Annotated in this window: 38 protein-coding genes (1 of these 38 running past the window's edge); 15 read left to right on the top strand and 23 right to left on the bottom strand. The window is 61.7% G+C overall.

All coding sequences use genetic code 11. The annotated features are described in order from the left end of the window. The 5 genes from J3361_RS13320 to J3361_RS13300 form a co-directional block, all read right to left on the bottom strand. Positions 1-388: heme utilization protein (locus tag J3361_RS13320; protein ID WP_207964967.1), on the bottom strand; the 388-nt coding region annotated here is incomplete at its 3' end. Positions 389-688: 300 nt separating this feature from the next. Then, a complete protein-coding gene (locus J3361_RS13315) occupies positions 689-2,008 on the bottom strand; it encodes an MFS transporter (protein ID WP_014339957.1) in 1,320 nt (439 codons plus the stop codon). A gap of 567 nt (positions 2,009-2,575) precedes the next feature. Next, the gene (locus tag J3361_RS13310; RefSeq protein ID WP_207964966.1) at positions 2,576-3,901 is read right to left on the bottom strand and encodes a sigma-54 dependent transcriptional regulator; all 1,326 of its coding nucleotides are present in this window, start codon (positions 3,899-3,901) and stop codon (positions 2,576-2,578) included. Next, complete coding sequence (locus J3361_RS13305; protein WP_207964965.1) at positions 3,894-5,660, bottom strand: ATP-binding protein; 1,767 nt, start codon at positions 5,658-5,660, stop codon at positions 3,894-3,896. The genes J3361_RS13310 and J3361_RS13305 overlap by 8 nt, the downstream gene beginning before the upstream one ends. Positions 5,661-6,091: 431 nt before the next feature. Further along, positions 6,092-7,615: a fumarate hydratase gene (locus J3361_RS13300; RefSeq protein ID WP_003178511.1), complete on the bottom strand. Its 1,524-nt coding sequence runs from the start codon at positions 7,613-7,615 to the stop codon at positions 6,092-6,094. Positions 7,616-8,134: 519 nt separating this feature from the next. On the opposite strand from J3361_RS13300, the gene J3361_RS13295 reads away from it, so the two are divergent. Both J3361_RS13295 and J3361_RS13290 read left to right on the top strand, forming a co-directional pair. Beyond that, on the top strand, positions 8,135-9,241 hold the full coding sequence (locus J3361_RS13295) for a GGDEF domain-containing protein (protein WP_186706392.1): 1,107 nt from the start codon (positions 8,135-8,137) through the stop codon (positions 9,239-9,241). Beyond that, on the top strand, positions 9,234-10,169 hold the full coding sequence (locus J3361_RS13290; protein ID WP_207964964.1) for an iron-sulfur-binding ferredoxin reductase: 936 nt from the start codon (positions 9,234-9,236) through the stop codon (positions 10,167-10,169). Before J3361_RS13295 ends, J3361_RS13290 begins: the two co-directional genes overlap by 8 nt. 422 nt (positions 10,170-10,591) lie before the next feature. Here the strand turns inward: J3361_RS13290 and pyk are convergent, their stop codons facing one another. Next, entirely contained in the window at positions 10,592-12,043 is a 1,452-nt protein-coding gene (pyk, locus tag J3361_RS13285) for a pyruvate kinase (protein ID WP_053124684.1), read from the bottom strand. A 383-nt stretch (positions 12,044-12,426) separates the two neighbouring features. Between pyk and J3361_RS13280 the strand changes: the two genes are divergently transcribed. Beyond that, the gene (locus tag J3361_RS13280; RefSeq protein ID WP_207964963.1) at positions 12,427-12,798 is read left to right on the top strand and encodes a tetratricopeptide repeat protein; all 372 of its coding nucleotides are present in this window, start codon (positions 12,427-12,429) and stop codon (positions 12,796-12,798) included. A 285-nt stretch (positions 12,799-13,083) separates the two neighbouring features. Then, the gene (locus J3361_RS13275; protein WP_207964962.1) at positions 13,084-13,443 is read left to right on the top strand and encodes a PilZ domain-containing protein; all 360 of its coding nucleotides are present in this window, start codon (positions 13,084-13,086) and stop codon (positions 13,441-13,443) included. Positions 13,444-13,625: 182 nt separating this feature from the next. Here the strand turns inward: J3361_RS13275 and J3361_RS13270 are convergent, their stop codons facing one another. From J3361_RS13270 to J3361_RS13235, 8 genes are all read right to left on the bottom strand, one after another. Continuing rightward, entirely contained in the window at positions 13,626-13,973 is a 348-nt protein-coding gene (locus J3361_RS13270) for a DUF6124 family protein (protein WP_207964961.1), read from the bottom strand. A gap of 457 nt (positions 13,974-14,430) precedes the next feature. Further along, the gene (locus J3361_RS13265) at positions 14,431-15,762 is read right to left on the bottom strand and encodes a DUF58 domain-containing protein (protein WP_207964960.1); all 1,332 of its coding nucleotides are present in this window, start codon (positions 15,760-15,762) and stop codon (positions 14,431-14,433) included. A 202-nt stretch (positions 15,763-15,964) separates the two neighbouring features. Then, complete coding sequence (locus J3361_RS13260) at positions 15,965-16,972, bottom strand: MoxR family ATPase (RefSeq protein WP_207964959.1); 1,008 nt, start codon at positions 16,970-16,972, stop codon at positions 15,965-15,967. Positions 16,973-17,055: 83 nt separating this feature from the next. After that, positions 17,056-17,595, bottom strand: coding sequence for a hypothetical protein (locus tag J3361_RS13255; RefSeq protein WP_243458866.1), 540 nt, complete (start codon positions 17,593-17,595; stop codon positions 17,056-17,058). A 221-nt stretch (positions 17,596-17,816) separates the two neighbouring features. Continuing rightward, on the bottom strand, positions 17,817-18,983 hold the full coding sequence (locus J3361_RS13250; protein ID WP_207964958.1) for a DUF4350 domain-containing protein: 1,167 nt from the start codon (positions 18,981-18,983) through the stop codon (positions 17,817-17,819). Continuing rightward, positions 18,980-20,530, bottom strand: a complete 1,551-nt coding sequence (locus J3361_RS13245; protein ID WP_207964957.1) for a DUF4129 domain-containing protein — start codon at positions 20,528-20,530, stop codon at positions 18,980-18,982. Before J3361_RS13245 ends, J3361_RS13250 begins: the two co-directional genes overlap by 4 nt. Continuing rightward, complete coding sequence (locus J3361_RS13240) at positions 20,517-21,491, bottom strand: stage II sporulation protein M (protein WP_186729425.1); 975 nt, start codon at positions 21,489-21,491, stop codon at positions 20,517-20,519. Before J3361_RS13240 ends, J3361_RS13245 begins: the two co-directional genes overlap by 14 nt. Further along, the gene (locus J3361_RS13235) at positions 21,488-22,213 is read right to left on the bottom strand and encodes an RDD family protein (RefSeq protein WP_207964956.1); all 726 of its coding nucleotides are present in this window, start codon (positions 22,211-22,213) and stop codon (positions 21,488-21,490) included. The genes J3361_RS13240 and J3361_RS13235 overlap by 4 nt, the downstream gene beginning before the upstream one ends. A 406-nt stretch (positions 22,214-22,619) precedes the next feature. Here J3361_RS13235 and sbcB point away from each other — a divergent pair, with 406 nt between their 5' ends. Beyond that, the gene (gene sbcB, locus J3361_RS13230) at positions 22,620-24,056 is read left to right on the top strand and encodes an exodeoxyribonuclease I (protein ID WP_207964955.1); all 1,437 of its coding nucleotides are present in this window, start codon (positions 22,620-22,622) and stop codon (positions 24,054-24,056) included. Positions 24,057-24,136: 80 nt separating this feature from the next. Here sbcB and mvaT read toward each other — a convergent pair whose 3' ends face one another. Continuing rightward, positions 24,137-24,514 carry a histone-like nucleoid-structuring protein MvaT gene (gene mvaT / locus J3361_RS13225; protein WP_003205091.1) on the bottom strand — a complete coding sequence of 126 codons (378 nt, stop codon included), beginning with the start codon at positions 24,512-24,514 and terminating at the stop codon, positions 24,137-24,139. A 304-nt stretch (positions 24,515-24,818) separates the two neighbouring features. On the opposite strand from mvaT, the gene purU reads away from it, so the two are divergent. Continuing rightward, positions 24,819-25,667: a formyltetrahydrofolate deformylase gene (gene purU / locus J3361_RS13220; protein ID WP_207964954.1), complete on the top strand. Its 849-nt coding sequence runs from the start codon at positions 24,819-24,821 to the stop codon at positions 25,665-25,667. A gap of 231 nt (positions 25,668-25,898) precedes the next feature. Beyond that, entirely contained in the window at positions 25,899-26,072 is a 174-nt protein-coding gene (locus J3361_RS13215; protein WP_207964953.1) for a hypothetical protein, read from the top strand. Between the two features lie 4 nt (positions 26,073-26,076). Here the strand turns inward: J3361_RS13215 and J3361_RS13210 are convergent, their stop codons facing one another. The 3 genes from J3361_RS13210 to J3361_RS13200 are packed head-to-tail and all read right to left on the bottom strand — an operon-like array spanning position 26,077 to position 28,974. Continuing rightward, positions 26,077-27,072: a lysylphosphatidylglycerol synthase transmembrane domain-containing protein gene (locus J3361_RS13210; protein WP_207964952.1), complete on the bottom strand. Its 996-nt coding sequence runs from the start codon at positions 27,070-27,072 to the stop codon at positions 26,077-26,079. Next, positions 27,069-27,860 carry a DUF2334 domain-containing protein gene (locus J3361_RS13205; protein ID WP_207964951.1) on the bottom strand — a complete coding sequence of 264 codons (792 nt, stop codon included), beginning with the start codon at positions 27,858-27,860 and terminating at the stop codon, positions 27,069-27,071. Before J3361_RS13205 ends, J3361_RS13210 begins: the two co-directional genes overlap by 4 nt. Continuing rightward, complete coding sequence (locus J3361_RS13200; RefSeq protein ID WP_053124652.1) at positions 27,853-28,974, bottom strand: glycosyltransferase family 1 protein; 1,122 nt, start codon at positions 28,972-28,974, stop codon at positions 27,853-27,855. Before J3361_RS13200 ends, J3361_RS13205 begins: the two co-directional genes overlap by 8 nt. A 313-nt stretch (positions 28,975-29,287) precedes the next feature. Between J3361_RS13200 and J3361_RS13195 the strand changes: the two genes are divergently transcribed. Further along, positions 29,288-30,778 carry a helicase HerA-like domain-containing protein gene (locus J3361_RS13195; RefSeq protein ID WP_207964950.1) on the top strand — a complete coding sequence of 497 codons (1,491 nt, stop codon included), beginning with the start codon at positions 29,288-29,290 and terminating at the stop codon, positions 30,776-30,778. Between the two features lie 543 nt (positions 30,779-31,321). On the opposite strand, the gene J3361_RS13190 is transcribed toward J3361_RS13195, so the two are convergent. Continuing rightward, entirely contained in the window at positions 31,322-31,777 is a 456-nt protein-coding gene (locus J3361_RS13190) for a DciA family protein (protein WP_207964949.1), read from the bottom strand. Between the two features lie 307 nt (positions 31,778-32,084). Between J3361_RS13190 and secA the strand changes: the two genes are divergently transcribed. The 4 genes from secA to J3361_RS13170 all read left to right on the top strand — a co-directional run bounded on the left by secA (position 32,085) and on the right by J3361_RS13170 (position 37,893). Then, the gene (gene secA / locus J3361_RS13185) at positions 32,085-34,820 is read left to right on the top strand and encodes a preprotein translocase subunit SecA (RefSeq protein ID WP_186706369.1); all 2,736 of its coding nucleotides are present in this window, start codon (positions 32,085-32,087) and stop codon (positions 34,818-34,820) included. Positions 34,821-34,941: 121 nt separating this feature from the next. Beyond that, positions 34,942-36,159: a bifunctional glutamate N-acetyltransferase/amino-acid acetyltransferase ArgJ gene (gene argJ / locus J3361_RS13180; protein WP_207964948.1), complete on the top strand. Its 1,218-nt coding sequence runs from the start codon at positions 34,942-34,944 to the stop codon at positions 36,157-36,159. Between the two features lie 160 nt (positions 36,160-36,319). After that, entirely contained in the window at positions 36,320-36,952 is a 633-nt protein-coding gene (locus tag J3361_RS13175; RefSeq protein WP_207964947.1) for a glutathione S-transferase family protein, read from the top strand. Continuing rightward, positions 36,949-37,893 carry a Nudix family hydrolase gene (locus J3361_RS13170; protein ID WP_207964946.1) on the top strand — a complete coding sequence of 315 codons (945 nt, stop codon included), beginning with the start codon at positions 36,949-36,951 and terminating at the stop codon, positions 37,891-37,893. Before J3361_RS13175 ends, J3361_RS13170 begins: the two co-directional genes overlap by 4 nt. A gap of 147 nt (positions 37,894-38,040) precedes the next feature. Here the strand turns inward: J3361_RS13170 and J3361_RS13165 are convergent, their stop codons facing one another. From J3361_RS13165 to J3361_RS13155, 3 genes are read right to left on the bottom strand one after another with little or no spacing between them, the layout of a single operon-like run. Continuing rightward, complete coding sequence (locus J3361_RS13165; protein WP_207964945.1) at positions 38,041-38,622, bottom strand: cob(I)yrinic acid a,c-diamide adenosyltransferase; 582 nt, start codon at positions 38,620-38,622, stop codon at positions 38,041-38,043. Positions 38,623-38,624: 2 nt separating this feature from the next. Then, on the bottom strand, positions 38,625-40,661 hold the full coding sequence (locus tag J3361_RS13160) for a HAMP domain-containing sensor histidine kinase (RefSeq protein WP_207964944.1): 2,037 nt from the start codon (positions 40,659-40,661) through the stop codon (positions 38,625-38,627). A 45-nt stretch (positions 40,662-40,706) separates the two neighbouring features. Further along, entirely contained in the window at positions 40,707-41,624 is a 918-nt protein-coding gene (locus J3361_RS13155) for a putative 2-dehydropantoate 2-reductase (RefSeq protein WP_207964943.1), read from the bottom strand. A gap of 142 nt (positions 41,625-41,766) precedes the next feature. On the opposite strand from J3361_RS13155, the gene J3361_RS13150 reads away from it, so the two are divergent. Further along, complete coding sequence (locus J3361_RS13150) at positions 41,767-42,252, top strand: YajQ family cyclic di-GMP-binding protein (RefSeq protein WP_186706362.1); 486 nt, start codon at positions 41,767-41,769, stop codon at positions 42,250-42,252. Positions 42,253-42,396: 144 nt separating this feature from the next. After that, positions 42,397-43,239: a mechanosensitive ion channel family protein gene (locus J3361_RS13145; RefSeq protein WP_207964942.1), complete on the top strand. Its 843-nt coding sequence runs from the start codon at positions 42,397-42,399 to the stop codon at positions 43,237-43,239. A 164-nt stretch (positions 43,240-43,403) separates the two neighbouring features. Here the strand turns inward: J3361_RS13145 and J3361_RS13140 are convergent, their stop codons facing one another. After that, on the bottom strand, positions 43,404-44,684 hold the full coding sequence (locus tag J3361_RS13140) for an OprD family porin (RefSeq protein ID WP_207964941.1): 1,281 nt from the start codon (positions 44,682-44,684) through the stop codon (positions 43,404-43,406). An 884-nt stretch (positions 44,685-45,568) separates the two neighbouring features. On the opposite strand from J3361_RS13140, the gene J3361_RS13135 reads away from it, so the two are divergent. Beyond that, positions 45,569-45,608 carry the beginning of an HIT domain-containing protein gene (locus J3361_RS13135; protein ID WP_207964940.1) on the top strand. Its footprint extends 386 nt past the window's final position, so only the first 40 of its 426 coding nucleotides appear in the window; it begins with the start codon at positions 45,569-45,571; its stop codon lies off the right edge, out of view.

Genomic DNA, 45,608 nt, shown 5'->3' with positions numbered 1-45,608 from the left:
CGGCGATGGCGCCGTTGGTACGGTCGAAACCGTCGGCGGCGATGGCGCCGTTGGTACGGTCGAAACCGTCGGCGGCGATGGCGCCGTTGGTACGGTCGAAACCGTCGGCGGCGATGGCGCCGTTGGTACGGTCGAAACCGTCGGCGGCGATGGCGCCGTTGGTGCGGTCGAAACCGTCGGCGGCGATGGCGCCGTTGGTACGGTCGAAACCGTCGGCGGCGATGGCGCCGTTGGTACGGTCGAAACCGTCGGCGGCGAGGGTAGAAGCGCCAGTACGGTCATAACCATCAGCGGCGATGGCCGAGCTGGTGCGGTCGAAGCCGTCGGCAGCAAAAGTGTTGGCGGCCAGTACGGACAGGGTCAGGGCGATGATCAGTTTGGTTTTCATGGTCGTGCTCCAGAATGTTTGGCGTTAGGCGCCTTGGGTGTGGAGTTCATATTACGCTCGTTAATTTGATTAAAAAGCGCAAATAAATGCTTAAAGCTATCGATTAAATCGATCTGTTTCGGATTGTCACAGAACGGTCAATGAGGCCCCATTGCCGGCGTATCGATTGGCGTTCTGTTGAGTCTGAGAATGGAGGTCAGGCATTAACCAGAGATTAATGTCGGATAAATCTTTGGACAGGCAGAACGAAAAAAGGGGCGAACCTGTAGGTTCGCCCCTTTTGTGCGTACGACTTGGAGGTCAGTCGGTCACGATCCGTGAATGCTTGCGGGTGTCTTTCATGGTGATGTACACCAGCAGCGACACGGCGATGCAGGCCGTCACGTACCAGTAGTAGCCGGTCTCCATACCGATGCTCTTGAACCACAGCGCGATGTATTCAGCGGTGCCGCCGAAAATCGACACGGTCAGCGCGTAGGGCAGGCCGACGCCCAGGGCGCGGATTTCGGTGGGAAACAACTCGGCTTTCACCACGGCGTTGATCGAGGTGTAGCCGCTGACGATGATCAGTGCCGCCATGATCAGGAAAAACGCGCCCCACCAGGTCTGGATGGTGTGCAGGGTGGTGAGGATCGGCACGGTGAACAGGGTGCCGAGGATGCCGAAGGCGATCAGGATCGGCCGGCGACCGATCTTGTCCGACAGCCCGCCGATCACCGGTTGCAGGCACATGAACAGGAACAGCGTGGCGGCGGAAATGGTGGTGGAGTCGGAGATGCTCATGCCGACGGTGTTCACCAGGTATTTCTGCATATAGGTGGTGTAGGTATAGAACGCCAGCGTGCCACCCATGGTCAGGCCGACCACGGTCATCAGCTCTTTTGGATGGCGCATCAAGGTGCGCATGGCGCTTTCCTTGGCTTTTTCTTTCTTGGTGAACGACTCGGTTTCTTCCATGCCGCGACGCAGGTACAGCGCCACCACCGCACACAGCGCGCCGATGGCGAACGGGATGCGCCAGCCCCAGGCATACAGCTGTTCAGTGGTGAGGAACTGTTGCAGCACGATCAGCACGCCGAGGGCGATGAGCTGGCCGGAAATCAGGGTCACGTACTGGAAGCTGGAGAAGAAGCCGCGGCGTTCCTTGGTCGCCATCTCGCTGAGGTAGGTCGCCGAGGTGCCGTACTCGCCACCCACCGACAGGCCTTGGAGCAAGCGGGCAAACACCAGCAGGATCGGTGCGCCGACGCCGATGGTTTCGTAGCTCGGACTCAAGGCGATGATCAGCGAGCCGAAGCACATCAGGTACACCGAGGCCATCAACGCACGTTTGCGACCGGCACGGTCGGCGTACAGGCCCATCAGCCAGCCGCCGATCGGGCGCATCAGGAAGCCCACGGCGAAGATCGCGGCGGTGTTGAGCAGTTGGGCGGTGGTGTCGCCCTTGGGGAAGAAGACTTTGGCGAAGTACAACGAGAATGCGGCGTAGACGTACCAGTCATACCACTCGACCATGTTGCCGACCGAGCCGCTGAAGATCGATTTGATCCGGCTGGCGGTGGTTCTTTCACGGGCGGGCACGGCAGCCGACCCAATGGGCAGGGCGTTGGAGTTGTCCATTGAAGGATCCTTCGTTTAATTGTTTTTGTGGAGCGCGTGGGAACGCAGCCTGACAGGGCTATAGCAGGAGCTGTGCCAGGTGGGAGAGGGCCGGTTTAGAGGGGGTCGTGGCGTTGCGTAAGCGGAAATCCGCTTATTGTGGCGGCGGGTGTGGGCGGGAATCCGCTTATGCGGGGAGAGGTTTGTCGTCTGTACCGGCCTCATCGCGAGCAGGCTCGCTCCCACATTACTGTCCGGTGTGCAAAGGTCCCTGTGGGAGCGGGCTTGCTCGCGAAAGCGGTGTATCAGCCCGCTCGATATCGACTGACCTGACGCCTTCGCGAGCAAGCCCGCTCCCACATTTTGCCCGGTGTACATATGATCCTTGTGGGAGCGAGCCTGCTCGCGAAAGCGGTGTGTCAGCCCGCTCGATATCGACTGACCTGACGCCTTCGCGAGCAAGCCCGCTCCCACATTTTGCCCGGTGTACACAGGCTCCTGTGGGAGTTGCCCGGTGTACACAGGCCCCTGTGGGAGCCGAGCTTGCTCGCGATGAGGCCGGTTCAGACACAGCGAATTCAGCGGGCCCTACAAAAACATCTCCCGACTCAACCCATGCCGCTGCATCTTTTCATTGAAGGTGCGGCGTGGCAGTTGCAGTTCCTCAAGCACTGCTTTCACATCGCCTTTGTGCCGAGTCAGGGCGGCGCGCAGGCATTGGGCTTCGAAGGCTTCCTGCTGGGCCGCCAGGGACTGGCCCGGTTCCGTTTCCAGGGCGGGCAGTTGATCGAGCCCCAACACCTGGCGCTCGGCGACGTTGGCCAATTCCCGCACATTGCCCGGCCAGTCGTGGCTGAGCAGATGGCTCAACTGGGGCCCGCTCAAGGGCGCGGCGGGACGGCCCAGGCGTTCAGCGGCGTGGTGGGTGAAATGCTCGAACAGCAGGGGAATGTCTTCGCGCCGTTCGCGTAGCGGTGGCAGGCGCAGTTCGGCGATGTTCAGGCGATAGGCGAGGTCTTCGCGAAAGCGCCCGGCCCGGGCTTCGTCCAGCAAGTCGGGTTTGGTGGCGGCGATGATGCGCAGGTCCACCCGGATGCTCTGGTTGGAGCCCAGGCGTTCGAGTTTCTTTTCCTGTAGGACGCGCAGCAGCTTGGCCTGCTGGGCCAGGGGCATGCTTTCGATCTCGTCGAGAAACAGCGTGCCGCCATCGGCGTATTCGAGTTTGCCGATGCGCTTGCCCTGGGCCCCGGTGAAGGCGCCGCTTTCATGGCCGAACAGTTCGGCCTCGAACAGCGGTTCGGGAATCGCCGCGCAGTTCAAGGCTACAAAAGGTTTGCTTGCCCTTGGGCCGAAGTCGTGCAGGCAACGGGCGACCAATTCTTTGCCACTGCCGGTTTCACCACGAATCAACACGTTGACCGGCAATGTTGCCAGGTCCAGCACCTGGCGTCGCAGGTTTTGCAGCGAGCGGGACACGCCAAGCAAGGTGGCGTCGAGCTTGGTCCTGGCATCGGCCTGCTCGTGCAACCGACGGTTTTCCAGCACCAGGAAACGCTTGTCCAGGGCCCTGCGCAAACTGCCAAGCAAGGCTTCGGGGCTGAAGGGTTTTTCCAGGAAGTCGTAGGCACCGTCGCGCATGGCCTCCACGGCCATGGGCACGTCGCCGTGGCCGGTCAACAGAATCACCGGCAGGTCCGGATCCCGGCGGCGCACTTCGGCCAGCAGATCCAGGCCACTGAGGCCGGGCATGCGCACATCGCTGAGGATCACCCCGGGGAAATGCTCCGGCAGCCGGGCCAGGCATTCGTCGGCGCGACTGAACAGCTGCACTTGGAACCCCGACAGGCTCAACCACTGCTCGACGGCACTGCGGATACTGCCTTCATCATCCACGACCATGACTGAATCAAGCATGCAGTTGAGCCTCCTGATCGATGGGCAAGGTCACGCAGAATACCGCGCCGTGCTCATGGTTGTCCGCCGTCAACCGGCCACCGGACTCATGGATGATTGCGAACGAAACCGCCAGCCCCAGGCCCAGGCCGTCGCCCACGGCCTTGGTGGTGAAAAACGGATCGAACACTTGGGCCAGGTGTTCCTCGGCGATGCCGGTGCCGCTGTCGCTGACGGTGAGGCGCCACAATTGCTCATCGGCCTCCAGGCGCACTTCCAAGCGTTTGAGAGGTTGCTCGGCCATGGCGTCGAGGGCGTTGCGCAGCAGGTTGATCAACACCTGTTCGAGGCGGATCGCATCGCCGCGCACCCACGCCGGGCGAGTCAGGTGCAGCACGCTGCTGACTTGCTCGTCACGCAGGCGCGTGTCCAGCAGTTGCAGGGCCTGGTCCACCACCGCCGCCAGGTCCAGGCGCTCGCGCAGGCCGCTGGGGCTTTTGCGCGCGAATGTCTTCAAGTGGCCGGTAAGGGCGGCCATGCGGGTCAGCATGTCGTCCACCGGCTTGAGGGCTTTGTAGGCGTCATCGACCCGCCCGTGATCCAGCAGCAGGCGCAAGGTTGCCAATTGCATGCGCTGGGCGGTCAACGGCTGGTTGATTTCATGGGCCAGGGCCGCCGACATCTGCCCCAACGCCGCCAGCTTGGCCGATTGCACCAGCCCGTCCTGGGCCGTGCGCAGATCCCGGGTGCGCTCCTCCACCAGCCGTTCCAGCTCTTCGCGGCTGCGCTGGCGCAACCTTGCCAGGCGCCAGCGTTGGTTGAGAAACAGCAACAGGAACACCAGCGCCAACCACAAACCGGCGGCGGCAAGCCCGGCGTTGCGCAAGTCCTCGAAGGTGATTTGCGGGCGACGCAGCAAGTGCAGGGTCCAGCCCTCGGCAGTCAACGGCAAGGATTCCCACAGGTAATCCGCCGAGCCATCGGGGGCTTCGACCCGGGCCAGATGGCTGTTGTCATCGAAGCGGCGCACCGGCTCATGGGCCAGGGCTTGCAGTGGTTGTTTGTCGTATTGGCGGGTGGCCTTGAGTTCGGCGCGGTCATTGTCGGTCAGTGGCTGCAAGTGGCGATAACGCCAGCCCGGGCGATTGGCGATAAAGATGATGCCCCGGGCATCGCTGACCAGCAGGGTGTCGCTGCCCTGGCGCCATTCGCGCTCCAGTTCCGGAAACTCCAGTTTCACCACCATCGCACCAAGGAACGCGCCGTCGTCGCCGGTCACGGCGCTGGAGAGGAAGTACCCGGGGATGCCGCTGGTCACGCCCACCGCATAGAACCGCCCGGTGCCCTGGGTGCGGGTCTGGATGAAGTAGGGGCGGAAACCATAGTTGTGCCCGACGTAGCTGCTGGGCAGGCGCCAGTTGCTGGCCGCGACGGCCAGGCCGCTGTGGTCGAGCAGTTCCAACGTGGATGACTGAGCGGCGCCATTGATCTGTTCGAGCTTGCGATTCAGCGCATCCTGCTGGGCTGGACTGACCGGCCCTTTGAGGGCCGAGCGCAACTCCGGGTCCAGCGCCAGCACGGCGGGCAGGGCGCGGTAGCGTTCGATCAGGGTGTGCAACGAATTGGCATACAGCGCCAACTGCTGGCTGGCACGGCTGGCGTCTTCTTCCAGGGCCTCGCGCTCGGCGTGGCGCACGGCGAGGGTGGCGGCAACCGCCGCGCCGGTGAGGATCAGCAAGGTGTACAACGACAGGCGCAAGGTACGGGTGGTCGGCAGCATGCTGGCGTAAACCAGTGGAAAGTCGGGCGGGCACGATAGCATGGCGGTTGCTTCGAGCGATCAGGTAGTTAGCCTCCAACAGGGATTGGTCGTGGATTGGGATGTTGTGTCACCTGAGATCCAGTGTGGGAGCGAGCCTGCTCGCGAAGACGCTAGCACATCCAACTTGATGTCGACTGACACACCGCTTTCGCGAGCAGGCTAGCTCCCACAATGACCGCAGTGATCCCCAAACTTATGAACACCCAAGATCACCTGTGGGAGCGGGCTTGCTCGCGAAGAGGCCGGCCCATCCAACATCACCGCAAACTGACACACCGCTTTCGCGAGCAAGCCCGCTCCCACAGGGGGGGGGCTGTGGCATCACTGCACAAAAAAGGCCGGTGGACTTGTCGCCCCCACCGGCCTTCTTCACTGCGCCAAAATGCCTGTTACTGCACTTCGACCGCCAGGCTGTCGCTGATCTTTTTCTGCCAGATGGCAGGACCAGTGATATGCACCGACTCGCCCTTGCTGTCCACGGCGACCGTCACTGGCATGTCCTTGACCTCGAACTCGTAGATCGCTTCCATGCCCAGTTCGGCGAACGCCAGGACTTTGGATTTCTTGATCGCCTGGGCCACCAGGTAAGCGGCACCGCCGACGGCCATCAGGTAGACGGCTTTGTTGTCCTTGATCGCTTCGATGGCGGTCGGGCCGCGCTCGGATTTGCCGATCATGCCCAACAGGCCGGTCTGCTCAAGGATCTGGCGGGTGAACTTGTCCATCCGCGTGGCGGTGGTCGGACCGGCCGGGCCGACCACTTCGTCGCCGACCGGATCGACCGGGCCGACGTAGTAGATGAAGCGGCCCTTGAGGTCCACCGGCAAGGTTTCACCCTTGTTCAGCATCTCGACCATGCGCTTGTGCGCGGCGTCGCGACCGGTGAGCATCTTGCCGTTGAGCAGCACGGTTTCACCCGGCTTCCAGCTCTGCACGTCTTCCGGGGTCAAGGTGTCGAGGTTGACGCGACGGGCCGACGGACCGGCTTCCCAGACGATTTCCGGGTAGGCGTCCAGCGGTGGTGCTTCCAGCGACGCCGGGCCGGTGCCGTCGAGCACGAAGTGGGCGTGACGGGTGGCGGCGCAGTTGGGGATCATGCACACCGGCAGGGAGGCGGCGTGGGTCGGGTAGTCCATGATCTTCACGTCGAGCACGGTGGTCAGGCCACCCAGGCCCTGGGCGCCGATGCCCAGTTGGTTGACCTTCTCGAACAGCTCCAGGCGCATCTCTTCGATACGGTTTTGCGGACCGCGGGCCTTGAGCTCGTGGATGTCGATGGATTCCATCAAGACTTCCTTGGCCATCACCGCGGCTTTCTCGGCAGTGCCGCCGATGCCGATGCCGAGCATGCCCGGTGGGCACCAGCCGGCGCCCATGGTCGGAACGGTCTTGAGCACCCAGTCGACGATGGAGTCGGACGGGTTGAGCATGGCCATCTTCGACTTGTTCTCGGAACCGCCGCCCTTGGCTGCCACGTCCACTTCCACGGTGTTGCCCGGGACGATGGAGTAGTGGATGACCGCCGGGGTGTTGTCCTTGGTGTTTTTACGTGCGCCTGCCGGGTCGGCGAGGATGGAGGCACGCAGGACGTTTTCCGGCAAGTTGTAGGCGCGACGCACGCCCTCGTTGATCATGTCGTCCAGGCCCATGGTCGCGCCATCCCAACGCACGTCCATGCCTACCCGCACGAACACGGTCACGATGCCGGTGTCCTGGCAGATCGGCCGATGGCCGGTGGCGCACATGCGCGAGTTGATCAGGATCTGCGCCATGGAGTCACGGGCCGCCGGCGATTCTTCGCGCAGGTAGGCTTCGTGCATCGCCTGGATGAAATCCACGGGGTGGTAGTAGGAAATGAACTGCAGGGCATCGGCGACGCTCTGTATCAGGTCATCTTGCTTGATCACGGTCATGAGTCGCGCTCCTCTCTAAAGACGGGAACATTTTATGAGGCAGTTGCAAGCTTCAAGCTCCAAGCGGCAAGTTCAGAGCAGTACGCGTACTGCTTCAGCTTGTTGCTTGGAGCTTGAAGCTGACCCCAGGTCAAGGCACGCCGGGCATGCTGGCGCGACGCTAAAAAGGCGCGGCAGTATATCGCAGGCCAGCCCCCAGTGGGAGCAAGGCTTTGTGGGAGCAAGGCTTCTGTGGGAGCAAGGCTTGCCCGCGATGAAGACAACGCGGTCTCCCGGGGAATCGAGGCGCCTGCATCGCGAGCAAGCTTTGCTCCCACAGCCTTGCTCCCACAGCCTAATAGGGCGGTGCACGGGGTCAGTGTCAGGCCTCAAACAACTGCGTCAATTGGGCCATTGCTTTGACGCCATTTTTCTGCTCCAGAATTGAATGGTCATTTGTCCTACACGCCACTAAAGTGGCGTCTGGCCTGTAGCGTAGGACGCCTCCTGTCAGTTTCCTTTCCCATGGTGAGTCAACGATTGACCCATAACGCCATTCAACGTCTTTTGCTGAAACGCTTCGCTTTGGCGGCCGCGACGTACGCGCTGGCACTGGTTTTGTTGTGGCTGGCATTTTTCAGTGGGCATTACCTGGACTCGTTGCGCGGTGTCATCATCGGCAGCGTATTGGTCGTGCTGTGCCAGGCCGGGCTGTTCACCCTGTTTATCACCGACCGCAACCTGCGCTTTGCCGACCCCAGCCTCACCGAAGTCCAGGTGTTGATCGGCCTGGGCTGGCAGACCTGGATGATGGCGCACCTGGACCAGGCCCGGGGCGTGTTCCTGGTGTTTTATGTGCTGATTCTGCTGTTCGGGCTGTTCCACCTGTCACGCCGGGCCTTTGTGCGCTGCGCGTCGCTGGTGTTCATCAGTTTCACCGCGATTACCCTCTGGGACGGTTATTTTTTCAGGCTTCCCGATCCCACCTTGGCCGGGTTGCAGGTGGCCGTGCTGTTTCTCGTGCTGGTGTGGCTGGTGTTTTACGCCCGCTACGTCCAGACCTCACGCCAGCGCATGCGCCAGCGGCGGTTTGCCTTGCAGGCGCACCAGGACACCTTGCGCGGGATGATGCGCCAGCTCGAAGACCTGGTAGCCACCGATGAGCTGACCGGGCTGTTCAATCGCCGGCATTTCCTGCGTCTGGCCTCCCGTGAACTCAACACCCTCAGGCCCGGCGTCGCCCATGGCTTGGCCCTGATCGACCTCGACCATTTCAAGCGCATCAACGACCTGCACGGCCACGCCGCCGGCGACCAAGTGCTCCAGGCGTTCGCCGCGGTCGCCACGGCATGCCTGCGCGAAGGCGATGTATTGGCCCGTTACGGCGGCGAGGAATTCGTCATGCTGCTGCCCGCTTGCGACCCCCAGCGCCTGACGGCCTGTTGCGAGCGGCTGCGGCTGGCGTTCACCGAAGTCGAGCTGATCGGCCTGCAGGTCGGTGCCCTCAGCCTGTCGGCGGGCATGACGATGCTGGACATGGGCGATGACCTGGACAACGCGTTGCAGCGAGCCGACCAAGCCCTGTACCGTGCCAAGCGAGACGGCCGCAATCGGTGCGCCGCCGCTTGGGAGAATGTGGATGCCTGAACTGACAGTCGCCGGTCGGCACTGGACGGTGGCGGCGGGCAGTAACCTGCTGGACGCCTTGAACGGTGCCGGTGTAACGGTGCCCTACAGCTGCCGCGCCGGTAGCTGCCACGCGTGCCTGGTGCAGTGCGTAGGCGGTGATGTGCGTGACAGCCGTCCCGATGCCCTGAGCCCGACGCAGCGCGACCAAGGCTGGCGGCTGGCTTGCCAATGCCAGGTGGTCGAGGACGTGCAGATCCACACCTTCGACCCGCAACGCGACGGTCAGGCCGCTCAGGTGTCGGCGGTGGATTGGCTCGGCGGCGAGGTGCTGCGCTTGCGCGTCATTCCCGAGCGGGCGCTGCGGTATCGGGCCGGGCAGCATCTGGTGCTGTGGGCCGGCGACGTGGCGCGGCCGTATTCCCTGGCGAGCCTGCCCGAGGAAGACCGGTTCCTGGAGTTTCACCTCGATTGCCGCGAGCCCGGCCAATTCATTGATGCCGCTCGCCAGATGAAGGCCGGTGACCCGATCCGCCTGGGCGAGTTGCGCGGCGGTGCCCTGCATTACGACTCCGACTGGCACGACAGACCGTTGTGGCTGCTGGCTGCTGGTACTGGTCTGGCGCCGTTGTTTGGCTTGCTGCGCGAAGCGTTGCGCCAGCATCACCAAGGCGCGATTCGCCTTATTCACGTGGCCCATGATGCGGCCGGGCATTACTTGGCCAAACCCCTGGAGGCGCTGGCGGCCAAGCATCAAAACCTCTCGGTGGAGCTGCTGACCGCGGCCGAGGCGCCGTCCGCCTTGACGCAACTGCGGCTTGTTTCCCGGCAAACCCAAGCCTTACTCTGCGGCCATCCCGACCGGGTCGAGGCCTTTGCCAAGCGTTTGTACCTGGCCGGCTTGCCGCGTAATCAACTGCTGGCCGACGTCTTCCTGCCCCGTGGTTGAGCGCTGATTTCCAGACCGGGAACAGTTGCGCAAGGTGATTGAGGAAGAGGGCAGGCAGGTAGCCGCGTTGTCGGGGTTTATCAACAGGCATTGGGTTTTGCAGCGCCTGGACTGGCCCTATCGCGAGCAAGCTTTGCTCCCACAGTAGGTCTGTGGTGTTCACGAATAATGTGTTCAACACAAACCCCCTGTGGGAGCGGGCTTGCTCGCGAAAGCGGTGGGTCAGCTTGCATCCATTTTGAATGGGCCGACGCCTTCGCGAGCAAGCCCGCTCCCACAGGTGAGATGTGTACGCCGGCCGAACTGTGGGAGCAAAGCTTGCTCACGATGGGGCCAGTCCAAGTGCCACATTTTTTGCAGGCAAAAACCAAAAAGCCCCACCATTCACATGGCAGGGCTTTTGTTTTTCAGCGCTCGGTCACTCAGACCATCGGGTCGCCAACATGCAGGATCTTCATCCCGTTGGTGCCGCCGATGGTGTGGTAGCTGTCGCCCTTGGTCAGGATGACCCAGTCGCCGGTCTGCACCACGCCGCGCTTGACCAGTTCATCCACCGCCGCCTGGCTGACTTCGCCCGGTTGCAGGGCGGCCGGGTCGAACGGCACGGTGTAGACGCCACGGAACATCGACGCGCGGGCCTGGGTTTCGCGGTGCGGGGAGAACGCGTAGATCGGCACCGAGGAGCGGATGCGCGACATGATCAGCGGCGTGTAGCCACTTTCGGTCAAGGCGATGATCGCCTTCACGCCCGGGAAGTGGTTGGCGGTGTACATCGTCGCCAGGGCGATGCTTTCGTCGCAGCGCTCGAAGGTCTTGCCGATGCGGTGGCTGGAGGTCTTGCTGGTCGGGTGCTTTTCAGCGCCGATGCAGATGCGCGCCATGGCCTGCACCGCTTCGAGCGGGTAGAGGCCGGCGGCGCTTTCGGCCGACAGCATCACAGCGTCGGTGTAGTCGAGGACGGCGTTGGCTACGTCGGACACTTCGGCGCGGGTCGGCATCGGGTTCTGGATCATCGACTCCATCATCTGGGTCGCAACGATCACCGCTTTGTTGTGGCGGCGTGCGTGCAGGATGATCTTCTTCTGGATGCCCACCAGCTCGGCATCGCCGATTTCCACACCGAGGTCACCACGGGCCACCATCACGGCGTCGGACGCCTTGATCAGGCCATCGAGGGTTTCGTCGTCGGCCACGGCTTCGGCGCGTTCGATCTTGGCCACCAGCCAGGCGGTGCCGCCGGCTTCGTCGCGCAGTTGACGGGCGTATTCCATGTCCGCCGCGTCACGGGGGAAGGAAACGGCCAGGTAGTCGACTTCCATTTCCGCGGCCAGCTTGATGTCGGCCTTGTCTTTTTCGGTCAGGGCTGGGGCCGTCAGGCCACCGCCGCGACGGTTGATGCCTTTGTGGTCCGACAGCGGGCCGCCGATGGTCACGACGCAGTTCAGTTCGGTGGCGGTGGCGGTCTCGACGCGCATCACCACGCGACCGTCGTCAAGCAGCAGCTCGTCGCCGACGCCGCAATCCTTGACCAGGTCGGGGTAGTCGATGCCGACCACTTGCTGGTTGCCTTCAGTCAGCGGATGGCTGGTGGAGAAGGTGAAGGTGTCACCGATCTTCAGCTCGATGCGCTTGTTGGCGAATTTGGCGATACGGATCTTCGGGCCTTGCAGGTCGCCCAGCAGGGCAACGAAGCGGCCGTGCTTGGCAGCGAGGTCGCGCACCAGCTTGGCACGAGCCTTATGCTCGTCGGGGGTGCCGTGGGAGAAATTCAGACGGGCAACGTCCAGGCCAGCGAGAATCAGCTGTTCGAGAACTTCCGGCGAATTACTGGCCGGGCCAAGGGTAGCGACGATTTTGGTGCGACGGACGGACATGCAAGACTCCTCAAGTTCAAGCGCCAGCGAAGGCTACTATGCTCTTTGGGTGTAGTCATTGTTCATATGCACTACTTTTTCGTTTGTTTTTCGAAATGAACATTCCTGAAAATTTTTGCGCCTTGACGAGCCGCGGTGGAATGACCTGTGGGAGCACAGCCTGAGCTGGTGTGTTGGATGATCTGTGGGAGCATAGCTTGCTCGCGATGGCGATCTTGTATGCGCCATCGCGGGCAAGCCTTGCTCCCACAGACCTTCACTCACATTCCCCTGCTCCCATAACTGATCATCCTCCTTGCCAGAAGGACAAAACCCGGCGCAATTTTTGGGCTGAAGATTTCCTGGCCCAGGTCGATACAGAGCTCAAGACAGGAGAACCTCCCATGCGATTCGTGCTTTTTGTTGCCCTGGCCCTGAGCGTCACGGGCTGCACCCGTTGGTCGATGAACCACCACATGAACCTGGCCTACAAGGCCTATGACCGTGGCAATTGCGAGCAGGTCATGCTCGAACTGTCCAAGGTCGACCGCGCCAGCCGTGCCCGCCGCTACATGCAGCCGGAAGTCTCGATGCTGCGCGGCCAATGCCTGGAGCGGCAGAAGTTGTTTATCGATGCGGCGCAGACCTACCAGTTCATCATCACCCAGTACCCTAACAGCGAATACGCGTTCCGCGCCCGCGCCCGGCTCGAAACCCTGCAGAGCCTGGGCCACTACCCGACCCGCAGCGCCTCGGCGATCCGCCCTGCTTCTTGACCCTCCCTCCCGTGGCCAGGGGTAATCCTGGCCATCCGTCCTCTGCCCGTCTTGTTTATGAAAATTAATACATGGGACTGGCTGTCATCTTAGCTTGGGCTATATTTGTACAAGTCGTAGTTAGAGCTAGATCTCTATTGTCTAGAAACACCTGAGACCGGCAGAGGTAGGCCCAAGACGATTGAAAGCGTCTGGCACCGGGATTGGGGAGAGCGGGCTCGCTTGGGTTCGTTCCGAAGTGATCGGTAGGCCCGGTATGTGGCCGCTAAGAAAGCGATACAAAACATGTACAAGGAACGCCGAATCGAACGGCATGAGTTGCCGTATTTCCTCAAAGTATTCAACGGTATCAACGACAGGCCCATCGGTTTTTTGGGCAACGTTTCTGAAAATGGGCTGATGCTGATCAGCCAGCTGCCGTTGATGGTCGGTGCGGATTTCGAGCTGCACCTGAAAATCCCCGCTGACGAAGGGCCGCAGCAAAACATCAAGTTGAAAGCCAGGTGCCTGTGGTGCCACGAAGACGTGACCCCGCAGCATTTTGACGCCGGTTTCAGCCTGTTGTGGGCGCCACCGGACTACGGGGAGCTGGTGAGTGCGTTGCGGCAGTATTTCTGTTTTTATCCGTTGCCGGCGTCGGCTTGATGCCGCTTGGGTCCTAGCCGCAAGGCCTGGTTCCTGCGGGTGTACCTCACTTAATTGTGGGAGCGGGCTTGCTCGCGAAAGCGGTGGATCAGCTTGCAGCAATGCTGAATGTGCCGCCGCCTTCGCGAGCAAGCCCGCTCCCACAGGACCTTCATCCGCCTGCGTCTACAGGCATTCGGCCCTCAGCGCTGAACCCTCGCCTCGTTATCCAGCATCTTCTCCAGCAACAACACCCCCATCTCGCCCATCTGGTGAATCGCCAAGGCCAGGTTGCGCGGAGCGCCTTCGAGGTCTTCCGATAGATCCAGGATCAACGTGCTCACCGAGCAGAAGGTTTCGTAGGTGTGCGCGAGCATGCCTTCGGGGTCGGCGTCGGGGGCGACGATGAAGTAGTCCGGTTGTTTGTAAGGCTTTTTATCGGGTTGGCCGTGGTTGGGCCTGAGGTAGTAGTCGAGGGCTCTTTGGGCGGCTTCGTCGAGTTTTTCGGGGTCGGGGGATTCGTGGGGTGGATTTGGCGTCGGCTTGATCATATTCACTTTTCCATTATGAGGCAGCCACCCGGTTCGCGACTAAACGAAGGGTGGCGGCTGGACGCAGGTTAGTCGACCGGTGGAAAAGTGAAGACCGGCGCGCCCGAGGGCGCCCTGCGCACAGCCACCATCAAGTACGGGGATAGGGAACCCGACTGGATGAAACTTGTGCACATCACTTTTACCACCGGGCGACTAAACCCGATCGCTGGATATCAGCGACGCGAATCAAGTTACGGGGCAAGGCCAAGGTGCACAAGCCGGCGGATTCTGGCGGATCTGTAGTCCGTTGCGCAAGGCGCTGTAGTTAATCGGACTTTTGCTGTCTCGCTGTAGGACCAATGTGACCGGGCTGGCGCTTTAGTGCGAAGCGCTCCCTAAAAAAGGGGCTGCTACGCAGCCCAGCGGGAGCAAGCTCCCTCGCCACGGGTTCATCGTTTTTCTTAAGGGATCAGCTTCAGGCGGTCCCGGCCTTTTTCCAGGCCAGGTATTGGGTCACCAGGGCCGCGCCCAATTCGCTGGGGCGCGAATCCAGGGTTGGCACGCCATGGGCGGCGAGCTGTTTGTGCAGTTCGGCCCGCGCATTCAAATAATCCACTGTCCCACAGTAGGCCAAGGCCTCGGGCAAGGTTTGCACCGGTGTCTGGCGCAACCGGTCGAGGGCTTCCTCCCGCAGGCTGGCCACCAGTACCCGATGCTGTTGCCCCAGCCGTTTCACGGCGGCGAGCAGTAGCGCATCGTCTTCATCCCGCAGGTTGGTCACCAGCACCACCAGGGCTCGGCGTTTTTGTCGGGCCAACAGTTCGGTGACGGCCGCCTGGTAGTCGGCGGGGCGTTGGCTGCTATCCAGGTCGTATACGGTGTTGAGCAGGACGTTGAGCTGGCCGGTGCCTTTGACCGGTGCGAGGTAGCGGCTTTGCTCGCTGGCGAAGGTGCTCAGGCCCACGGCGTCGCCCTGGCGCAGGGCGGTGTAGCTGAGCAGCAGGCACGCGTTGAGGGCATGGTCGAAATGCGCCAGCTCGCCGTCCTGGCTGCGCATGCGCCGGCCGCAGTCGAGCATGAAAATGATCTGCTGGTCGCGCTCGTCTTCGTATTCCCGGGCGATCGGCGTGCGATGGCGGGCGGTGGCTTTCCAGTCGATCTGGCGCAGGCTGTCGCCCTCGCGAAATTCCCGCAGTTGATGGAACTCCTGCCCCTGGCCGCGGCGTTGGCGCTGGCGGATGCCGAGTTGGCTGAGCCAATTGTCCACCGCCAGCAGTTGACCGTCGTAGAGCCTGGCGAAATCCGGGTAGACGCGGGTGTGGTCGACGGCCTCCAGCAGGCGTTTGTCGGTCCACAGGCCCAGCGGGCTCGGCAGGTTGGTTTCGCACAGGACGAAGGTAAAGTGACCGCGCTTGAGCGGGCGCAGGCGGTAGCCGACCTGGCTGCGCTGGCCGGGTTGCAATTCGACCGACAGCGGCAGGTTTTCGAAGTCCAGCCCATCGGGTACGTGATCGAAGAGCTGCACGTTCAGCGGCTGGGTAAAGTCATGGCTGATGTCCAGCCGGACGTCACCCCAGCGGCCCAGGGCCAAGCTCCCGGGCATCTGCCGTTGCACCCGCGGCGAGGGCAGGCGCCGGACGCGTACTGCGTCGAGCAGTGCCAGGACCAGCAGGGCCAACAGCAATCCCCAGTTGATCGACAGCAGCGTCGATGGCACCGCGAAGCCCAGCGCTCGCAGTGCGCCGAGCACGATACTCACGGCCAGCAGCAGGGCGAGCCAGGTCAGCAGCAGGCGTGAGGGTTTCATCGGCGCATGCCCTTGAGAGGAGATGCGGAGCGGGCTTTTGTGGCGAGGGGATTTATGTGGGAGCAAAGCTTGCTCGCGAAACAGGCGCCTCTATTTCTGAGAGACCGTGTTGTTTTCATCGCGGGCAAGCCTTGCTCCCACAGAAAGCCTTGCTTCCACATGGATTCCCTTGCCATTGCAGGTATCTGCGGCATGGTGTGTCTCACAACCGCGGCGCCGGCACTTGATCGAGCAGTTGCCCTAGCACTTGGTCCACCGACAGCCCTTCGATGTCCAGTTCCGGCGCCAGGCGTACGCGATGGCGCAGTACGGCCAGGGCGCAGCCCTTGATGTCGTCCGGCACCACGAAGTCGCCGCCGCGCAACAACGCCCGGGCCCGGGCGCAACGGACCAGGGCAATCGATGCGCGCGGCCCGGCGCCGAGGGTCAAGCCCGGCCAACTGCGCGTGGTGCGGGCCAGGCGCACGGCGTAGTCGAGCACCTGGTCGTCCATCGGCAGGTCGCTGGCGATGCGTTGCAACGCTTGCACATCCTTGGCCTGCAACACCGTGCGCAGCGGTTGCACGTCGAGCATGTCGGCGCGGGTCGAGCGGCTGACCTGGCGCACCATGTCCAGTTCCTGGTCGGCGTCCGGGTAGTCCATGCGCACCTTGAGCATGAACCGATCGAGCTCGGCTTCCGGCAGTGGGTAGGTGCCTTCCTGTTCGATGGGGTTCTGGGTGGCGAGGACCATGAACGGCTGGCTGATGGGCAATGCGCGGCCTTCGAGGGTGACCTGACGCTCCTGCATGGCTTCGAGCAGCGCGGCCTGGGTCTTGGCCGGTGCCCGGTTGATCTCGTCGGCCAGCAGCAGGTTGGTGAATACCGGGCCCTTGCGCAGCTTGAACTGCTCGGTCTGCAAGTCGTACACCGCATGCCCGGTGACGTCGCTGGGCATCAGGTCGGGGGTGAACTGGATGCGCGCGAACTCGCCGTTGAAACAGCGAGCCAGGGCCCGCACCAGCAAGGTCTTGCCTAGCCCGGGAACGCCTTCGAGCAATACGTGGCCACCGGCGATCAATGCCGTGAGCACATCGTCGATCACGCTGGCCTGACCCACCACCGCTTTGCGCAGCTCGGTGCGGATGGCCTGGGCCAACTGACTGGCGCGCTGGCGCTGTTGGGCGGCGTGGGCCTGGCCGTCGGTAGGTTCGTTCTGTTCAGTCGTCAATTCTGGCGTTCTCCTAACGGTTAAATCCTATGACTCGCGACAGGGGGCAGTGCCGGGCGCTGACAACTGAGTCGCTGCACACCTTAGCCCATTTGAAAATGCAGGTTCGGAAAGATCAATCCGGCGAAGCGTGCGGGCAGACCCGCTTCCACCGTGCGGGATCTGGGGGTACTGCTGACCACGATCCCCGCTTCGATCAAGCGGCCCAGTTCTTCGGTTGCCAGCCGATCCTTCAAACCTGTGAACACCTTGAACTCCGCCCGCGGCATTACGCCCTGAGTGAGAAGCGCCAGTACGGCAGCAGCACTGGTGGGCCGGATGCCGGCACGGCGAAGCTCAGGATCCGTCGAGAACACATGAACAACCTGTTCGCGCAGCTTGGCCGGGTTTAGCGAGGTGGTCATGAACTCAATCTGGTCGCGGCAGACATCGAGCATGAATTCGATGAAGTTGAAGTAGTGACGCTGTGAAAGTTGGCCACGCCCGTCATAGTCACCTTCGCGAGGGCGATCAGCCAAGGCCAGGAAGCGATAGTACTCATCTTGCCTGCGAGCCAGGCCGCGAGACAGTGACCAGAGAAAAGGTTTCAGCCCAAGGTGAACAAGCTGCAGGTGGGTGAACATCCGAATCACTCGACCATTACCGTCCAGGAAGGGGTGAACAAGCGCCACCCGGTGATGGCCTGCCAGGGCCGCGATCAATTGGCGCCGCGGATATTGTTTGGGCAATTCCTGCGGAAATTTATGCGGAAAATAAATGGTCGATAAAGCCCGTAACTACTGGGTTTTGCGATACCGTACGATAGATTATTTCCGCTGTTTTTGCGGATTTTTCTGCGGAAAATCTATAAGGCATTCCTAAGAGTTTGCAAATGGGCGACCTGGCGGCAGAACTCGGCGCCGGGCATCCGCTGTTTCGGCCGTGGGCTCAAGGCCTGGCTGATGGCCCGCGTCGGTTGTCGGGTCAGGCGGGCGAGGACCTGCCATTGTTCGGCGACGGCCAGTTGTTCGAAGCCTGGGTGAAGGTGGCGTGCCCGGCGCAGCACGTCTTGTTGCAAGGCGTGCAACAGGTGCTGCTGGCCGTTGTGGCGCAGGTGGAAACCGGCGCTGGCCTGCACATGTTCTTCCAACTGGCGCCGTGCCTTGGAGGCGGGTGCTTGCAGCGGGCCATGGCGCACCGCCGAATGCCAGAACCACAGGGCAACCAGGGCCAGCAGTGCCACCAGGGCTTGGGGGAAATAGCGCAGCAACAGGGTCAGCAGGTCGTCGTGGTCGGTGTTGAACAGCAGCGTGACGTCCGTGTCGGCGCTCAAGTACCAGAGCAGCCAGGCGTTGTCGTACTGGTCGATCGCATCGTTCTTCCACAGCTCGGCATCGGTGAGTACGGTGATCGAGCCCAGGCCGAGGGTCAATTGCATCATGTGGGTCGACGACGCGCTGTTGGCCCAGGCCTGGGCCAGGTTATGCGGGTCTTCGAGGTGAAAGTCGGTGTCGAAGCTGATATAGGCCGGCGCCTCTTCGTCTTCCAGGTAGAGCTTGGTCAGTTCCGGGTAGCGGTCCTTGATCAGTTCGGGTGCGGGCTCCTTGAGGTCCTTGCTGAGGAATTGGCGCAGGCGCACGCGGTCGAGCAGCAGGTCGCCGCCGCTGCTGCCGGTGCTGTCGTCCCACAGGGCTTCGGCGACGAAGAGCAAGCGCCCGCCGGCCCGGGTCCAGTTCATCAACCGGTCGACTTCCCGGGGCGTCATGTGGGTGCGCTCGCCCAGCAATAGCAGGCTGTGCTGGCGAGGCTCCAGGGTGGGTAATACATCCAGGCTGTTGGCGTGTTCGACGTTGATGCCCCGCTGGCGCAGGAAATGCTCGGCGGCCAGGTAAGGGTTGGCCTGGGCTTCGGGAGAAGGGCCGTGCTCGACGACCTCTTCATAAGGCACCGCTTTGGTGTAGAGGAAGAAGCCGAATGCGCACACCACGGCGGCCAGCACGGCGCCGATCAGCCACCCCGCGTGCCGGCTCATCGAGACGCTCCCGGACCGAACAGCCCGCGCCAGCCGTCACACAGTTCCTGTTGCAGGTGAGTCGGCGGTGGGCGATGCCCGTAGGCAATGTTTTGCCAATGCAGCGTCAGGGCTTTGCTGAAGCCCAGCAGCTCGTCCTGCTTGAGCTGTTCGACGCGTTGCAGCACCTGGCCTTCGGTGTCGGACGGTTTCAAGGGGATCTTGAAGTCATGATGCAACCGGCTGAGCAGGGCCCGGTACAGCAGGCCCAGGGCTTCACGGGGTTGCGTGGCCCACAGTTGTTCGACGCTGGCGGCGATGTCGGTCGGCAGGCTTTCTTCCCGGATATCCAGGCCGAACATGCGTGCCGGCGCCGCTCGTTCCACGGGCAGGCGTGGCGTTGGTCGGCGATTGACCAGGGCCTTGAGCCGCTCCCGATAGTGCCAGGCCAGCCAGACGATCGCGCCTATCAAGCAGGCCCACAGCGCGATCTGGATCAGCGCCGCGGCGATGTCGAAGCGTTGGCCGCCGAGCCATTTGAACAGGGCCTTGAGCCAGCTCGGTTTGGCCTCGGTCTCTTCGGTCTCCTCGGTGGATTCAGCGGTGTCTTCGCCGAAACGATAACGGGTGACGGTCTCGGAGTTCTTGAAAGGCGGGGCGTCGAGGATCGCCTCGATGCCGTCCCGGGAGGCCTCGCTGGTGAGGGGCTGGTTGAGCAAGCGTGGGCTGTCGGGGCCGTTGTTATCCTCCGCGGCAAACGCCGGGGGCGCCAATGGCAGCATCACCAGGGCCAGTAGCAACAACACCGGGGCTACGCCGCTCAGCCGTTGGCGAAGGCGCCGGAACACCAGTTCGATGTCCCACGCCTCGAGGATCGTGCGCCGGTTCAGGTAGAGGCTGAAGCCGCAGGCGACGTACACCGGTTCCCACAAGATCAGCAGCAGCGGATACAGGAAGTTGACCAGGTGCTCGAACCAAAGCCAGTCGTGTTCGGCTGCGGACACCAGCGTCTCCCAATCCCATTGCAATTCGACTTGTTGCGGCACGAACAGATAGAACAGCGCCATCAGGCCGAACCACAGGGCGGTTTCCAGGTGCATGCCGATGATGGTCAACCATTGCGAGGCACCGCGGTTGCGTTGCAGCAAGACCCGTATGCGTTGCTCCCGGGCTTCACCGGTGAGTCCTTCGAGTTGCACCACCGGCAGCAGGAAGCTACGGCTCAGGCTCAGCCGGCGCCAGGTCAGGCTGGCCAGCAACTGGGGCTTGAGCAGCGCTGGCCATTGGCGCAAGGCCTGCCTCAAGGTGGGGGTTTCGCCAAACAGCGCCTTGGACAGAATGTACAAGGGCAGACGGTCAAAGGCCGGTTTCAACCACCAGAACAGCATCACCACCAGGGACGGTGAGTCCCACAGCAGCAGGGTCAGCAGCAGGTACACCGGCAGCGTGATGATCGCCCAACTGGTCATCAGCAGGCGCCGATGCTGTTGGCTCATCAATACACCCAGATCCATGGCTTCCCAGTTGGTGCGTGGGCGGATGACGACGGTGGCGTCACTCAGGCGCATGGCGGACCCGTCCGGCAAACGACAGATAGCTGATCACCAACAGCCACAACAACGCGCCCACCGTATATTTGGTGGCGGGCGTCACGGCGCTGGAGGACCAGTAGGCCTCGATGAACGCGGCGATGAGCAGGAACAGCATCACGCCACCGATCATCAGCACGCTTTTGCCCGCCGCGAGTCGCAAGGCCTCGCCCCGGGTCAGGCGTCCCGGCGCGATCAAGGCCCAGCCCAATTGCAGGCCCGCGGCGCCGGCCAGGGCGATGGCGGTGAGTTCGAAGGCGCCGTGGCCGATCACGAACGACCAGAACGTTCCTCCCGAGCCGATCTGGGTCAGGTGCCCGGCCACTGCGCCGATGGTCAGGCCATTGAAAAGCAGGAAGAACGCGCTCCCGAGTCCAAACATCAAGCCACTGGCGAACGTCTGAAAGGCAATGCCGATGTTGTGCATGATGTAGTAGCCGAACATGACCCAATCTTCGCTGGCGGCCCGTTCGACGGAGCGCCCCAGGTGCCCGGAGGCGGGGTCATACATGCTGCGGATCTGGCTGATTTCGTCGGCGCCCAGCACGCTGTAGACCAGTTCCGGAAACAGATAGACCAGCAGCCCGATGCCCACCAGGCTGCCGAGGAACATCAGGCTGGCGGCCAACACGAAGCGCCATTGTTCACGCACCAGGCGAGGGAAACCGACCAGGATGAAGGCCGAGAGGCTGGCTGAGGGGCGGCTGCGATCCCGGTAGAGTTGCTGATGACCGCGTAGCGCCAGTTGTTGCAGGGTGTCGACCAGCAAACTGCTGTAGCCCCGGGCCTGGGCCAGTGCCAGGTGATGGCAGAGCCGTCGGTAGGCGGCGGGGAAATCACCGCTCTGGGGCACGTTGCGACTGCGCTCCAGTTGATCGAGTTGCCGGGACAGGTGCTCCCATTCGCTTTGGTGGCGGCTTTCGAACAGGCTCTGCTTCATGTCGGCCCCAACAGGCCACGGGCGATGCCATTGAGTTCGGCGGTGGCGTTCGGTACCTGGACGTTCAGTGGCGTGGCCAGGATCGCCGCCAGTTCGTTGACCCGCGCCGGGGACAGTTCGGCCTGGCGTTCGGCGAAGCCCAGCACGGCGCGCTGTTCATGCAGGTTCAGGGTGAAAGGCGTGCGTATCGGCGGGGCCATGGGCAAGGCGGGGCGTTTGATCGGTTGTTCGCGATACACCACCAGCGTGCCGGCCGCGAGGTCGCCCAAGCGCTTGAATGCCGGATGCTGCAGGCAGCAAATGGCCCCGAAGGTGTAGCCAAAGGGCAGCATGTCGACGAAACGCAGCAGGTTGCGGATCAACGACGCCGACCAGCCGATGGGCCGGCCATCGTCCTGCACCACGCGCAGCCCCATGATCTGCTTGCCAGGGGAGCGTCCCTGGTTGAGCACCTCGAACAGCACCATGTACCACCAGCTGACGACAAACAGCAGGATGGAGCCCAGGCCGAGCCCCAGCTCACCGAAAAACGCCAGGACCAGGAAGAAAAAACCCAGGACCAGCCCGCGTATACCCAGGTCGATGGCGAAGGCGATTGCACGCGGCATCAACCCCGCCGGGCGCAGCGGCAGGTCGATGCCTTCCGGCGTTTCAACCTGATAACGCGTGTCCAGGGGCGCGGGCAGCGTAGCGTTCCTTTGCAGTGCTGGTGTCTCGAGCATGGGCAACCTGTGATGGGCCAGACCGAATGTTCAATCTCGGCCCCGATGCTAGCAGTCTTCGCGCGGGCAAACGATAGAACTGTGTGAGTCATTTCATGGTTTGCAACAGGATTGGGAGGGCGAACACTGTCTGTACTATCCAGTTGTCCCAGTTGCTGTTCACTTAAGTAAATGATGAACCTGTGGCGAGGGAGCTTGCTCCCGCTGGGCTGCGTAGCGGCCCCTTTTGTGAGCGCTTCGCACTCAAGCGGGAGCAAGCTCCCTCGCCACGGGTTTATTGAATGCCTTAAATGAACAGCATGATCTGTGTAAGCGCCTCGTGTTGGCATTGAAAAGTTACAGCACTGCTGGTCGCAGGCGGGTTCGAGCGCCTAGACTTCGCCAGTCTTCAGTTCAGGAATAGCCCGTGACTTCCATCTTCTGGTACGACTACGAAACCACCGGCATCAACCCGCGTTGCGACCGACCCTTGCAGGTGGCGGGTATCCGTACCGATTTCGAGCTCAACGAAATCGACGAACCGGTGAACCTGTATTGCCGGCCCAGCGATGACATCCTGCCGCACCCGGCGGCCTGTGCGATTACCGGCATCACCCCGACCTGCCTGGCCGAAAAAGGCTTGAGCGAAGCCGATTTCATGACCCGTGTCCACGAACAACTGGCCGCGCCCGGTACCTGTGGGGCCGGCTACAACACCCTGCGCTTCGACGATGAAATGACCCGCTACAGCCTCTATCGGAATTTCTTCGACCCGTACGCGCGGGAGTGGCAGGGCGGCAACAGTCGCTGGGACTTGATCGATCTGGTGCGCGCGGCCTATGCGCTGCGCCCGCAAGGCATTGTCTGGCCGCAGGAAGACGGTCGCGTCAGCCTCAAGCTCGAGCGTTTGACCGCCGCCAACGGCATCGATCATGGCCAGGCCCACGATGCGTTGTCGGATGTGCGCGCGACCATCGCCTTGGCCCGCCTGATCCGTCAGCAGCAGCCCCGACTCTACGACTGGCTGTTCCAGTTGCGCAGCAAACAGAAGGTGATGGACCAGATCCGCCTGTTGCAGCCGATGGTGCATATTTCCGGGCGCTTCTCGGCGGCGCGCAACTACATCGGCGTGGTCCTGCCCCTGGCCTGGCACCCGAAAAACCGCAACGCCCTGATTGTCTGCGACCTGCATCTGGACCCTCAGGGCTTGTTGGATCAGGACGCCGAAACCCTGCGCCAGCGGTTGTATACCCGCCGTGAAGAACTGCTCGAAGGTGAGTTGCCGGTACCGCTCAAGCTCATCCATATCAACAAGTGCCCGGTAGTCGCGCCGTTGTCGGTATTGCGCGTCGAGGACCAGCAGCGACTGGAACTGGACATGGAAGGCTATCAACAGCGGGCATTGCGGCTAAATGACGCACAGAAAGTTTGGCAGGATAAACTTCAGGCTATTTATGGTCGCGAGGATTTCACCGCCAGCGACGATCCCGAGCAACAGTTATACGCGGGCTTCTTGGGCGACCGGGATCGGCGTTTATGTGAACAAGTGCGCTTGGCGGACCCGGCGCAATTGGCTCAAGAGCACTGGCCTTTCGATGATGAGCGTCTGCCGGAACTATTGTTCCGATATCGCGCACGCAACTTTCCAGACACCTTGAATGCCGAAGAACAGGGGCGTTGGAGACTTTTCTGTCAGCAACGTCTGTCAGCCCCGGAATGGGGAGCACCTAATACCTTGCAAAGTTTTGACGAGGCGATGGGCGAATGGCTGGCTCTGTCTACACCCATGCAGCGAGAAGTGCTCGTGGAGTGGCAAGGCTATAGCCAACAATTGCGCAAACGTTTAAGCCTTGAGCCGCAATGATTTGAAAAGATGAGGCATAAAAAAACGCCAGCAATCGCTGGCGTTTTTTGTTCGCAAAGAAGCTTGCGACGCGGTAAGGCTTAGCCCAGCAGGGTTGCCCAGCCTTCTACCACGTCACCGCCCCACTTGGCTTTCCACTCTTTCAGAGTCTTGTGGTTGCCACCTTTGGTTTCGATGACTTCGCCGTTGTGCGGGTTCTTGTATTGCTTAACTTTGCGAGCGCGCTTGGTGCCGGTAGTTTTGACGGCGCCGCGTGGTGCTTTGCTCGACTTGGCTTCTGGATCCAGCAGGGCAATGATGTCACGCAGCGACTTGGAGTATTCGCCCATCAGCGTGCGCAGTTTGCCTTCGAATTCCAGCTCGGTTTGCAGTTTGTCGTCTTGCGACAGATTTTTCAGGCGTGCTTGCAGTTCTTTGATGGCTTCTTCTGTGGCGCGGTATTCATTGATCAAGGACATGTGGACTACCTTATGTAGGACGCGGGTGACAAGGAGACAGTGCGGCAATAGTAATCAGACAGTTTCATCAAGTAAACATTTAACCGGTGTTTTATTTAATATTAGTGCTGCGCCACAAAAATGCCTGTTGCAGTTAAATACCGTGACAGTGTCTTCGCATCTATTCACACATATAGCCTGCCTTGCCAGGCCTCGCAGGCCATGGCCTGGGGCGGTCGACCAGGATCCGGCGTGTCATCGATACTGCAGTTTTGCCGCGCAATGGCTAGAATGGCCGCCTTTGCGAAGTTCTGGAGTTTCCCTAATGCGCACTTTTCGTCTGGTGATTGCTTGCCCGGACCGCGTCGGCATCGTTGCTAAAGTCAGTAACTTTCTGGCGTCCCATAACGGCTGGATCACCGAAGCGAGCCATCACTCGGACAATCAAAGCGGTTGGTTTTTCATGCGTCACGAGATCCGTGCCGACTCGCTGCCCTTCGGTATCGAAGCCTTCCGTGAAGCGTTCGCACCCATTGCCCAAGAGTTCTCGATGGACTGGCGCATCACCGACACCGCGCAGAAAAAACGCGTGGTGTTGATGGCCAGCCGCGAGTCCCATTGCCTGGCTGACCTGTTGCACCGCTGGCACAGCGATGAGCTCGATTGCGACATCGCCTGTGTGATCTCCAACCATGATGACTTGCGCAGCATGGTGGAATGGCACGGCATCCCGTACTACCACGTACCGGTCAACCCGCAAGACAAGCAGCCGGCCTTCGCCGAAGTCTCGCGGTTGGTCAAGCAGCACGACGCCGAAGTGGTGGTGCTGGCCCGCTACATGCAAATCCTGCCGCCGGCCTTGTGCAGCGAGTACGCCCATAAGGTCATCAACATCCACCACAGTTTCCTGCCGTCGTTCGTTGGGGCCAAGCCGTACCACCAGGCGTCGATGCGCGGTGTGAAGCTGATTGGCGCCACCTGTCACTACGTGACCGAAGAGCTGGATGCCGGCCCGATCATCGAGCAGGACGTGGTGCGCGTCAGCCACAGCGACAGCATCGAAGACATGGTGCGTTTCGGCCGTGACGTCGAGAAAATGGTGTTGGCCCGTGGCTTGCGTTATCACCTGGAAGACCGGGTGCTGGTGCACGGCAACAAGACCGTGGTCTTCTGACTACACTGCAAAGGGCCTGGACGAGCGATCGCCAGGCCTTTTTTTTCTGAAGAACTATGATGTCCCTGTGGCGAGGGAGCTTGCTCCCGCTGGGCTGCGAAGCAGACCCAAAACCATTCAACATCTGCACCGGGAAAGAGAGTCGGCAGGCTTTACGACTGCTGCGCAGCCGAGCGGGAGCAAGCTCCCTCGCCACAGTGATTCATACCGCTCAAGGAGCAACGCTGCGCCATGACCGATCCATTGGACAAAGCCACCTCCAAGGCTCCAGCGACCCTGGGCGAAGGCTGCCTCAGCCGCTACGATCCTGACGCGTTGAGCCCGGAGGATGGCACCGACTTTCCCGATGCCGCGCAATTGTGGGAGCAACTGCATCCCCAGGATGAGCCCGAACAAAAGCCGTGACCGGTCAGGCCTGCCTGAGCCTGATCAGCTTCTTGATCAACGGCCGCCCGACCATCAGGAAAAACACCGGCCCGCCGGCCACCAGGTAAAAGTAATAGGTCACCGCCCGCCAGATCAGGATCGCCGCCGCGGCGGTGGACTTGCCCACCATGGGTGCCAGCAGCGCCGCCGAGGTCAGTTCGGCCGCCCCGGCGCCACCCGGCAGCAGGCTGAACTGTCCCGCGCTCAAGGACAGCATCTGAATCAGGAAGCTCCAGGCCCACTGCAAATCCGCCCCCAGCCCCTTCAAGGCCAGGTACAACACGCTATAGCGCAACGCCCAATGCAGGCAGGTCAGGCCGAAGACCTGGTACAACGTCTGGCGCGGCAATTTCAAGGTGTCGGTGAACGCCGCGAGGAAGTTCAAAATCTTGCGACCCCAGCGTCGGCGGGTAGTGGTCTTTACCCGCAAGTGCCGCAGCACCCGAGCGCCGAGCAGGATCAGGCGACGGTGATAACGGGCCACCAGGACGCAGCCGAGCAGCCCGCCAAACAATGAGATCGCGCTCAACGCCAGCATCCATTCCAAGCGCTGACTGAGGTTCTGGAACAACGCGTAGAACAGAATGCCCACCAAGGCGCAGAGGAAGAACAGCAAGTCGCTCAGCTGATCCATGGCGAACACCGCGCTGCCGTGGGCCGGGCGTACGCCGTTGCGCGCCAGCAGGGCCATCAGCGTCAGTGGGCCGCCACTGCCGCCGGGCGTCGCGCACATGGCGAACTCGGTGGACATCACCACGCCCATGCTTTTCCACCGGCCGATGCGCCCGCGGTATTCACCCAGCAGTAGGCGTAAACGCACAGAGTTCAAAGCCCAGCACAGCACGATCATGCCGAGCATGGCCAGCAGTAGTGACAGGGGAAAGCGCTGCACCCGCGACCACATTTCCCCGCCCCCGACCAACAACGGCACCAACAGCGCCGTGAACAGGGCGACGCCCAGCCAGATCAGCCGCTTCATGCGGCGCTACGGGCCAGCAGCCCCTGGGTCGCCAGCCAGCCGACCTTGGTCATCGGCACACGACCGTCGCTGAGCAGGCGTTCGAGGGTGCGCAGCCAATAGTTGCGGGAAAAACCGTGGCGCATGTCCACCGGGTGCAGCCCCAGGCGAATCACCGGGGCCTGGCGCCAGCGCTGTTCACGCTGGTCGCTGATGACTTTCGACAGGCCACGGCGCCAGGCGCTGCGGGCACTCCAGACCAGGCCCGGCGCGTCGATGGCAGTGAAGTCGGGCAGGCGATAGAGGTGCTGGGTATCGCTGGTGTAGCTCAGCGGCAACTGGCGCAATGCCTGGCGCGTGCCTTCGCTCATCAACCAGGCCGGGGCGACGAAACCTTCCAGCGGCCAGTGGTAACGCTCAAAGGTGTCGATCCCGGCGCGCAGGCGGGCGAGGGCGGCTTGTTCGGACAGGTTGTAGAACTCCCCTTCGTGGGTATAGACCCGGCGCATGAACCAGTCCTTGGGATGACGGGCAGCAGGGCCGTCGTCGCAATGGAAGTAGCCATGCAACACCAGCTCATCGCCGCGCTCGACCCGACTGTCGAGCAGGCGCCGAAAGCCGGGGTGAGCCTCCAAGGCATTGTTGCGATGAAAATCCGGCACCACCAGCCAGGTCATCGGCACCTGACCGAGGGTATCGACAGCTTCGACGAAGGGCTGGTAGTCGGGCCAGGTTTGCGGCGCCACGTCGTGCAGCACCAAGAGCACGCTAGGCGAGGAACTCATCGGCACGGACCTCGCCTCAACCATTGGCCAGCAACGGCATCTGTTCGCCGAGCACGGCGTAGTAGTGCCCCAGCAAACTGTTGACTACGGTATCCCAAGCGTAATGCCGTTCCACATGCCGGCGCGCCAGCAGGCCACGGCGTTGGCAGCCTTCGGCAAACAGTTGCCGCACGGCGTTGGCCATGGCCTGTGGATTGTTGGGCGTGCACAGCAGGCCACAGTCCTCGTTGACGATTTCGGTGAAGGCTCCGGCTGCCACGGCCACCACGGGAATACCGCTGGCCATGGCTTCGAGGATCACCAGGCCGAAGGTTTCCTGGTCACCGGCGTGCAGCAGGGCATCGGCGCTGGCCATGAGCCGGGCGACTTGTGGTGCCGGGCAGAATTCATCGACCACCGTGACGTTGTCCGGCACCACGGCGGGCATCGACGAGCCCACCAACAACAGGTGATAGCGCTCGCCCAGGCGTTTCATGCACTTGAGCAGCACCGGCAGGTTTTTTTCCTTGGAGCCACGACCGGCAAAAATCAGCAGGCGCGTGTCTTCGGCAATACCCAGCTCGGCCCGCAGTTCCGGGTCGCGGGCGGCGGGGGTGAAGGTTTGCAGGTCGACGCCCAAGGGTTGCACGAAGACGTTCTTGACCCCCAGCCCGGTCAGTTTGTCGGCCATGACCTGGCTGGGCGCCAGGACCCGGTCGAAGTTGCCGTACAACTTGCTGACGTAGGCTTCGATGTTGGGGGTGAACCAGTTGCCCATGCGGTTGCTCACCAGCAGTGGCAGGTCGGAGTGATAGAAGCCGATGACGGGCACGTCGAGCTGACGACGGGCATCCAATGCGGCCCAGGCGGTGAGGTACGGATCGCCGACCTCGATCAGGTCTGGCTGCAGATCGCGCAGGACATTGCGCCACGGCGCCAGGCGAAGGGGGAAGCGATAGCCCTTGCCGAACGGCAGCGCAGGGGCCGGAACCTTGTAGATTCCGTCGTGCTCGCTCAGATGCGCGCCGGGGATCAACAGGCTATGGCGTATACCGGGCCGATCGCCCAGCCGCCGGTGCTTGGCATCCAGATAAGTGCGCACGCCTCCGCTGGCGGGGGCGTAGAACATGGTTATGTCCGCTATATGCACGATGAACATCCCTCCGGTCTGTGTTCTCCTGTGTTGACCTTCATGAAGAATAGATGTTCGGTTGGGGTTGTGGTGACGTAGCGGTCATGCAAATGAATATGTGGCGAGGGAGCTTGCTCCCGCTGGACCGGGCTGGCGCTCCAGTGCGAAGCGCTCCCAAGATTTTGGGGCCGCTGCGCAGCCCAGCGGGAGCAAGCTCCCTCGCCACATGAGTGCGGTCAAATGCGGTTTTTATTTCCAGCGCCAGGGCCTTAATGCCCCAGGCATGCTTTTATATATGCGTGCAAAATGGCGTCATATCGCAAACACCACGGGTGACCACATGCCTGACTCATCGCAACTCGTTATCGGCGCCGACCTCAGCGGCCAGCCCATCGGCCAGGCCATGCGCCTGGCGAACCGCCATGGCCTGGTGGCAGGCGCCACCGGTACCGGCAAGACCGTCACCTTGCAGCGCCTCGCGGAAATGTTCAGCGATGCCGGTGTGGCGGTGTTCGCGGCGGACATCAAGGGTGACCTGTGCGGCCTCGGCGCGGCGGGCAATCCTCAGGGCAAAATCGCCGAACGTATCGCGGGCATGCCTTGGCTCAATCACAAACCCCAGGCTTATCCGGTGACCTTGTGGGATATCCACGGCCAGTCCGGTCATCCGCTGCGCACTACGCTGAGTGAGATGGGCCCGTTGTTGATCGGCAGTCTGTTGGAACTGACGGACAGCCAGCAGTCGGCGCTCTATGCCGCGTTCAAGGTGGCCGACCGCGAAGGCTTGTTGCTGCTGGACCTCAAGGACCTGAAGGCACTGCTCAATCATCTCAAGGACAACCCCGAGTTGCTGGGGGACGACGCGGCGCTGATGACCACCGGCTCCAGCCAGGCGCTGCTGCGGCGCTTGTCCACCTTGGAACAGCAGGGCGCGGACGCGTTGTTCGGCGAACCGGCCTTGCAGCTCGAAGACATCCTGCAACCGGCCAGTGATGGCCGCGGCCGGATTCATTTACTCGACGCCAGCCGCCTGGTCCATGAAGCGCCGAAGGTCTACGCGACGTTCCTGTTATGGCTGCTGGCCGAGCTGTTCGAGCAGTTGCCCGAACGCGGCGATGCGGACAAGCCGCTGCTGGCGCTGTTCTTCGACGAGGCGCACTTGCTCTTTGCCGGCACGCCCAAGGCATTGCAGGAGCGCCTGGAGCAAGTGGTGCGGCTGATCCGCTCCAAGGGCGTGGGGGTGTATTTCGTGACCCAGTCGCCGGGCGACTTGCCGGATGACGTGCTGGCGCAGTTGGGTTTGCGCATCCAGCACGGGTTGCGGGCCTTCACGGCCAAGGAACAGAAATCCCTGCGGGCGGTGGCCGACGGTTTCCGGCCCAACCCGCAGTTCGATGCGCTGGCGGTGCTGACTGAACTGGGCATCGGTGAAGCCCTGGTGGGTACCTTGCAGGAGAAAGGCACGCCGGAGATGGTCCAGCGCGTGCTGGTGGCGCCGCCGCAATCGCGGATCGGGCCATTGAGCGAGGCCGAGCGCGCCGGGCTGATCGCCAGTTCAGCGTTGCAAGGGCGCTACGACAAGCCGATTGATCGCGAGTCCGCCTATGAAGTGCTGATGGGGCGCAAGGGGCTGGAACCCCAGGCCGAAGCGACACCGAGCAAGCCGGCGGCTGAAGAACCCAGCTTCACCGAACAAGCCGGCGAGTTCCTCGGCACGGCGGCTGGCCAGGCACTTAAATCGGCGATGCGCCAGGCGGCCAATCAACTGGGCCGGCAGTTGGTGCGTGGGTTGATGGGGTCGTTGCTGGGGGGCAGTAAGCGGCGTCGGTAGTCGAGACCGAGTCGCCGCCCTTCGCGAGCAAGCCCGCTCCCACAGTGGAACGATGTGGTACGCAAAATGTGCGTCCGCTGAAGATTCCCTGTGGGAGCGAGCCTGCTCGCGAAGGCGGTCTGGCAGGCGAAAAATAGGCTGGCTGACCTGCCGCTATCGCGAGCAGGCTCGCTCCCACAAGGGGTTGGTGTCGTACGCAAAATAAGTGCCCGCCGCAGATCACCTGTGGGAGCGAGCCTGCTCGCGAAGGCGGTCTGGCAGGCGAAAAACAGGCTGGCTGACCTGCCGCTATCGCGAGCAGGCTCGCTCCCACAGTGGAACGATGTCGTACGCAAAATGTGCGTCCGCTGGAGATTCCCTGTGGGAGCGGGCTTGCTCGCGAAGGCGGTCTGGCAGGCGAAAAATAGGCTGGCTGACCCGCCGCTATCGCGAGCAGGCTCGCTCCCACAAGGGGTTGGGGGCGTACGCAAAATAAGTGTCCGCCGCAGGTCACCTGTGGGAGCGAGCCTGCTCGCGATAGCTATCTAACTGCCGTCGAAAATCTCAATCCTTGGGCCTTGCATGGGCCGCCAACCGCTCCAGCGCCGCCCGCAGGTTAGGATCGGTGATGCCGTCCGCCGTGGCCTGGATGGTCGCGGCGGCGTCGGTGGACAAGTCCAGCGTATGCCCCTTGGCGCCGGCCTGGACGGTGGGCGGTTGGACCTTGAACAGGATCCGCGTCAGGTTGGCGAATTCTTCGAATGCCTGGAGTTGGCGCAGCAAGCGTTTTTGCTGGTAACGCAGGCGCGTGGCCCAGTGGCCGTCCGTGACGATCAGCAGCAAACTGCCTTCGCGCCACGACGCTACGTGGCAATGTTCGCGCGCGGCCGGTTGCAACTGGCTGTCCAGCAGGCGCTGCAGGTGGCCCAGGCGCCGGGCGTGGCCGAAGATGGCTTTCAGCGGCTTGGCTTCGCGCAGCAGAACGGCGGGTGCCTTGGCTGGAAGAGGGCGAAAGGCCATGAATGAATACCGCAAATGACAGAGGCGCCATGGTAGCAGAAAGCGCCGGATGCGCCTCGACCCTCTTGCCCAGCGGCTTTTAGCTACATAATCAATGAGTAACTTCTGCACCTTGCGGGTTGAAGTTCGCGTAAAAGCCCTTATTTTAGTGTGGCCCCGTCACAGCGCTGTGCCAGCATCGTGGAATAACGCCACTTTCCTCTCCATCGTTTCCGGGTAGAATGCTCGTTCGCATGCGGCCATGAGGGCTGCACGGGCGACTCATGGGGCCGCCCTCCATCCCTTTAGTGTGGAAGATCCTGCCGATATGTTTGCGCCTTTGTTAAAGAAACTTTTTGGAAGCAAGAACGAGCGTGAAGTCAAGCGCATGCTCAAGACGGTACAGACTGTCAATGCCTTCGAAGAGCAAATGGTGGCCCTTTCGGACGATCAGTTACGCGCCAAGACTGCCGAATTCAAGGACCGCATCGCCAAGGGGGAAACCCTTGACCAACTCCTGCCCGAAGCCTTTGCGGTCGCCCGTGAAGCCGGCAAGCGGGTCATGGGCATGCGCCACTTCGACGTCCAGTTGATCGGCGGCATGACCTTGCACGAAGGCAAGATCGCCGAAATGCGTACCGGTGAGGGCAAGACCCTCGTGGCGACCCTGGGCGTGTACCTCAACGCACTGTCCGGCAAGGGCGTGCACGTGGTGACGGTCAACGACTACCTGGCCCGCCGCGACGCCAACTGGATGCGCCCGCTCTACGAATTCCTCGGCCTGACCGTCGGCGTCGTCACGCCGTTCCAGCCGCCGGAAGAGAAGCGCGCCGCCTATGCCGCCGACATCACCTACGGCACCAACAACGAATTCGGGTTCGACTACCTGCGCGACAACATGGCGTTCAGCATGGAAGAAAAATTCCAGCGTGAACTCAACTTTGCCGTGATCGACGAAGTCGACTCCATCCTCATCGACGAAGCCCGTACCCCGCTGATCATTTCCGGTCAAGCCGAGGACAGCTCCAAGCTGTACATCGAGATCAACAAGCTGATCCCGCAGCTCAAGCTGCACGTCGAGGAAGTCGAAGGCGAAGTGACCCAAGCCGGGCACTATACCGTCGACGAGAAGACCCGCCAGGTCGAACTCAACGAGGCCGGTCACCAGTTCATCGAGGAAATGCTCACCCGCGTCGGCTTGCTGGCAGAAGGCGAGAGCCTGTACTCGGCCCATAACCTGGGCCTGTTGACCCACGTCTATGCCGGCCTGCGTGCCCACAAGCTGTTCCATCGCAACGTCGAATACATCGTGCAGGACGGCCAAGTCGTGCTGGTGGACGAACACACCGGTCGTACCATGCCGGGCCGTCGCCTGTCCGAAGGCCTGCACCAGGCCATCGAAGCCAAGGAAGGCCTTAACATCCAGGCCGAGAGCCAGACCCTGGCCTCGACCACCTTCCAGAACTACTTCCGCCTGTACAACAAGCTGTCCGGCATGACCGGTACCGCGGACACCGAAGCGTTCGAGTTCCACCAGATCTATGGCCTGCAAGTGGTGGTGATTCCGCCGAACAAGCCGCTGGCTCGTAAAGACTACAACGACCTGGTGTTCCTGACCGCCGAAGAGAAGTACGCGGCGATCATCAACGACATCAAGGAAGGCATGGCCCAGGGCCGTCCGATCCTGGTGGGTACCGCCACCATCGAGACCTCCGAGCACATGTCCGCCTTGCTCAACAAGGAAGGCATCGAGCACAAGGTCCTCAACGCCAAGTTCCACGAGAAGGAAGCCGAGATCATCGCCCAGGCCGGTCGCCCGGGTGCGCTGACCATCGCCACCAACATGGCCGGTCGTGGTACCGACATCCTGCTGGGCGGCAACTGGGAAGTGGAAGTCGCCAGCCTGGAAAACCCGACGCCTGAGCAGATCGCGCAGATCAAGGCCGACTGGCAGAAGCGTCACCAGCAGGTGCTCGAATCTGGCGGCTTGCAGGTGATCGCGTCCGAGCGTCACGAATCCCGTCGTATCGACAACCAGCTGCGTGGCCGTGCCGGTCGCCAGGGCGATGCCGGTTCCAGCCGTTTCTACCTGTCCCTGGAAGACAGCCTGATGCGCATCTTCGCCTCTGACCGGGTGAAGAACTTCATGAAGGCCCTGGGCATGCAGCCAGGCGAGGCGATCGAGCACCGCATGGTGACCAACGCCATCGAGAAGGCCCAGCGCAAGGTCGAAGGCCGCAACTTCGATATCCGCAAGCAATTGCTCGAGTTCGACGACGTCAACAACGAACAGCGTAAAGTGATCTATCACATGCGTAACAGTTTGTTGGCCGCCGACAACATTGGCGAAACCATCGCCGATTTCCGTCAGGACGTGCTCAACGCCACCGTCAGCGCCCACATCCCGCCGCAATCGTTGCCGGAACAGTGGGACGTCGCTGGCCTGGAAGCCGCCTTGCAGAGCGATTTCGGCGTGGCCTTGCCGATCCAGCAATGGCTCGACGAAGACGATCACCTGTACGAAGAAACCCTGCGCGAAAAACTGCTGGCCGAACTGATCGCTGCCTACAACGAGAAGGAAGACCAGGCGGGCGCCGAGGCCCTGCGTTCCTTCGAGAAGCAGATCGTGCTGCGGGTGCTGGACGACCTGTGGAAAGACCACCTGTCGACCATGGACCATCTGCGCCACGGTATCCATTTGCGTGGTTATGCCCAGAAGAACCCGAAGCAGGAGTACAAGCGCGAGTCCTACACGCTGTTCTCCGAGTTGCTCGATTCGATCAAGCGCGACTCGATCCGTGTGTTGTCTCACGTTCAGGTTCGCCGCGAAGACCCGGCCGAGGAAGAAGCTCGCCTGCGTCAGGAAGCCGAAGCCCTGGCCGCGCGCATGCAGTTCGAACACGCCGAAGCCCCTGGCTTGGAAGTGGTTGCCGAAGAGGGCGTCGATGTGGATGTCGCCTTGGCGACCGCCCCAGTGCGCAACGAGCAGAAGCTGGGCCGCAACGAACTGTGCTATTGCGGTTCGGGCAAGAAATACAAGCATTGCCACGGGCAGATCCAATAAACCCGTCTCAACGCTGAGCGACCCGCGCCGCGGCAGGTTACCCCTGTCGCGGCGTTTTGCCATTTGATTCGCCGTCCCGTTTGAGGCGGTAACGATATACATCTAATTTAGGAGCGCATTCATGGCTGTTGGTCTTGGTCCGTTGCCCACGTTGCACCCGGTTGCCGGTTTTGAACTCGGTATTGCCTCGGCGGGCATCAAGCGCCCCGGGCGCAAGGACGTCGTGGTCATGCGTTGCGCCGAAGGCTCGACGGTGGCGGGCGTGTTCACCCTCAACGCCTTCTGTGCCGCGCCGGTGATCCTGGCCAAGCAACGCGTGCAAGGGCCGGTGCGTTACCTGCTGACCAACACCGGCAACGCCAACGCCGGCACCGGCGCGCCAGGCCTGGCCGCCGCCGAGCGCACCTGCGCCAAGCTGGCTGAGCTGACCGGCGTCGACGCCAGCCAAGTGCTGCCGTATTCCACTGGGGTGATCGGCGAACCGCTGCCGGTTGAGAAGATCGAAGGCGCCCTGCAAGCCGCCCTCGATGACCTGTCGGAAAACAACTGGGCCGCGGCCGCCACCGGCATCATGACCACCGACACCCTGCCCAAGGGCGCGAGCCGCCAGTTCCAGCATGACGGCGTGACCATCACCGTCACCGGCATCAGCAAAGGCGCCGGCATGATCCGCCCGAACATGGCGACCATGCTCGGCTACATCGCCACCGACGCCAAGGTCTCGCGCCAGGTGCTGCAGGACCTGATGCTCGACGGCGCCAACAAGTCGTTCAACCGCATCACCATCGATGGCGACACGTCCACTAATGACTGCTGCATGCTGATCGCCACCGGCCAGGCCAACCTGCCGGAGATCACCGAAGCCAGCGGTCCGCTGTTCACCGCCCTGAAGCAGGCAGTGTTCGACGTGTGCATGGAAGTGGCCCAGGCCATCGTCCGTGACGGCGAAGGTGCGACCAAGTTCGTGACCGTGCAGGTCAACGGCGGTGGTAATCACCAGGAATGCCTGGATGTCGGCTACACCGTGGCGCACTCGCCGCTGATCAAGACCGCGCTGTTCGCCTCCGACCCGAACTGGGGCCGGATCCTTGCCGCCGTCGGCCGGGCCGGCGTGCCTGAGCTGGACGTGAGCAAGATCGACGTGTTCCTTGGTGAGGTCTGCATCGCCAGCCAAGGTGCGCGCGCTGCGACCTACACCGAAGCCCAAGGCGCGGCGGTGATGCAGCAGGAAGAAATCACTATCCGTATCGAGTTGGGACGGGGCGATTGCAGCGAAACGATCTGGACCACCGATCTGTCCCACGAGTACGTCAAGATCAACGCCGAGTACCGGACTTAAACCGCTCGGGACCGAGTCGCTCCTATCGCGAGCAGGCTCGCTCCCACAGGAATTTGTTGAGTGACATCGATAGTGATCACAACACACATCCACTGTGGGAGCGAGCCTGCTCGCGATGGCGCCCGTATAGACACCTCAGAACCACAAGAAAGGAATCCCCATGAGCCTGCACCTGATCATCGGCGACAAAGATCTCTCTTCCTGGTCCATGCGCGGCGCGCTCGCCCTGGCGCTGACCGGCGCGAAGTACACCGAAGAGTTGGTCAGGCTCGGCCAGCCGGATACCCGTGAAAAGCTGCTCAAGTATTCAGCCACGGCCAAGGTCCCATTGCTCAAGACCGAATTCGGCGTGATCGCCGATTCCCTGGCGATAGCAGAATACCTGGCCGAACAGTTTCCCGAGGCCAATCTCTGGCCCAAGGACGTGGCTGCCCGGGCCCAGGCGCGCTCGGCCTGTGCGCAGATGCACAGCGGCTTTTTCGCCCTGCGCAACCATATGCCCATGGATCTGCTGCACGATGCGCCGCTGTCACCGATGCCATCCGAGGTGCAGGCGGACATCCAGCGGATGCTGGCGCTGTGGGCCGAATGCCGTGCGGCGGCGGCCGAAACCGGTCCTTACCTGTTTGGCCGCGTAAGCCTGGCCGATGCATTTTTTGCCCCTGTTGCCGTACGCTTGCGCACTTATCAAGTAGCACTGCCGGAGGTCGATGAGGCCTACGTCCAAACCCTATATCAATGGTCAGCGTTCAAGGCGTGGCAACAAGCTGGCCTGGAGGAAACTACGCGGTGAAACGAGTCCATGTGGCGGCGGCGGTGATCCGCGACGCTGCCGGCAAGATCCTCATTGCCCGACGGGCCGACACCCAACACCAGGGTGGCCTGTGGGAATTTCCTGGCGGCAAGGTCGAGGCTGATGAATCCGTCGAGACGGCCCTGGCCCGCGAGCTTCATGAGGAACTGGGCATTGTCGTCGACGCCGCCCGGCCGTTGATCAAGGTGTGTCACGATTATCCGGACAAACAGGTGTTGCTGGATGTCTGGGAAGTTTCGGCGTTCAGTGGCGAACCCCATGGCGCCGAAGGTCAACCGTTGGCCTGGGTGACGGCCCGCGACCTGACGAATCATGAGTTTCCAGCGGCCAACCAGCCGATCGTCGCGGCGGCCCGTTTGCCGGGTGAATACCTGATCACCCCGGAAGGCCTTGAGACGCCAGCCTTGCTGCGCGGCATGCAGAAGGCGATTGCCGGCGGGATCAAGTTGGTCCAGTTGCGTGCGCCCAACGGCTACGACCCGCAATACCGCGATCTGGCGGTGGATGCGGTGGGGTTGTGTGCCGGCAAGGCCCAACTGATGCTCAAGGGACCGTTCGAGTGGCTGGGGGATTTTCCTTCCGCTGGCTGGCACATTACCGCTGCGCAACTGCGCAAGCACGCCGCGGCCGGCCGACCGTTCGGCAAGGACCGTTGGCTGGCGGCTTCCTGCCATAACGCCGAGGAGCTGTCCCTGGCGCAGCAGATGGATGTGGACTTCGTCACCCTCTCGCCGGTGCAGCCGACCCAGACCCATCCCGATGCGCAGCCGTTGGGCTGGGCGGAGGCGGCGCGGTTGATCGAGGGCTTCAACCGGCCGGTCTATCTGTTGGGCGGGGTAGGGCCTGGCGAGCAGCAAAAAGCCTGGGAGGCCGGGGCGCAGGGTGTGGCGGGGATTCGGGCGTTTTGGCCTGAGGCTTGATTCTGTGGTGTAACCGCTGACGCCATCGCGAGCAGGCTCGCTCCCACAGGGATCTGTTGAGTGGCATTGATAGTGGTCACAACACAACTCCACTGTGGGAGCGAGCCTGCTCGCGAAGACGGCCTGACAGGCACTACACCTATCTGATCAATCCGCAGGCTTGGCCGCCGCCACCCAAAGCACCTCAGCCACCCCTTGCCGCCGGGCAATGACCCGCGCGGCCACGAACAGCAGATCTGATAACCGATTGATATAGGCCAGCCCCGGCCCCGCCAGCGGTTCCACCGCGTTCAATTGCTGGCAACGACGTTCGGCGCTGCGGGCCAGGCTGCGACAGACGTGGGCTTGGGCAATCAACGTCGAACCACCGGGCAGGATGAAATTTTCCAGCGGCCCCAATTCTTCATTCCACAGGTCAATCGCCGCTTCCAGCCGCTCGATTTCCGCCACGTTCAAGGCTTGGTACGCCGGCATCGCGAGCTCACCACCCAGGTCGAACAACCGGTGCTGACACGGCGCCAACACTGCGATGACTTCTTCCAGCGCCGGATGCCGGACGGACTCCTCGGCGAGCCCGGCGAGTAACAAGCCCAGTTGGCTGTTCAGTGTGTCCACTTCGCCGATGGCCTCGACCCGTGGATGATCCTTTGCCACGCGGCGACCATCGCCCAACCCGGTTTCACCTTTGTCGCCGGTGCGGGTGTAAATCTTCGACAGGCGAAAGCCCATGCTCAGCGCTCCAGTTGTTTGTTTTCCTGCGCCACCATCGAAGTGCCCGCCAGGGGCAGGCGCAAGGTGAAGCAGGTGCCTTGGCCCGGCGCCGACTGCACTTCCATCTGGCCCTTGTGGTTGTTGGTGATGATGAAATACGAGACCGACAGCCCAAGGCCGGTGCCCTGGCCGATCTCCTTGGTGGTGAAGAAGGGCTCGAAGGTACGCTTGCGCACGTTCTCGCTCATGCCGATGCCGTTGTCCTCGACCTGGATTTCCGCCCACGGCGGATTCAACCGTGTGCGCAGGATAATGCGCCCGGGTTCGCTGTCGTCCTGGCGCTGATGAATCGCTTGGGCGGCGTTTTTCAGCAGGTTGAGCAGCACCTGTTCCAGTTCGTTGGCCGTGCCGGGCACCGGTCCCAGGTTGGGGTCGAACTGGCGAATGATCGCCTGGCCCTTGAAGTCGAAGCCGATCGCCAGGTCGAAGTCGTTACCGGCGATTTCCACCGCCTGGTCGATCAGTGCGGGCAGGTCACAAGGCGCCATTTGCCGGGTGCTGCGCCGGCTGAAACTGAGCATGTGGGTAACGATTTTCGCTGCCCGGGCGCCGGCCTGCTGGATGCCGTCGAGCAACTGCGGAATCTCGCGACTTTCCAGGTAGCGGTTGACCACCGGCAGTTCGATGCCCAACTGCTCGGCCTGTTCGAGGTTCTTTGGCAACTCCGGTGACAGCCGCCGACGGATGTTCTGCACGTTGTGCAGGATGGCGCCCAAGGGATTGTTGATTTCATGGGCCATGCCCGCCGCGAGGCCACCGACCGAGAGCATCTTCTCCGATTGCACCATCATTTCTTCCAGCGACAGGCGCTGGGTGATGTCATCGATGCGGATCACCACGCCACGCCCGGCGCCGCCCATCAATGGGTAGAAGGTCAGGGCGTAATGCCGGGCTTCGTCGTCCTTGGTCCAGGTGACGCGTTCGATCTTGGCCACCGTGTGCTGCTCGACGGTCTGCTTGAGCTGGGGCAGGTACGGCTTGAGCGGTTCGAAGGCGAGGAAGATCGGCTGGTTCAGGGCTTCGTCCAGGCGCGTGCCGGAGAGGGCGCTGGCTTCCTGGTTCCATTGGGTCACGTAGAGTTGCTCGTCGAGGGCGATCAGCGCCGACGGCATGGAGTCGATGATGCTGTTGAGGTAGTTCTGGAAGCCCGTGAGTTTTTTCTCGATCTTGCTTCGTACCTGGACTTCCAACTCCAGCTTGCGATTGGTATGGCGGGTTTCTTCCGCCAGGCCCTGGGCCTGGTCGTAGGCGGCCTGGGAGTCGTCCCGCGCGCGCTTGAGTTGCTGTTCTCGGGCTTCGATCCGCGACAGCATGGTATTGAATGCCTCGGCCAGGCTGCCGATCTCGTCGTGGTTGCCCCTTGCGGCGCGCAGGGCATAGTTCTCCTCGCGGGTGACTTGGCGTGACAGCTCTTCGAGTTGATGAATCGGCTGTGTGATCAGGCGTTTGATCTGCTGGGCAATGATCAACCACAGCAACACGCTGAAGATCAGGATGCCGAGACTGGCGGTCAGGGTGCCGGTGTAGAACGCGGTCGGCAATTCGCTGCTGGCCACCAGCAATAGATGGCCGGGTGCCGTGCCGGGGCGGGGCAGGGTGATGACCTGGTTGCTGCGAAACTCACCGGCCTGCCAGGCCTGCATGTTGCGGTAATGGTCCGGCAGCTTGAGCTTTTCGCCCTGTTGCAGTTGTGCCAGGCGTTCGCCCTGGCCATCGTACAAGGCCGCGGCCCTGAGCGGTGCGTAGCTGTTGAGCTCGTCGAGCAGGCGCTGGGCGCTTGGCGGCGATTGCAGGGCGTCGGAGATCAGGCTCGGGTTGGCGATCAGCCGGCCAATGGTCTGCAGGGCCTGGGGCGCCATGCTTTCCTGGGAAATGTAGTAGGCGGCGCTGATAAAGGTCAGGTTGGCCACCAGCAGGACAGTGGTCAACAACACCAACAGGGCGGCCAGCAGTTTCTGGCCGACCGGGAGGTTTTCAAGGCGCTGGCGCAATGGCATCAGACTCGTCGCTAAGAAGGAACACGAGGCCAGCGTAGCCGCTGCTCAGTCGCTGGGCAATCCGAGGTTGTCCAAGTGGACAATCAGTCGCTGGCGCAGCTGTTCCAGGTGCGGCACGCTCAGCTCGTGGCGTTGGGCGATCTTGCAGGCGTAACCGAGCAAGTAGCTGATTTCGGTGCGACGCCGATTGGCCACGTCTTGGTACATCGAGGAGTAATTGGCGGCCGTGGCCTGGATCACCCGTTCGACTTCCGGCTGCAAATCCTCGGCCGCCGCGGGCTGGCCGCAACGTTCGAGCAGGTCAGTGAGCTCCGCGCACAAGGTCGCGACTTCGCAGCGGTGTTCCTGCAAGCCACCGTTCTTGCAGTGATGCAGCACGGTCAGTGGATTGATCGCGCAATTGAGCGCCAACTTGCGCCAGAGGCGCGTGAGGATGTCGGCGCTCCATTCATGGGGAATGCCGGCGGCGGTCAGGTCGTCCAGCCAGAACGGCGCGACCGGGTGCGCCGGGTCGCCCAGCCAGGTATAGCCGTGGCCGGCGAACACCACACGCCAGTCACCGTCGCGGAACGCGCCTTCGGTGCTGGAGGCGCTGATGCAACGGGCCTGGGGCACACAGTTGGCCACCGCGTCCTGGCTGCCGAGGCCGTTCTGCAACAGGATCAGTTCCGACTCGGCGCTCAGGCGATGGGCCACCGAGGCCACGGCGGCTTCCGCGTCGTAGGCTTTGCAGGCCAACAGCAGGCGCTTGATTGGCTCCGGGCTGTCCGCCGTTTCGCCCGGCACCGGGTAGCGCTGCGCCTGGCCTTGTTCCACCAGGGTCAGGCCGCCGGCGTTGCGGTAGGCCTGCAAGCGCGCTTCGCTGCGCAGCACCAACCGCACCGGCAACCCGGCCCGGGCCAGGCGCGCGGCCCACAACGTGCCGAGACTGCCGGCCCCGAGGACATGCCAGGTGGTCGACATCAGTTTTTTGCTCGGATTGATGCAGGCATCGGAGGGCTCGCAGTGTCGGCAGGAAAAGAGCCGTTATAATGAGCCCGATTTTAACCACAAGCCAAGCGCGCGCCGTTGATACTGGCGCGCCTTTTTATTTGGAGAACACTACATGCCGTCATTCGACGTGGTATCCGAACTGGACAAGCACGAAGTCACCAACGCGGTTGAAAACGCCGTCAAGGAACTCGACCGTCGTTATGACCTCAAGGGCAAGGGCAGTTTCGAGTTCAAGGAAAAAGACCTGACCGTGAACCTGACCGCCGAGGCCGACTTCCAGCTCGAGGCGATGATCGAGATCCTCAAGCTGGCGCTGGTCAAGCGCAAGATCGATGTGCAGTGCCTTGAAGTCAAGGACGCCTATGCCTCGGGCAAGTTGATGAAGCAGGAAGCCGTGCTCAAGGAAGGTATCGACAAGGAACTGGCCAAGAAGATCGTCGCTCATATCAAGGACGCCAAGCTCAAGGTACAAGCCGCCATCCAGGGCGAGCAGGTGCGGGTCACCGGCAAGAAACGTGACGACTTGCAAGAAGCCATTGCGGCACTGCGCGCCAAGGCATTCGACATGCCCCTGCAATTCAATAATTTTCGCGACTGATTTCGGATTTTCGCGGTTACCGTGGCGAGGGAGCTTGCTCCCGCTTGGGTGCGCAGCACCCATCAATAGGGCCGCTACGCAGCCCAGCGGGAGCAAGCTCCCTCGCCACACAATGCCGCGTGCAACAGGAATAAGGAGAGTTAGATGGACTTGAACGCTGAAGTGGACAACCTGGTCAAGGCTTCCCAGACCTGGATTCCCATGATCATGGAATACGGCAGCCGCGTGCTGCTGGCCGTCATCACCCTGGCCATCGGCTGGTGGTTGATCAACAAAGTGACGCAGAAACTGGGTGCGCTGTTGGCCCTGCGTAACGCCGACCTGGCCCTGCAAGGGTTTATCAGTACCCTGGCCAACATCATCCTGAAGATATTGCTGATCGTCAGCGTCGCTTCGATGATCGGTGTGGAAACCACTTCGTTCGTCGCCGCCATCGGTGCCGCCGGCCTGGCGATTGGCCTGGCCTTGCAAGGCAGCCTGGCGAACTTCGCCGGTGGCGTGCTGATCTTGCTGTTCCGTCCGTTCCGCATCGGTGACTGGATTGAAGCCCAGGGGGTCGCGGGAACTGTGGACAGTATCCAGATTTTCCACACGGTGATTCGTACCGGTGACAACAAGACCGTGATCGTGCCCAACGGCAATCTGTCGAACGGCATCATCACCAATACCAACCGCCAGCCGACCCGCAAGGTCGTGTTCGACGTCGGCGTGGATTACCAGGCCAACCTGCAAAAGGCCCGGGAAGTGTTGTTGGAGTTGGCCAAGGATGAACGCGTGCTGGCAGATCCGGCGCCTGAAGCAGTGATTTCTACCTTGGGCGACAGTGCGATCACGGTGTCGTTGCGTATTTGGGTCAAGACTGCGGATTATTGGAATGTGATGTTCATGCTTAATGAGCAGGCGCGGGATCGCTTGAAGGACGCGGGCATTGATATTCCGTTTCCACAGCGCGTGATTCGAGTGGTTCAGGAAGGGGCCGCGCAATAACGATCTGAATATAACTTGGCACTGGGGTCAGGTTATGTTTAGTTAGCTTGCTATTTAAAAGTTTAGCTAAATCTGACATTGCAGTGGATATAAAAAAACCGCTCACCTGGATCAGGTGAGCGGTTTTTGTTTGTCGCGGGTGAAGCTATCGAACTAGCACTGAATTACAAGATGCTCAGTGGGTATTCGACGATGAAGCGGAAGTCGTTGTTGTCGCTGCCAACACCGGTGCTACCACGATAGAACGCGCTACGAACACGGAAAGACAGGTCTTTTGCTGGACCGCTCTGCATGACGTATTTGGTTTCGAAGTCAAGTTCGTGTTCTTTGTTGTCACTATCGTCGCCAACGGTGATGTTGTCGCCTCGGACGTAGCGAGTCATGAAGCTCAGGCCAGGAACGCCGTAGGTCTTCATGTTCAGGTCGTAGCGACCCTGCCAGGAGCGCTCGTCCTGATTGTTGAAGTCGGAGTATTGGATGGAGTTGGCGAGGAAGATAGTGCCGCCACCGTCAACGCCATACGCGTAACCGCTATCACCGGTGGAGCGCTGGTGAGCCACGGTGAACTTGTGGGCGCCGATGCTATAGGCTGCTGCGAGGGACCAGATGCGGTTGTCGATGTCGCCGCTGCGCTCTTGACCCTGGCTCTTGCTGTCGTAGCCGTTGAAGTCGAAGTTCACGGACTGATCTTCGTTGATCGGCAGGGTGTAGTTCAGGTTGATGTACTTCTTCTTGAAGTAATCTTCAACGTCGGAAGCAGCCACGCCAGCTACGAAATTATCGGTGAACTGGTAGGTTGCACCTGCAATGTTGGCGGAGGTCAGGCCAGGATTACGGATACCGGTATCGCTGTCACGACCATTGATGCTGTCACGGCCCATGCCAGTTTGTGCGCTGAGGGAAGTGAAGCGACCTGCGCTCAGTTCCAGACCCTTGATTTCCTTGCTGGTGATCAAGGTGCCGGTGGCTACTTCAGGCAGCAGACGGCTGTCATCGGTGGAGAACACTGGGCTGCTGGTGAACTGGTTACCGTATTTCAGAACGGTGTCGGACAGACGGAATTTAACCGCGCCGCCAGCCTTCGATTGAGTTTTTTCCAGGTCGCCATCGGCGTCTTGGGCGAACAAACCGTTACCAGCACGACCAGTGCCACCGTCGAATCGGGCCGAGCCCAATGCGAAGGCGTCAACGCCTACACCGACGGTACCTTGGGTAAAGCCCGACTCGTAAATAGCGCGTACGCCAAGGCCGGCCTCTTCACGATAGCTTTGCTCGTCACTAGCGTTGTTCTTCCAATCACGATTCATGTACAGCATGCGGCTCAGAACGTTCAAGCTCTGATCTTCAAAAAAGCCCTTGGATTCTTCCTGGGAAGAGGCCACTGCGAACTGCGAAACGCTGGCCGATACAGCCAGTGCGATCATGCTCCACTTCATCACGCGCATCGTGATTTGCTCCTTTGGTTTTTAGAAGAGTACTGCCGTCCCACCTGTTTTTTTATCTGGGCGGCTCTTTCTTTTTGTGTCGGCGCAAACTTATATCACGTCGACATTCTTTGGCGATACTTGCCCATTCAACCTTTCAGCTTCTTTACGACCCTGTCGCCAATGGCTCGATCCATGTCGCATTTCAGCTGTTCCGACGCAACCGTATTCACAACTTTTATGTTGTTTTCTTTTTTCGGCATCGGTGTAAAGAGTCCGTCGTTACCGCGTTTGAAGCTCCTGTGGGCAGCCTTGCCACTTTAATTTGTGTGTCGGCAGGTTCTCGCTTCCGGCGAGCCCCTTGGACAGTGCGAGTATGAATGCAACAAGCATGCTCAAACCCGGATTTCGTTTACATTTTTTTCACATTTCACCGGTTGACGCGGTGAAACCTCATGAAACCGGGCTCCAAAGGCCTTGTTTTAAATAGGGTTGACTCGTGCGGGCTCCCGTGTTTGGCATCGGCAAATTCGGCAAGACAATCAAAAACGTTACCGGTTCACCCTACCCAGTGAGTAAATCACGGATGCTTTGTGCACTGAGCGTAGACGCACTGTGCTGTTTTGGTGCAAAAAAAATTCAGGTTGTACGAAAATCTTACAACGTCGAGGTTTTGCCTGGGCCCTGGCACGGTCCTTCCAGGGCATTGCCGTGCCGCTTGCGCTGTGTTGGTGCGCCACTGGCACAGGTTGATGCCGCTTGTTGCAAAAAAACGTTCGAAGAACCGGGCGCCGGGACGCTACGCAGTGATCGATCCGGCGTTCGCGGGTATGCTGCACCCCTGTGTCCGACGCAGGCCTGCGGGCCGTTGAGCCGGGCAGAATCGATAACGAGGAGTACGCGCGGTGTTTGCCTTAGATCCACGACTGCAACAAGATACATTGC

It is taken from the genome of Pseudomonas sp. OA65 (assembly GCF_017498305.1).
Taxonomy (GTDB): Bacteria; Pseudomonadota; Gammaproteobacteria; order Pseudomonadales; family Pseudomonadaceae; genus Aquipseudomonas; species Aquipseudomonas zanjanensis.
Note: the sequence above shows the minus strand (reverse complement) of the source record. Positions and strands in the feature narration are given on the sequence as shown.

What these genes read in the sequence shown, in the direction of transcription:
- argJ (WP_207964948.1), top strand. Translation starts at nt 34,942, where the DNA reads ATGGCTGTTGGTCTTGGTCCGTTGCCCACGTTGCACCCGGTTGCCGGT.
- J3361_RS13145 (WP_207964942.1), top strand. Translation starts at nt 42,397, where the DNA reads ATGGACTTGAACGCTGAAGTGGACAACCTGGTCAAGGCTTCCCAGACC.
- J3361_RS13290 (WP_207964964.1), top strand. Translation starts at nt 9,234, where the DNA reads ATGCCTGAACTGACAGTCGCCGGTCGGCACTGGACGGTGGCGGCGGGC.
- J3361_RS13310 (WP_207964966.1), bottom strand. Translation starts at nt 3,901, where the DNA reads ATGCTTGATTCAGTCATGGTCGTGGATGATGAAGGCAGTATCCGCAGT.
- J3361_RS13200 (WP_053124652.1), bottom strand. Translation starts at nt 28,974, where the DNA reads ATGTTCATCGTGCATATAGCGGACATAACCATGTTCTACGCCCCCGCC.
- J3361_RS13275 (WP_207964962.1), top strand. Translation starts at nt 13,084, where the DNA reads ATGTACAAGGAACGCCGAATCGAACGGCATGAGTTGCCGTATTTCCTC.
- J3361_RS13300 (WP_003178511.1), bottom strand. Translation starts at nt 7,615, where the DNA reads ATGACCGTGATCAAGCAAGATGACCTGATACAGAGCGTCGCCGATGCC.
- J3361_RS13210 (WP_207964952.1), bottom strand. Translation starts at nt 27,072, where the DNA reads ATGAAGCGGCTGATCTGGCTGGGCGTCGCCCTGTTCACGGCGCTGTTG.
- pyk (WP_053124684.1), bottom strand. Translation starts at nt 12,043, where the DNA reads ATGTCCGTCCGTCGCACCAAAATCGTCGCTACCCTTGGCCCGGCCAGT.
- J3361_RS13265 (WP_207964960.1), bottom strand. Translation starts at nt 15,762, where the DNA reads ATGAAACCCTCACGCCTGCTGCTGACCTGGCTCGCCCTGCTGCTGGCC.
- secA (WP_186706369.1), top strand. Translation starts at nt 32,085, where the DNA reads ATGTTTGCGCCTTTGTTAAAGAAACTTTTTGGAAGCAAGAACGAGCGT.
- J3361_RS13250 (WP_207964958.1), bottom strand. Translation starts at nt 18,983, where the DNA reads ATGAGCCGGCACGCGGGGTGGCTGATCGGCGCCGTGCTGGCCGCCGTG.
- J3361_RS13280 (WP_207964963.1), top strand. Translation starts at nt 12,427, where the DNA reads ATGCGATTCGTGCTTTTTGTTGCCCTGGCCCTGAGCGTCACGGGCTGC.
- mvaT (WP_003205091.1), bottom strand. Translation starts at nt 24,514, where the DNA reads ATGTCCTTGATCAATGAATACCGCGCCACAGAAGAAGCCATCAAAGAA.
- J3361_RS13165 (WP_207964945.1), bottom strand. Translation starts at nt 38,622, where the DNA reads ATGGGCTTTCGCCTGTCGAAGATTTACACCCGCACCGGCGACAAAGGT.
- J3361_RS13245 (WP_207964957.1), bottom strand. Translation starts at nt 20,530, where the DNA reads ATGCGCCTGAGTGACGCCACCGTCGTCATCCGCCCACGCACCAACTGG.
- J3361_RS13140 (WP_207964941.1), bottom strand. Translation starts at nt 44,684, where the DNA reads ATGCGCGTGATGAAGTGGAGCATGATCGCACTGGCTGTATCGGCCAGC.
- J3361_RS13150 (WP_186706362.1), top strand. Translation starts at nt 41,767, where the DNA reads ATGCCGTCATTCGACGTGGTATCCGAACTGGACAAGCACGAAGTCACC.
- J3361_RS13315 (WP_014339957.1), bottom strand. Translation starts at nt 2,008, where the DNA reads ATGGACAACTCCAACGCCCTGCCCATTGGGTCGGCTGCCGTGCCCGCC.
- J3361_RS13255 (WP_243458866.1), bottom strand. Translation starts at nt 17,595, where the DNA reads ATGTTCACCCACCTGCAGCTTGTTCACCTTGGGCTGAAACCTTTTCTC.
- J3361_RS13205 (WP_207964951.1), bottom strand. Translation starts at nt 27,860, where the DNA reads ATGGTTGAGGCGAGGTCCGTGCCGATGAGTTCCTCGCCTAGCGTGCTC.
- purU (WP_207964954.1), top strand. Translation starts at nt 24,819, where the DNA reads ATGCGCACTTTTCGTCTGGTGATTGCTTGCCCGGACCGCGTCGGCATC.
- J3361_RS13190 (WP_207964949.1), bottom strand. Translation starts at nt 31,777, where the DNA reads ATGGCCTTTCGCCCTCTTCCAGCCAAGGCACCCGCCGTTCTGCTGCGC.
- J3361_RS13235 (WP_207964956.1), bottom strand. Translation starts at nt 22,213, where the DNA reads ATGCTCGAGACACCAGCACTGCAAAGGAACGCTACGCTGCCCGCGCCC.
- J3361_RS13270 (WP_207964961.1), bottom strand. Translation starts at nt 13,973, where the DNA reads ATGATCAAGCCGACGCCAAATCCACCCCACGAATCCCCCGACCCCGAA.
- J3361_RS13240 (WP_186729425.1), bottom strand. Translation starts at nt 21,491, where the DNA reads ATGAAGCAGAGCCTGTTCGAAAGCCGCCACCAAAGCGAATGGGAGCAC.
- J3361_RS13160 (WP_207964944.1), bottom strand. Translation starts at nt 40,661, where the DNA reads ATGCCATTGCGCCAGCGCCTTGAAAACCTCCCGGTCGGCCAGAAACTG.
- J3361_RS13155 (WP_207964943.1), bottom strand. Translation starts at nt 41,624, where the DNA reads ATGTCGACCACCTGGCATGTCCTCGGGGCCGGCAGTCTCGGCACGTTG.
- J3361_RS13215 (WP_207964953.1), top strand. Translation starts at nt 25,899, where the DNA reads ATGACCGATCCATTGGACAAAGCCACCTCCAAGGCTCCAGCGACCCTG.
- J3361_RS13305 (WP_207964965.1), bottom strand. Translation starts at nt 5,660, where the DNA reads ATGCTGCCGACCACCCGTACCTTGCGCCTGTCGTTGTACACCTTGCTG.
- J3361_RS13175 (WP_207964947.1), top strand. Translation starts at nt 36,320, where the DNA reads ATGAGCCTGCACCTGATCATCGGCGACAAAGATCTCTCTTCCTGGTCC.
- J3361_RS13195 (WP_207964950.1), top strand. Translation starts at nt 29,288, where the DNA reads ATGCCTGACTCATCGCAACTCGTTATCGGCGCCGACCTCAGCGGCCAG.